This is a genomic window from Pseudomonas sp. GM102, assembly GCF_000282555.1.
In the GTDB taxonomy this organism is placed as follows: Bacteria; Pseudomonadota; Gammaproteobacteria; order Pseudomonadales; family Pseudomonadaceae; genus Aquipseudomonas.
The window spans coordinates 1-57,671 of the sequence record NZ_AKJB01000088.1 but is presented as its reverse complement, the minus strand read 5'-3'; the positions used below and the strand labels follow the sequence as shown (position 1 = coordinate 57,671).

Genomic DNA, 57,671 nt, shown 5'->3' with positions numbered 1-57,671 from the left:
ATCCCGATCGAGACGTAATACATGGCCCAGGCTTGTTCGGGCGTGCAGTGGCCGATCTGCTCCTCAATCTCCTTGTAGGCTTTGTATTCGTCCGACTCCAAGTAGCATTGGCAATCACCTTGGTACATGATTTTTCCCCTTCCCTAGAATTTTTGTGACAACCCCTAAGTAAGTCGGCTGATAAGGGCTGCCCCTGCTCCCTACGTGATTACCAGTGCTCCAAATAAACGCGGACTATTGCAGGAGACGCACCCATTTCGCAATAATTTCGCTTTTAATTTCTCTGTAGCACCCCACAGCACTCTCACATAAAATAAAGATCCTCATAAAACAACAAAGATCACGTACCACTCTTCACTTTGGTCCAAACCCGAGTGCGGATTCGCTCCAATTTCAATGGCAGCGGTTCAAGTGGAACAAGTGCAGCAACGGTCTTTTTGTCTGGATAAATCCAAGTATTGTCGCGCAGCTTCTGCTCAACAAACTCCGCGGCATCTTTATTAGCGTTCGGATACAACGTGTGATTTGAGCTCTTGGCAATAACTTCTGGTCGCAACATATAATTAATAAATGCCATGCCTTCCTTTGGGTGGGGAGCATCTTTTAACAGAACCAGATTTTCTGACCAAACCAGCGCCCCCTCGCGAGGAAGGCTGTATGCAATCTTGCGTCCAGTATTAGCCTTCTCGTTGATGGCCTGCGCAGCAAGGGCACCATTGGCCCATCCTACAACTGCACAAATATTGCCATCAGCCAAGTCAGAGTCGATTCTGGATGAGTCGAAATAGAGGACGTAGGGGCGGATTTTTAACAACAGGGCTTGAGCTTTCTGGTAATCATCGGGGTTCCTACTGTTGCTAGGAAGCCCAAGGTAATGCAAAGCAATTGAAATGATCTCACTTGGAGAGTCGAGCATTGCCACACCGCAAGACTTGAGCTTGCTGATGTTTTCTTCTTTGAAGATCAAGTCCCAGCTATTCACCGGAGCATTATCACCCAATGCCGCTTTGACTTTATCAACGTCATAGCCAATGCCGGTGGTGCCCCATAAATAGGGAACAGCGTAGCGATTACCAGGGTCATTGACCGCAACCTGGGCCAAGATATCAGGATCGATGTGTGACAAATTACTCAGTTGATTACGATCCAACGGCTGAAGTACTCCCGCCTGGATCAGGCTTGGCAACACGTTGGAGGTAGCCACAACCACGTCGTACCCCGTGCGCCCAGCCATCACTTTACTCTGCATGATTTCGGCACTGTCGAACGCATCCATATGGATGCTGGTGCCGGTTTCCTGCTCAAACTCCTTTGGGGTCTCCGGTGCGATAAACCCGAACCAGTTATACAGATACACCCCAGGCTCTACAGCCCCCACTGATGTGCTTATCCCTGCACAGAGAAGCGAGGCTGCAAAAATGGTTCGCAAAGGTGATTTGCTCATACAACTATCCTTGTCAAGACGACATGCCCTCATGGCCATCGTGAATCCTGATCGTGAATATACCCGGCATTGACGAATAGTAAATACCTACGAATACTTAGCTGCGACCTACGAATCCCTAACCCTAAAGGGGTAGAAAATGCCACTCGACCTTCATAGCCTGGCTTGGCACCGATCGATTGGAAAGCTGATCATGCAGTTGAACCGTCCAGAATTCTGGAGCTCACTTATTCGTACGTTAAATGAATATGTGCAAATTGATAACTGGGTCGTATTAATATTTAGCAATCAGCAAGTGAAAGTTGTTAGTCTTCCTGAAGTAGCAGACACAGAAGAGTTAGATGCATTCATTCATCGCTACGTAAAGGGACTTTATATGCTGGATCCATTTTATATAGCTAATCGAGAAAACCCGCAGAGCGGTTTTTTTCATATGCTGGATATTGCACCGGAGCACTTTCTTGAAACCGAGTATTATCATCAATACTTCGCACAGTATATCTCTGTAGATGAAGCGCAGTACAATGTTCAGCTCGATGCCGATAGAACGCTATGCATTTCCTTTGGCAGTAACGTCCGCTTCAACCAAGAGCAAATAACAATACTTGACATTATCAAACCATGGGTAATTGCATTAATGCATCAACGCATGTGTTTTGAAACCGACATAGAAAAAGACCTCCCCGAACCAGCTCTATGGCCAGAAACAATTCTCCAGCTTGGCACACAAATAACAACACGCGAAAAGGACGTCCTCAAGTTATTACTTAGTGGCTTCTCTAACAAAGAGATAGCAGGAAAACTTTCCCTGTCGGCAGAAACGATAAAAGTTCACCGCCGAAATATTTACGCCAAATTAAACATCAAATCACAACCCGAATTGTTTGCTCGATTTTTTATGCCAAAACAGGATATCTGCCCTGTAAATTGAAGTCAGCGCTTGGCACTTTTCAGGCCCAGACACTCAACGACGGAATGGCCTGCACTGGCTGTAACCGTTCAAGCATTTCCCCCGTCAACACGACCTCATAAGTATCCGCCGGCCTCCCCCATTGCTCCACGATGACCATGCCGTCTACCAGCGCCGCGCCCAATCCGATAATCGTATCGGCCAACGCCTCTACGATTTGCTGAGTCCGCAACCACACACGATCAGTAATCTCTTTAAGCTCGGCAGTTATGCGCTCGGACGACGCTGCATCCGTATCGGGGTAGGAGATATTTCGCAGCAAATGCCGTAACTCCCTTACTTTTGCGTAGTCCTGTTCTGCCCCGAGCTCTCCATTCAGGATGGCTGTCGCTTTCAATTTATCGACAAGTTTCCTGGCCGAATGCTTTACAGGTAAGGTTTGACTCATGGCTCCTGCAAAGAGGACGATCAGCCGACTTTCCAAATGTTCCTTCATTTCTTCTATCGAGGAAATTGACCGCGTCAAGATAATGGAAGCCCCGGCCTGATGCCTCAAGTCCATGGTGACTTTCAAGGTCACATCACCCGTTTCAAAGCCCAAAGCTCGGGCAACCACGTAGTGTCCCATTTCGTGATTCGCGATCTGCAGTGCATGTTCCCGTATAACGGGAGGCATTTTCTTGTTCATTCCTATCATCTCCCGTCACAGCTCTCCGTTGCGTATTCGACTATGAGAATAACGGCTCGTGCCTCATCCAAGGCTAGTCCAGACAACCGCCACGAGCACCGTGCAGGATGTGCCTGTAACATGCCTGCCCATTGCTCTGTACCGCTGGAGATGCCCCTTTGCCTGACACTCGCCCGCCCGCTCTCGACGAAATCGACCGCCAATTGATCGCGGCCTTGCAAATCAACGCGCGCGAAAGCGTGGCCATGCTCGCCCGGCAACTGGGTATCGCCCGTACCACGGTGACGTCGCGTCTGGCGCGGCTGGAGAAGGCCAAAGTGATTACCGGTTACGGTGTGCGCCTGGGGCAACGGGTGGTGGATGGCGGATTGCAGGCGTACGTCGGGATTACCGTACAACCGCGGTCCGGCAAGGAAGTGCTGCGTCGCCTGAGCGCCATGGCGCAGGTGCAGCAGTTGTGTGCGGTGAGTGGCGAATTCGATTATGTAGCGTGGTTGCGCACCGACTCGCCGGAACAGCTGGATCAGTTGCTGGATCAGATCGGCAGTGTGGACGGCGTGGAGAAGACGACGACTTCAATCATTTTGAGCAGCAAGATTGATCGGGGGCAGCCGGTTTGAGTTTCTGCCGGTAGGTCTTCGGTGTTTGCTCGGACCTCTTCGCGGGCAAGCCTCGCTCCTACAGCATGTAGTGATACGTCGTCATATTGATCAAGTAATTAGCAAAATGACGACACATTGCGTCTTATTAACGTGTTCTACGCTCTCTAGAATGGCTGCCATCTTTTCCTATACTCAGACGCGCACTCTGCGTCAGGTCGCCAGCAAGGTCAGCCATGAACAAGAACAATCGCCATCCTGCAGACGGTAAAAAACCGGTCACCGTTTTCGGCCCGGACTTTCCTTTCGCTTTCGACGACTGGATCGAACACCCGGCCGGGCTGGGCAGTATTCCGGCGCACAATCACGGTGCTGAAGTGGCGATTGTCGGGGCAGGCATTGCCGGCCTGGTGGCCGCCTACGAATTGATGAAACTGGGCCTCAAACCCGTCGTCTACGAAGCCTCGAAGATGGGCGGCCGTCTGCGCTCCCAGGCCTTCAACGGCGCTGAAGGCATCATCGCCGAACTCGGCGGTATGCGATTCCCAGTGTCGTCCACTGCGTTTTATCACTACGTCGACAAGCTCGGCCTCCAGACCAAGCCCTTCCCGAACCCGCTGACGCCTGCGTCGGGCAGCACGGTAATCGATCTGGAAGGCAAAACTCATTACGCACAGAAACTGGCGGATCTTCCTACGCTGTTCCAGGAAGTCGCGGACGCCTGGGCCGATGCTCTGGAAGCCGGCTCGCAGTTCTCCGATATCCAGCAAGCGATCCGTGACCGCGACGTGCCGCGCCTCAAGGAACTGTGGAACACCTTGGTGCCGCTGTGGGACGACCGCACGTTCTATGATTTCGTCGCCACCTCCGAAGCCTTCGCCAAGCTCTCGTTCCATCACCGCGAAGTGTTCGGCCAGGTCGGTTTCGGTACTGGCGGCTGGGACTCGGACTTCCCCAACTCGATGCTGGAAATCTTCCGCGTGGTGATGACCAACTGCGACGATCACCAGCATCTGGTAGTCGGCGGCGTGGAACAAGTGCCGCTGGGCATCTGGCGCCATGTGCCGGAGCGTTGCGTGCATTGGCCTGAAGGCACCAGTCTCAGTTCGTTGCACAGTGGCGCGCCGCGCTCCGGCGTGAAAAAAATTGCCCATGCACCGAACGGGCGTTTTACCGTCACCGATAACTACGGCGACACACGCGAATACGCGGCAGTACTGACCACCTGCCAGAGCTGGCTGCTGACCACCCAGATCGAATGCGACGAAAGCCTGTTCTCGCAAAAGATGTGGATGGCCCTGGACCGCACCCGCTACATGCAATCGTCGAAAACCTTCGTGATGGTCGATCGCCCATTCTGGAAGGACAAGGACCCGGAAACAGGCCGCGACCTGATGAGCATGACCCTCACTGATCGCCTGACCCGCGGCACGTACCTGTTCGATAATGGCGACGACAAGCCAGGAGTGATTTGCCTGTCGTACTCATGGATGAGCGACGCCCTGAAAATGCTCCCGCACCCGGTGGAGAAACGCGTGAAACTGGCGCTGGACGCATTGAAGAAGATCTACCCGAAAGTCGACATCGCCGCACGGATCATCGGCGATCCGATCACCGTTTCATGGGAAGCCGACCCGCATTTCCTCGGAGCTTTCAAAGGCGCCCTGCCCGGCCACTACCGCTACAATCAGCGCATGTACGCGCACTTCATGCAGGACGACATGCCGGCCGAGCAGCGCGGGATTTTCATCGCTGGTGACGACGTTTCGTGGACGCCGGCCTGGGTCGAAGGCGCGGTGCAGACGTCGCTCAACGCGGTGTGGGGCATCATGAAACACTTCGGCGGTGAAACTCACGCCGAAAACCCGGGTCCAGGAGATGTGTTCAACGAGATCGGTCCGATCGCCCTGCCCGAGTAAGAGGAATCCGAAATGCGCGTAGCCCTTTACCAATGCCCACCGCTGCCCCTGGATGTCGCAGGTAATCTGCAACGTCTGCATCAACTGGCGCTGGAGGCCAAGGGCGCAGACTTGCTGGTGCTGCCGGAGATGTTCCTGACCGGCTACAACATCGGTATCGATGCGGTCAGCGTGCTGGCGGAGGTGCACAACGGTGAATCGGCGCAGCAAATCGCGCGCATTGCCAAAACGACGGGGATCGCCATTTTGTATGGCTACCCGGAGCGTACCGAAGACGGGCAGATCTACAACGCCGTGCAATTGATCGACGCCAATGGCGAGCGGTTGTGCAACTACCGCAAGACTCACTTGTTCGGCGACCTCGATCACTCGATGTTCAGCGCCGGGCCGGATGAGTTTCCGCTGGTTGAACTTAACGGCTGGAAGCTTGGCTTTTTGATCTGCTACGACCTGGAGTTCCCGGAAAACGCCCGGCGCCTGGCATTGGACGGTGCCGAGCTGATCCTGGTACCGACGGCGAACATGACTCCCTACGATTTCATTGCCGACGTCACCGTCCGCGCACGGGCCTTCGAAAACCAGTGTTATGTGGCCTACGCCAACTATTGCGGCCACGAAGGTGAAATCCAGTATTGCGGCCAAAGCAGCATCGCCGCGCCGGATGGCAGCCGTATCGCCCAGGCCGGACTTGATGAAGCGTTAATTGTCGGTGAACTGGATCGTCAGCTGATGATCGATTCCCGCGCCGCCAATCGCTACTTCCTCGATCGCCGTCCCGAGCTATACGGCGAGCTGAACAAGCCCTAATCCGCTAGCATTAGCGCTTCTCTGTTCTGGAAGTGCTCATGCCTGCGCTGAATCACCCTCGCCTCCACACTGAAACCCTCGCCAATGGCCTGCGGGTGACGCTGCGTCATGCTCCCGATTTGAAGCGTTGCGCCGCTGCCTTGCGGGTCGCTGCCGGCAGTCACGACGTGCCACTGGCCTGGCCGGGGCTGGCGCACTTTCTTGAGCATTTGCTGTTCCTGGGTACAGAGCGCTTTCCCGCAGGGCAAGGGCTGATGGCCTACGTGCAAAGTCATGGCGGGCAGGTGAATGCGCGAACCAGCGAACGTACGACGGACTTCTTTTTCGAGCTGCCGCCTCAGGCGTTTAACGGTGGGCTGGAGCGTTTGTCAGACATGCTCGCTCATCCGCGTATGAATCCAGACGATCAGCGGCGAGAACGGGAAGTGCTGCACGCCGAATTTGTCGCTTGGTCGCGGGATGCGGCGGCCCAACAACAGTTCGCGCTGTACGATGGACTCTCGGCGGCTCATCCGTTGCGGGCGTTTCATGCGGGAAACCGTTACAGCCTGCCGGTGCCGCAACCCGAATTCCAGCAAGCGCTGAAGGACTTCTATCAGCGGTTTTACCAGACCGGGCAGATGACGCTGAGTTTGGCCGGGCCACAGAATCTCGATGAATTGAAGCGGATGGCACAGTCGTTTGCCGTCGCTATTCCCTCCGGCGAGAAAGTCCCTCAGACAAAATCCACCCTGTTGATGGATTCTTCAGACAATAGTTATCAACAGGCTGGAGAACGTCGGCTGGATCTGCTGTTCACCTTCGAAGCACTGCCCGACTCATCGCCCGAAGCGCTGGCGTTCCTGTGCCACTGGCTGAACGCCGAAAAAACCGGCGGCCTGTTGGCGCAGCTGCGAGAGCATGGGCTGGTGGACAACCTGAAAGCCACGCCGCTCTATCACTACGCTGGCCAAGCCTTGTTACACATCGAATTCACACGGCCCGCCCACGCTACGCAACCGGACAATGTGATCGGCGAACAGCTTCTGGATTGGCTGGGCTTTTTTGCCTCCCATCAGGATTGGGCCGAATTGCGCGAAGAGTATGCAGCTCTGCTGCAGCGCCAACAGCAAGTCAGTAGCGCCTTGCAACTGGCCCGACGAGACAGCGAACAGCTTGAAGCCGGGTTGTCTGAACAGGGCGTCGTCGCCCTCAAGGCAATCCTCAAACAAATCGGCGCTGTGGATAACTTCACCGGCCAGTGGCAACTGCCGACCCCCAACCCGTTTTTGCGCGCCGAGACGCCAGCCCCGAATGCCGGATTGATTCGCGGCCAGACCAGCGCTCACCGCGGCCTGCGGACGTTTGCCCAGGATCGCTCACGCAGTCGCCGCGAACGATCGCCGATGCAGTTCAGTCAGGCGTTGCCGGATAACACGGATGAAGGTGCGGTTTATCTGCGCTGGCGCCTGGAATCCGCACCTCACAGCCGCCTTCAGTCGAATCTGGAAAACAACCTGCGGTTGCTGCGCGAAGATGCGCGTCAGGCCGGTGTCGACTTTTCCTTCAGTGCTTCGGGCAACGAATGGCTGTTGAAAATGACGGGGCTGCAGGAGCCGATGCCGACAGTCCTCGAACATGCGCTGAAAGAACTGACAAAACCTGATGCCGATTTCTCACAGGAAGCGCCGGCGGCCGTTACATTGATGCCGATTCGACAGCTTCTCAAAGCATTGCCCAATCTATGCCATGAGCACAGCGTAGTCTCGGATGAGCTGCAGCAACTCTGGTCGAGCGCACGCTGGGATGGCTTGACGGCCGGCCTGTCTGCCCAGACACAAGCGGCGATGGGGTTTGCCTTGAGTCGTATTCCCGGCACTGCGGACAGTCAACTGACGCCGCCTCCGTCGATTCGCTCGCAGCATCTCTGGAACTTCGTCGATACCGCCTCCAGCGAACACGCACTGTTGCTCTTTTGTCCGACAGCCACCCATGACATCGCCGATGAAGCCGCCTGGCGTTTGCTCGCGCACGTGTGCCAGACGCCGTTCTACCAGCGCCTGCGGGTGGAGCTGCAACTTGGGTATGCCGTTTTCAGCGGACTACGCCAGTTAAACGGTCAGACCGGGCTGCTGTTTGGCGTGCAATCACCGAGCGTCGCGCCCCTGGATTTACTGGAACACATCGAACAGTTCCTCAGCGAATTGGAAGGGATGATCGAAAGCATCGATGACGCGACCTTCATTGCTCAACGCCAAGCCCTGGCCGATCAATTCGACAACACCGCCCTGCCCAACGCCCAGGCCGCCGAACTGCTCTGGCATGGCAAACTGTCCGGCCACTCGTCGGATTACCTGAAACATCTGCCTCAGGCGATTCTGATGATCGACCGTGCAGCCTTGCTGGCGGCGGCACAACGACTGAACCAGGCCGAAGGTGGCTGGCGCTGTCTGGCCAACGGACCGTGCCCCACTACGCTTTGGCAAGTGGCAAAATGATCATTACCGGTGCTGCAATTAGCTTTCTCAAAGATTCGTGGCCAATCGCTCTGTAATTTTGAGTAACATAGCCACCTAACTATCTGAACATCTCCGGCTGGAGGTGGACTATATGTATAGGTCTCAACTGTCCCATCCACCTGAAGGAGCGCTTCTATGTCCTGGTCCAAACCTGCTTACACCGACCTGCGTATCGGCTTCGAAGTCACCATGTACTTCGCAAGCCGCTAAGCTCTGCCGTCTGGTAGAGAATGCAGTGCTACGCCTCGGCTCGCCGGGGCGTTTTTATTTTCAGCTTTCAATGATGGAGCGGCCATGTTTGTCCAGATTCTAGGTTCCGCCGCCGGCGGCGGTTTCCCTCAGTGGAACTGCAACTGCGTGAACTGCGCAGGTTTTCGCGACGGCAGCCTGCGGGCCGAGGCGCGCACCCAGTCGTCCATCGCGATTTCCGATGACGGCGTGAACTGGGTGCTGTGCAATGCTTCGCCGGACATCCGCGCCCAGCTTCAGAACTTCGCTCCGATGCAGCCAGGTCGCGCGCTGCGTGACACCGGCATCAGCGCAATCATCTTGATGGACAGCCAGATCGACCACACCACCGGCCTGCTCAGCCTGCGCGAAGGTTGCCCGCATCAGGTCTGGTGCACCGACATGGTCCACGAAGATTTGAGCACCGGTTTCCCGTTGTTCACCATGCTGACTCACTGGAATGGCGGGTTGAACTGGAACCGTATCGAACTCGATCAGAGCTTCACCGTCCCGGCCTGCCCGAACCTGCGCTTCACCCCGCTGCCCTTGCGTAGCGCCGCGCCACCGTATTCGCCGCACCGCTTCGACCCGCATCCGGGCGACAACATCGGTCTGATCGTCGAAGACCTGAGCACCGGCGGCAAACTGTTCTATGCACCAGGCCTGGGTAAGGTCGACGCCGCGCTGATGAAGATCATGACCAGCAGCGATTGCCTGTTGGTAGATGGCACGATGTGGGACGACGACGAAATGCAGCGCCGTGGCGTCGGCACGCGCACTGGCCGGGAAATGGGCCACCTGGCGCAGAACGGCCCTGGCGGCATGCTCGAAATGCTGGAACAGTTGCCCAAACAACGCAAAGTGCTTATCCACATCAACAACACCAACCCGATTCTCGATGAGGATTCGCCGGAGCGTGCGGAGCTCGCCCGTCGCGAGGTTGAAGTGGCGTATGACGGCATGAGCATTGTGTTGTAGCGGATGGCCTCTTCGCGGGCAAGCCTCGCCCCTACAGAGCGATAACGCCGACCTGTAGGAGCGAGGCTTGCCCGCGAAGGCGTCCCACCAGATACACCAGAATCCACCGGTTGTACCCGGAGAACCGAAATGACTGACACCGCAATGTCCCCCGCCGAATTCGAAGCGGCCCTGCGCGCCAAGGGCGCCTACTACCATATCTATCACCCGTATCACGTGGCGATGTATGAAGGCCGGGCGACCCGCGAACAGATCCAGGGTTGGGTCGCTAACCGTTTTTATTATCAGGTGAACATCCCGCTCAAGGATGCCGCGATTCTGGCCAACTGCCCGGACCGCGAGATTCGTCGCGAGTGGATTCAGCGCCTGCTGGACCACGACGGAGCCCCCGGCGAAGAAGGTGGTATCGAAGCCTGGCTGCGCCTTGGGCAAGCGGTCGGCCTCGATCCGGATCAACTGCGCTCTCAGGAACTGGTGCTGCCTGGCGTGCGTTTCGCCGTCGACGCCTACGTCAACTTCGCCCGCCGGGCCCGTTGGCAAGAAGCCGCCAGCAGTTCGCTGACCGAGCTGTTCGCGCCGCAGATCCACCAATCGCGCCTCGACAGCTGGCCGCAACATTACCCGTGGATCGACCCAGACGGTTACGAATATTTCCGCACGCGTCTGGGCCAGGCTCGCCGGGATGTGGAGCATGGTCTGGCGATCACTTTGCAGCACTACACTACGCGGGAAGGCCAGGAGCGCATGCTGGAAATTCTCCAGTTCAAACTGGACATCCTTTGGAGCATGCTCGATGCCATGAGCATGGCTTACGAACTGAACCGCCCGCCGTACCACAGCGTGACCGAACAGCGGGTCTGGCATAAAGGAATCACCTTATGAGTTTCGATCGCAGCAAAACTCCGACATGGCGTCCCGGCTACCGTTTCCAGTACGAACCGGCGCAAAAAGGCCATGTGTTGCTCTACCCGGAAGGCATGATCAAACTGAATGACAGCGCCGCGCTGATTGGCGGCTTGATTGATGGCGAGCGGGACGTCGCGGCGATCATCGCCGAACTGGGCGCGCGGTTCCCCGACGTGCCTGAGCTCGGTGACGACATCGAGCAATTCATGGAGGTTGCCCGTGCTCAGCACTGGATCGAACTTGCCTGATTCCGTGTCAGACAAGTTACCGCCCAAGCCGGAAATCGGCCTGCCACTGTGGTTGCTGGCCGAGCTGACCTATCGCTGCCCGCTGCAGTGTCCGTACTGTTCCAATCCGCTGGACTTCGCTGAACAAGGCAAAGAATTGACCACCGAGCAGTGGATCAAAGTCTTTCGAGAAGCGCGAGAAATGGGCGCGGCGCAGTTGGGGTTTTCCGGCGGTGAGCCGCTGGTGCGCCAAGACCTCGCCGAGCTGATCTTTGAAGCGCGCAAGCTGGGCTTCTACACCAACCTGATCACCTCCGGCATCGGCCTCACCGAACAGAAAATCAGCGACTTCAAGAAGGCCGGTCTGGACCACATCCAGATCAGTTTCCAGGCCAGCGACGAGCAAGTGAATAACCTGCTGGCCGGCTCAAAAAAGGCCTTCGCGCAAAAGCTCGAAATGGCTCGCGCAGTGAAGGCTCACGGCTACCCGATGGTGCTGAACTTCGTCACCCATCGGCACAACATCGACAAGATCGACCGGATCATCGAGCTGTGCATTGCCCTTGAAGCGGATTTCGTCGAACTCGCGACGTGCCAGTTCTACGGCTGGGCCCAGCTCAATCGGGTTGGCCTGTTGCCGACCAAAGAACAATTGGTTCGCGCCGAACGCATCACCAATGAATACCGCGCCAAATTGGAAGCCGAAGGGCATCCGTGCAAGCTGATTTTCGTGACGCCGGACTATTACGAAGAACGTCCGAAAGCCTGCATGAACGGCTGGGGCAGTATTTTTCTGACGGTCACGCCGGACGGAACCGCGCTGCCTTGCCATGGTGCCCGACAGATGCCGGTGCAGTTTCCCAACGTGCGCGACCACAGCATGCAGCACATCTGGTACGACTCGTTCGGTTTCAACCGCTTTCGCGGTTACGACTGGATGCCCGAGCCGTGCCGTTCCTGCGACGAGAAAGAAAAGGATTTCGGCGGCTGCCGCTGTCAGGCATACATGCTCACGGGTGACGCGAGTAACGCCGACCCGGTGTGCAGCAAGTCGGAACATCACGGCGTGATTCTCAAGGCCCGCGAAGAAGCCGAACACGCGACCCAGACCATTGAACAACTGGCCTTTCGCAATGAACGAAACTCACGCCTCATCGCCAAAAGCTGAACCCTTGAGCGCCGCCAAGGCTGTCGCGGCGGGCATCGACTTCGCCGAGTTGCAAGTCGGCAAGCATGGATTGTTCTGGAACGAATACCGGCCTGAGGATGCCGCCTGCCGGATCTGGCAGTGGCGCGACGGCCAGGCTCGTTGCCTGACGCCGCCCACCTTCAGTGTGCGCAGCCGGGTGTACGAATATGGCGGCGGCGCGTTTTGTCTGACCGATGACGGGCTGGTTTTCGTCAACGAGGCCGATCAGCAGCTGTATCGGCAATCGCTGACCGGTGAGGCGCCTGAGGTGCTGACTTCAAGTGAATGCCGTTACGGCGATCTGCAATTCGCCGACGGGCAGGTGCTGGCGGTGGAAGAGAACCGCGATCAACATCGCCTGGTGGCGATCGATCTGGTTGACGGCCAGCCTCATCTGCTGGCCGAAGGTGCCGATTTCTACTCGGCACCGACCTTGAGCCCTGACGGTCAACGTCTGGCCTGGATCGAGTGGAATCGCCCGGATCAACCGTGGACCGCTACCCGCCTGATGGTTGCCGAACGCCAGAGCGATCGCAGTTTTGCGCAACCTCGATGTGTGGCCGGCGATAGTGCCCAGGAGTCACTGCAACAACCTCGATTCGATGACAGCAGCCGTCTGTATTGTCTGACGGATCGCGGTGGTTTCTGGCAGCCGTGGGTGGAGTCGAGCAACGGTCTGAGTCCACTTCCAAGCGCTGCCGCCGACCATGGACCCGCGCCTTGGCAACTGCGTGGTTGCACCTGGTTACCGTTGGGCGAAGACACTTATCTGGCGAGTTGGACCGAAGGTGGTTTTGGTCGACTGGAGCTTTGTCATGGCGATGGTTCCCGTGACGATTTCACTGGCGACTACAGCCGCTTCCGCCATCTCGCACAGAATGAGCAGTTCATCTACTGCATCGCCGCTTCGCCGGTCAGTTCGTCGGCGGTGATCGCCATTGACCGCCAGAACCGGCAGGTGAAGACACTCGCCGGCGGTGTTGCACCGCTGCCCGCCGAACAGATCAGCCGCCCGCAAACCCTGCGCTATCCGAGCGGCTCGGGCGAGGCCCACGGTTTCTTCTACCCGGCAATGACCAACGACACGAAACCGCCGTTGGTGGTGTTCATTCACGGCGGCCCGACTTCAGCCTGCTACCCGATGTTCGACCCGCGAATCCAGTATTGGGCGCAACGCGGCTTCGCCGTGGCCGACCTCAATTACCGAGGCAGCAGCGGCTATGGCCGCGCTTATCGCCAGGCGCTGCATTTGAGCTGGGGCGAGGTGGATGTGGAAGATGCCTGTGCGGTGGTGGCCTACCTCGCCGAACGTGGACTGATCGACGGCAACAAAGCGTTTATCCGTGGAGGCAGCGCCGGTGGCTACACCACGTTGTGCGCACTGGCCTTTCACAAGGTCTTTCGTGCGGGCGCCAGTCTGTATGGCGTCAGCGATCCCGTTGCGCTAGGCCGCGCCACCCACAAGTTCGAAGGCGACTATCTGGATTGGTTGATCGGCGACCCGGTGCAGGACGCCGAGCGCTACGCCGCGCGCACGCCATTGCTGCACGCGAACAACATCAGCGTTCCGGTGATTTTCTTTCAGGGTGAACTGGACGCCGTGGTGGTGCCCCAACAGACCCGCGACATGGTCAATGCGCTACAGGACAACGGCATTCTGGTCGAAGCGCATTACTACGCCGACGAGCGCCATGGCTTTCGCAAGGCCGGCAATCAGGCCCATGCGCTGGAGCAGGAGTGGTTGTTTTATCGACGGGTGATGGCGCTAGCGGGCTGAAACCGTGTCGCGCCGTTCGCGGGCAAGCCTCGCTCCTACAGAACATAGAGGCTTGCCCGCGAATGCTATTTACCTGACGCCGTGAATGTCAGCGCTTGGCGATGATATACACCGCATGCACGATCCCCGGAATGTAACCGCACAACGTCAGCAGAATGTTCAGCCAGAAGGCTCCAGCGAAACCGACTTGCAGAAACACACCCAGTGGCGGCAACAGAATGGCGATGATGATGCGAATAAAATCCATGGGGTAGCTCCTGATTGATGTTGGCTCTTGTGAAACGATACAGCTAATCGACCTGCGGCGATCTTCAGGGTTCATTGCGGCTCTTCAAGCCAGTATCTCCAGACCGTACTTCTGAACGATGCTCAGCAACTTCAACGCCATGCCACTGGGGTGTTTGTCTCCCGCCTCCCATTGCTTAACCGTCGAGGCGCTGGTGTTCAGATAACGCGCGAACACCGGCTGACTGACGTTGTTGCGTTCGCGCAACGCTTTGATCTGCTCTGCCGGGATCGCGTCCGGCACCCTTGCAAGGCATGACTCATCGAATTCGCGCATGGTCGCCTTGCTGATTGCACCGACGGTAAACAAGGCACTGGCCGATTCGTGTATCGATTCAAATACTTCGCTTTTGAATTTTTTACTCATGAGGTATCTCCAAAAACTCCTTAATGTCCAGCAAGCGCCGGACTTGCACATCTGTCAGTCCCGCGTAGGACTTAGCCAGCTTGCGTAAATCACTCAGCTCCGTCGGACTGATATTGCTCCGATCCTGCTTGGCAAACAGCATCTGATAAATCCAGTAACGCCCACCCTTGGCCAGAACAATCGACCGATGGCGATTGGCATTCAAACGTTTCTTCCAGATTCCGCCGCCGAGATTATCCGCTTGGCCATTGAGCATCTCGGCGAACGCCTCCCGAAGTTCCTCATCACTGATCCACGCCTTACCGGCTTGTATCGCAAAACTTTTTGTCTTGAATAGCCTTGGCGACATCGGCATCCCTTACCAAAACATACCACTCAGTGGTATAGATTTCAAAATCAGCTCTTCAACAAGGTTGTTCCGCTGGAACCGGCACTCCCTGCCGGTTCCCACTAAAAAGCCATTGATCCAGCAATCACTCAAGCGCCGAGATACGTTTGGCAAAACGTAGCCACAAAAAAACGCCCCACGCCAAAAGAATCAGGCGTGGGGCGATGCGTTATACCGCGAGACGGTTCGAGAATTCGTGTAGGACGGGTCTGATCAGACCGCAATACCTTTGCGGCACTGCAGTTGCGCGGTGCGTACGCGGGAAAAGGCGCGAGCCAGGCGCAGGAGCATTTCGTCGATATTGGCCTTGCTTACGGTGAGGGCTGGGGTAAAGCGCAAGCAATCGGGTTGCGGGGCGTTGAGCAGCAATCCTTCGTACAACGCAGCCTTGACTACGGCCTCAGCCGAATCGTCGGACAAATCAAGACCCCAGAGCAGTCCTTGCCCGCGTAACTCACCGTGACCGTAGCGATGAGCCAGACGACTCAAGCCTTCACGCAGATGCTGACCAAGCTCCCGCACATGATCGAGATGGCCCTTGTCCTGCACGTTGTCGAGGACGACAAGACCGGCAGCACTCATCAGCGCATTACCGTGATGCGTGCCGGTCAGTTCGCCGACTTCGAAACAGCAGGCTTGGCCTCGCGCCAGCAATGCCGCCAATGGCACGCCACCGCCGAGTCCTTTGCCGAGCACGACGATATCTGCCCGCACGCCGTAGGACTGTTCGGCGAGCAAGCTGCCGCAGCGACCGATGCCGGTTTGCACTTCGTCGAGTATCAACAAGATGCCAAGCTCACGACACAGGCGCTCGACACCTTTGAGGTAGTGTTCGGTGGCGGGAATCACTCCGGCCTCGCTCTGGATCGGCTCGAGCATGATTGCGACAGTCTGGGCGTCCACGGCCGCATGCAGTGCTGGCAGGTCATTGAATGGAACATGACTGAAGCCCGGCAGTTGTGGCTCGAATCTGTTGGTCAGATTCGAACTGTCCGACGCTGAAATCGTCCTGAGACTACGGCCATGACAACCTTTACTGGCAACAATGATCCGCGAAGCACCGCTGCGATGTCGCTGACCCCATTTACGCGCCAACTTGATCGCTGCTTCACAGGCTTCGCTGCCACTGTTGAGCAGGTACGCCTGGTCACTGCCGGTGCTGGTACAGAGCCGTTCCGTGAGGTTGAGCATGCCACGGTTGTGCAAACTGAAACCTGGGTTGATCAACGACTGAGCCTGTTCCGAAATGGCTTTGACCAGTGCCCAAGGGCTATGTCCAAGGCTATTGGCGCCGCCACCCTGTGAGAAATCAAGATAAGCGCGGTCATCGCTGTCCCACAGCCATGAGCCTTGGCCCCGCACGAAAATCTGTTTCGGCCGTTCGACACTGGGCATCAGGCACTCGCTGGATAAGTTTTCGCTTCTGGACGACAGGGGGGTGTCCATCGCCAGGTCATCAAGGCTCGGTGGTTTGCGTCGCAGGTTGAACAGATTCATTGGATAAAACCTCGTTTGAGGTTTTCTGTCTTGCCTATGTAAACACCATTGTCGTAAACGGTATTCATCGTGCGCTATGGCCCTGTAAGCCCTGTGGATGCGGTTAGACTAGGCTTAGGCAAGGCACTGAGCCATTTCGATTTCCCAGCATTTTCGATAAGTATTACTTATGGATTTCAAGCAATTGCGTTATTTCGTCGCGGTCTATGAAGAAGGCCACGTCGGCCGGGCCGCCGAGCGACTTTCAATCTCCCAGCCAGCGTTGTCCCAGCAGATTCGCCAACTCGAAAAAAACCTCGATGTGAGCCTGTTCGAGCGCAGCAGCAAACGTCTGCTGCCCACTCTGGCTGCCCACACGTTGTACAACCATGCTCTGCCCTTGCTCGATGGCCTGCAGCGCGCACGCGAAGCCTTGGGCAACTTCAAGGGAAAGGCGCTACGAACCTTGGCCATCGGCGTACTGCAGACCGTCCACTCCAGCCTCGTGCCGCAAATGCTCGAACGCGTGCGCAAGGCACAGCCACATTTGGTGGTGCAGATCTATGAACTGACCGGCCTGGAAATCGAGCGGCGGCTACTCAACGGTTCACTGGACATCGGCATCAGTTACCTGCCGCCCCGTCAGCCGGGTTTGCACGGCGTGCAGTTGTACGAAGATGAACTGACCCTTGTCATCCCGGCGGACCACCCATTGCGCGAATTCAAGAAAGTCTCCATGAGCCAGGCCGCCGAGTTACCGATGTTGCTACTGGGTGAAGAGTTCCAAGTGAGGCAGATCTGGCAGGCACAATTGGCCAATCTGGGACGTCGCCCCCAAGTGCAGGCTGAGCTGAACAACATGGCGGGGATTCTCGACAGCCTGCCGCACACGCGACTGGCGACGGTTCTGCCTGGGCGCTCGCAAAAGACCCATGGCGATCAGGCCTTGCTGTGGAAGCCATTGAGCGAACCGCGAGTGCCGCTGAAAGTCGGGTTGGTGTGTCGGGATGTGCAGCGGCAACAGGCTTCGCTGACGTTGTTGCGGACATTGCTGGAAGAAGTGATGAATGGGCCGGATGACCACTTGAATGGTCCGGCGACACTGGACGGAGTGAGCTGAGCACTTTTTTCCAGGCAAAAGAAAACCCCGCCGAAGCGGGGCTTTGCAGACTGTTTCCCTGACATCCATTTCACTCCGCCGTCCTGGCAGAATCCTACGTGTCCGTGTTGTTGCTTTGCGCTTCCTGCGCGACGTCCATGTGAAGTAGATTAGCTCTGGATCCAATCTTCGCCTATGGGAAAACAGCAGCACGTTATGTAAGAGAATGCTTACATAACGTTAACGGGTCAGAATTGTCCTGCGTCCAGCAGGAACAGTGATTCGCTGCCCGCCTTTACCGACGCGCTCAACGAGTGAATACGCGGCAGCAGACGTGCGAAATAGAACCGCGCCGTACCGAGTTTGCTCGCGTAGAAATCGTCCTGCGCTTCCTTACCGAAAGCTGCCTTGGCCATCAGTGCCCACATGTAGGCGTAGGCCATGTAGCCGAATGCCTGCAGATACTCGACGGACGCCGCGCCGATCTCGTTCGGGTTGTTTTTCGCCCGGTCCAGCAACCACGCGGTCAGTTCGTCGAGGGTGTCCACTGCATCATTCAACGGCTGGGTGAACTCCGCCAGGTCAGCATTGGCTGTCGCGGTGAAATGACGAATCTCGTCGGCGAACAGTGTGTAGAACGCCCCGCCGCTGCCGACGATCTTGCGTCCTACAAGGTCCAGCGCCTGAATACCGTTGGTGCCTTCGTAGATCTGAGTAATCCGTACATCACGAACCAGTTGCTCCTGGCCCCACTCACGAATGTAGCCGTGACCGCCAAACACCTGCTGGCCGTGAACCGTGGTTTCCAGACCCAGATCGGTCAGGAATGCCTTGGCCACCGGGGTCAGCAATGCAACCAGGTCTTCTGCGCGCTTGCGGGTGATGGCGTCTTCGCTGAACTTGGCGGTGTCCAGCTGCATCGCCACGTAAGTGGAGAAGGCACGACTACCTTCGTTCGAGGCTTTCATGGTCAGCAGCATGCGACGCACGTCCGGGTGGACGATGATCGGGTCAGCGACCTTGTCTTTGTTTTGCGCGCCGGTCGGCGAGCGGCTTTGCAGACGGTCGCGAGCATACTCGATAGCGTTCTGGTACGAACGCTCGCCAGTGGCCAGGCCCTGGATGCCGACGCCCAGACGCTCGTAGTTCATCATGGTGAACATCGCCGCCAGGCCTTTGTTCGGCTCGCCGACCAGGTAACCCACGGCTTCGTCGAAGTTCATCACGCAGGTCGCGGACGCCTGGATGCCCATCTTGTGTTCGATCGAACCGCAGTTTGCCGGGTTGCGCGCGCCCAGGCTGCCATCGGCATTGACCATGAACTTCGGCACCAGGAACAGCGAAATGCCTTTCGGCCCCGCCGGTGCGTCCGGCAGTTTGGCCAGTACCAGGTGAATGATGTTTTCGGTCAGGTCGTGTTCACCGCCGGTGATGAAGATTTTGGTGCCGCTGACTTTGTAGGAACCGTCGGCCTGAGGCTCGGCCTTGGTACGGATAATCCCCAGGTCAGTACCGGCGTGCGGCTCGGTCAGGCACATGGAACCGGCCCATACACCGGCGTACATGTTCGGCAGGTACGCCGCTTTCAGCTCTTCGCTGGCGTGGGCGTTGATCGACAGACAGGCGCCGGCGGTCAGCATCGGGTATAGACCGAACGACAGGCTCGCAGAGTTGACCATTTCTTCAACCTGCGCCGAAACCGCCTTGGGCATGCCCATGCCGCCGTAGGTCGGATCACCACCGACACCAACCCAACCGCCTTCAGCGTAAGTCTGATAAGCCTGTGGGAAACCGGCCGGGGTGGTGACGGCACCGTCCGCCCAATGGCAACCTTCTTCGTCAGCCGCACGGCTCAGGGGCGCGATGCTTTTGCTGGTGACCTTGCCGGCTTCTTCGAGAATGGCTTCGACCGTTTCAGCATCGACAGTCTCGGCCAGCGCAGGCAGTTCGGCCCAGAGTTTGGCGACCTCGAAAACTTCATTGAGGACGAAGCGCATATCGCGCAGGGGCGCTTTGTAGTCAGCCATGGCAAACCTCGCAAGATCTAAACAGGTGGTTCGTAGAATAGTGATTTCGTTGTGTCCGAGTGTACCTCAACAACTTTTACGACACATAGGGTCTACTAGTGACTGTTTTGTTATTTTTAGTCACCAGTATTTCAGCTGAGATCGTTCTCGCCTGTCAGAACGCATTCGCGGGCAAGCCTCGCTCCTACAGGTCGTGTCGCACGCATTTCACATGGACGACATAAAACCGTAGGAGCGGGGCTTGCCCGCGAAGCTTTTCAAGCCTGATCGTCAGAGCGCAAACAACTCCGCCGGCAGCTTCATCAGGCAATCGCTGCCCGCCTCGATGGCCGCCCGATGAGCAGCCGTACGTGGCAGCAAACGCTTGAAGTAAAACTCGCTGGTCGCCAGTTTGCCTTTGCAGTAATCGGCATCGCCGCCGCTCGCATCCAACTGCGCCTGAGCCACCAACGCCATGCGTAGCCACAGGTAGCCGAGGATGATGTAGCCGCTGTACATCAGGTAATCCACCGAGGCAGCGCCGACTTCATCCGGATTTTTCATCGCCGCCATGCCGACCTTGGTGGTCAACTCGCCCCACTGCTGATTCAGACCATTGAGCTGCGCCACATAGCTGCCGAGTTGCGGATGCTCAGCGTTTGCCGCGCAGAATTTGTGGACGATTTTAGTGAAGCCACGCAGCAGTTTTCCCTGACTGCCAAGGACTTTTCGCCCAAGCAAGTCCAGCGCCTGAATGCCATTGGTGCCTTCGTAGATCGGCGCGATCCGGCAGTCGCGAACCAGCTGCTCCATGCCCCACTCACGAATGAAACCGTGGCCGCCAAACACCTGCATGCCGAGGTTGGTCACCTCCAGCCCGGTGTCGGTCATGAAGGCTTTGCAGATCGGCGTCAGGAATGCCAACAGGTCTTCGGCGTCCTGACGCGCCGTTTCATCCGGGCTCAGATGTGCAGCATCCAGCAACTGTGCGGTGAAATAAGTCAGCGCCCGGTTGCCTTCGTTGAAGGCCTTCATGGTCAGCAACATCCTGCGCACATCGGGATGAACGATGATCGGGTCGGCGACTTTTTCCGGTGCTTTCGGACCGGTCAGCGAGCGCATTTGCAGGCGGTCGTTGGCGTATTTGATCGCGCCCTGGAAGCTCGCCTCACCCAGACACAGACCTTGCATGCCGGTACCGAGCCGCGCGTGGTTCATCATGGTAAACATGCAGTTCAGGCCCTTGTTCGGCTCACCGATCAAGAAACCCTTGGCGTCATCGAAATTCAGCACACAGGTGGCCGAGGCCTTGATGCCCATTTTGTGTTCGATCGAACCGCAGGAAACGCCATTGCGCTCGCCCGCCTCGCCCTCGGCATTGGGTAGGAATTTAGGAACGATAAACAGCGAAATGCCCTTGGTACCGGCAGGAGCGTCCGGCAGTTTGGCCAGCACCAGATGAATGATGTTGTCACTCATGTCGTGTTCGCCGGCGGAAATGAAAATCTTGCTGCCGGAGATCGCGTAACTGACGTCAGCCTGAGGCACAGCGCGGGTCTTGATGATGCCCAGATCGGTGCCGCAATGGGCTTCGGTCAGGCACATGGTGCCGGTCCATTGGCCAGCGGTGAGCTTGCTCAGATAGGTTTGTTTCTGTTCTTCGGTGCCATGAGCGTGAATCGCCGACATCGCACCGTGAGTCAGGCCGGGGTACATGCCCCAGGAGGTGTTGCTGGAACCGACCATTTCACTGATGACCAAACCCAAAGAACTTGGCAAACCCTGGCCGCCGTATACCGGATCCGCCGCCAGACCATGCCAGCCGCCTTCCACGTACTGTGCGAACGCCTGCTTGAAACCTGTAGGCGTTGTGACCACGCCGTTATCGAAATGGCAGCCTTCCTCGTCGCCACTTCGGTTCAGCGGTGCGAGAACGTTCTCACAGAATTTCGCGCCCTCTTCAAGGATCGCATTGATCATGTCCGGGCTGGCATCGGTGGCGCCCAGCGCGGCGTAGTTGCTGTGAAAATCGAAGACGTGGTCGATCAGAAAGCGCATATCGCGCAGGGGAGCTTTGTACTCGGGCATGGTCATTTCTCCGGCAGCAGATTGCTCAAACCTACTGCCGCGCACCACGCCTCACAATTACAGTCCAGACGCTGAATGCGCCATCATCACTCAACCCGCAGCGGCGTCCATGCGCACCGCACCACGGCGGTTCTGACCGAAAGCCATCACACAGTTTCGCCCCGCGCCTTTGGCGCTGTAGAGCGCCTGGTCAGCGGATTTGAGCACTTCTTCCGGCGTGCGCTGCTCCAACCGCTCGGCGACACCGATGCTGACGGTGACCGATACACTCGAGGCGCCTGAACCGGCGCGGCGCTGGCGGCCCTGCTGGTCATCCTGGGGACGGTTGTCCTGATTGCGCAGCTGGATGTTGTAGGTGGCGATGGATTCGCGGATGACTTCCAGATGCGGCATACACTCTTCGAGGGTTTTGCCTGCGAACACCAGAGCAAATTCTTCACCGCCGTAGCGATATGCCCTACCGCCCCCGCTGATTTTCGACAGCTTGCTGGCGACCAGGCGCAGCACTTGGTCGCCGACATCGTGACCGTGGGTGTCGTTGAATTTCTTGAAGTGATCGACGTCGCCCATGGCCAGCACGTAATTGCGCCCCAGCCGTTGCATGCGTTCGTTCAGGGCGCGGCGACCCGGCAGGCCGGTGAGCTCATCGCGGAACGCCATCTGATAGGCCTCATGGGCAACAGCCGCGGCAATCATCAACATCACCTGGCTGCACATGATGTTCAGGGTGAATGGCAGGATGAAGGTTTTCGGCAACATCCAGAACAATCCCAACAGCCCCACCAATTGCGCAGCATGCAAGGGCCTCGGGTTGCGCCAGTATTGCCAGGCCAGTAACAGGAATGAGGCGATGAAAACCGGGTAGGACAACTGGATCAGGCTCATCCAGGCGCCATGCAGGGCTGGCCAGCGGATCTCCGACAGCCACATCAACAGCGCGTGTGGGTAACTTTGTTCCAGCCCAAGCGCCACGCTGCCGAACGCCAGCAACACAGCAAAGCGCGCCACCATGTCCTGGAACAGGTGAGTGCGCTCTTGCCAGGCGGCGAACAAGCCAAACAGCAACGGAAGCAGCAAACAGCACAGGTGGAAAACCACGGCGGCGTCTTCACGAACTTTGCCGTTGTCGCGGTAGTAGTCGGTCTGGGTGTCGAGCAGGAAGTAGGCGATGTACACCGTGACCATCAGAAACAGTTCACGCTGACGTCGGTAAACCGCGCAATACGCCCCGCCGAGCAACAGCACCAACGTAGGCAGCACGTTAAACAGCGAAGTGAAAAAGACGTTGAGATCCTTGACGTAGGCAGCCGCAAGCCCCGCCAGCAACAACAGCAGTGATGGCAAAAAATGGCTGAAACGTACTGCGGAAGAACGCGGCAAGGGTAAAGCTCCGACCCGGCAAACAAAGATGGCATTGTGCCTGCATTTAGGACAGCTAAGCACGTGCAATGTGACGTGTGTCACATCGCCATCCTCTTTAACGGCAGCAATGGCGTTCTTCTTAGCGTTTTAGTCAGGAATATTTACAGGCAACGCGGTTTTCATCAGGCACAAAAAAGCCGCTGCTCCCGAGGAAGCAGCGGCTTTATGAAGGACTGCGTAGGGCTTAGTAACCCAGTGCGAAGTCTTCTTCTTTCATGTCCATCAGGTTGTTGGCACCCGACAGCATGGTTACAACGTGAGTGCGGGTACGCGGCAGGATACGCTGGAAGTAGAAGCGCGCAGTTTGCAGCTTGGCGGTGTAGAACGCCTCTTCGGTGGTGCCGGCAGCCAGTTTCTCGGCAGCCAGACGCGCCATGTCAGCCCAGAAGTAGGCAAGGCAGGCGTAACCGGAGTACATCAGGTAGTCCACCGACGCGGCGCCAACTTCTTCGCGGTCTTTCATGGCAGCCATACCAACCTTCATGGTCAGCTCGCCCCACTCTTTGTTCAGCGCAGCCAATGGCTCGACGAACTCTTTGACCGCGTCGTTGCCTTCGTTGGTCTGGCAGAACTTGTGAACGATCTTGGTGAAGCCTTTGAGCGCTTCGCCTTGAGTCATCAGCACTTTACGGCCCAGCAGATCGAGTGCCTGGATACCGGTGGTGCCTTCGTACAGCATCGAAATGCGGCTGTCGCGAACGTTCTGCTCCATGCCCCACTCGGCGATGAAGCCGTGGCCGCCGTAGATTTGTACGCCGTGGTTAGCGGATTCGAAACCGACTTCAGTCATGAAGGCTTTGGCGATCGGAGTCATGAAGGCCAGCAGTGCGTCGGCTTTCTTCTTCTCTTCTTCATCGACGCCGTACTTGACGATATCGACTTGCTTGGCGGTGAAGTAAACCATCGCACGGTTGCCTTCGGCGAACGCCTTCATGGTCAACAGCATGCGACGTACGTCAGGGTGAACGATGATCGGGTCAGCGGCTTTGTCCGGCGCTTTCGGGCCAGTCAGGGAACGCATTTGCAGACGATCGCGAGCGTATTTCAGGCCGCCCTGGAAACCGATTTCGGCGTGAGCCAGACCTTGCAGCGCGGTACCCAGACGTGCGGTGTTCATGAAGGTGAACATGCAGTTCAGGCCTTTGTTCGCCGGGCCGATCAGGTAACCGGTGGCCGCGTCGAAGTTCATCACGCAAGTGGCGTTACCGTGGATGCCCATCTTGTGTTCCAGGGAACCGCAGGTCACCGCGTTGCGTGCGCCAATCGAGCCGTCTGCGTTCGGCAGGAACTTCGGAACGATGAACAGGGAAATGCCTTTGGTGCCGGCCGGTGCATCCGGCAGACGTGCCAGAACGATGTGGACGATGTTGTCGGCCATGTCGTGTTCACCGGCCGAGATGAAGATCTTGGTGCCGGACACTTTGTAGGAACCGTCGGCCTGAGGCTCGGCCTTGGTGCGCAGCATGCCCAGGTCAGTGCCGCAGTGCGGTTCGGTCAGGCACATGGTGCCGGTCCATTCGCCGGAAACCAGCTTGGTCAGGTAAGCCTCTTGCTGCTCAGGCGTACCGTGTTCGGAAATGGTGTTCATCGCGCCATGGGACAGGCCTGGGTACATGCCCCACGACCAGTTGGCTTCGCCAACCATTTCGCTGACGGCCAGACCCAGAGACTCTGGCAGGCCTTGGCCGCCGTGCTCTACGTCGTGAGCCAGGCTTGGCCAGCCACCTTCGACGAATTGCTTGTAGGCTTCTTTGAAACCGGTCGGGGTTTTAACGCCGGACTCGCTCCAGGTGCAGCCTTCGGTGTCACCCACGCGGTTCAGCGGAGCCAGCACCTGCTCACAAAACTTGGCGCCTTCTTCGAGAATGGCGTCAACCATGTCCGGAGTTGCGTCTGCACAAGCCGGAAGGCTCTGATAGTGCGCTTCGTAGCCGAGCAGTTCGTCACGAACGAAGCGAATATCACGCAAGGGGGCCTTGTAGTCAGGCATAGCGATAAACCTCTGCTGATGTAACCGGGAATGAACGACCGCGTTGATTTGTTGTGGCGGTCAAACAGTTGTTTGAAACATACGTTTACGCCCAATTCTTGTCAAGCGCCGATCTTTTGCCGTTCGTCATCGCACCATGAAAACCTCGGCCACGCAGTCGCGCGCCGCCGTTGACTGAGCAACACGTCATGTAGGAGAGATTAGTTGAGGAAGAAGGACTTACGCAGAAAAACGCCGCGAACAGGCGCGGCGTTGGAGTAGCGGATTCAGCGAGGGATCAGGCGTAGGTATCGATCAGCGTACCAAGCATTTCATCGGATGCCTTGGCGACTTTGACGCCCAGTTCCACCTGGAACTTGCCCTGGGACATCTCGACCATATTGCTGGCCAAGTCCGATTGCTGGCTGCGGTCTACCGAACGCAGACGATCGACCTGAATCTCGGAGGACTGGCTGGTGACAGAGCGCTCGATAGTGTTGTTGGCGATCTGACCCGAAGCCTGATCGACACGGTTCTGCCCTGTCTGAATAGTGCTCAGACCGGCATAAAAAGCGGTGTTTCCTGAGATTTCCATGGGGGAACTCGTCCGACAAAGGATCAACAGCGGCCATTGAACCAGACACGCCGACAAAAGGCCCGACAAAAACACTAATGGCACAGTGCCTTGTCATAGGTAAAACCCACGTTAACACTTCAGTCCAGCAGATCCAGTTGTAGATACTCGGCCACCGCTTCGGCTGTTACCGACTTGAGTTTCGGCACCCGCCCCAGACACGGTGCGGGAATGCGCTCGGCCAACGTCGCGAGGTTCTCTTCCAGCCGCGAGGTCTTCGGATCAATGATATTGGCCACCCACCCTGCCAACTGCAAACCATCCCGTGCAATCGCCTCGGCTGTCAGCAGTGCATGATTGATACAACCCAGCCGTACGCCGACCACCAGGATCACCGGCAGACCCAGCGCCATTGCCAGGTCCGACAGATTGTCCTGATCCGCCAACGGCACTCGCCAGCCGCCAGCGCCTTCGATCAAGGTGAAGTCCGCCTGCATATCGAGAATCTGCCGCATCGGTGTCAATAGCGATTGCACGGTCAACGCCACGCCAGCTTCCCGCGCTGCCAGATGCGGTGCAATCGCCGGTTCGAACGCGACCGGATTGACCTGATCGTAGGTCAACGGTATCGAGCACTCGGCAAACAGTGCCAGCGCATCGGCGTTGCGCAACCCCTTGGGCGTCAGCTCGCAACCGGAGGCCACCGGTTTGCCCGCTGCCGTGCTCAAACCCGCCAATCGCGCGGCATGCAGCAATCCTGCGGCGACGGTGGTCTTGCCGACATCGGTGTCAGTACCGGTGATGAAATAGGCTGCACTCATAAGGGTTTCTCCAACACGGCGTAAACCACTTGATAAGTCGCCGGCAGTCCCTGTGCCTGACGATACTGCTCGTAAGCCTCGATCAGGCCGAGGATCCGCGCCCTGCCGGTCAAACCGCCTGGCCGACCGGGGTTCAGGTTATGCGCCCCAAGTGCCTTGAGCTCATGGGTCAGGCTGCGGACATCGGGGTAATGCAGCACATGCGGACGCGTTTCGAGGCTGACGACCTTCAAGCCGCTGCCCGCGCAAAGCTGTTGGTAAGCACCGAACTCGCGGAAGCGGTTGACGTGCACCATGCCATCCACCTGACGCCAGCTGTCGCGCAATTCGTACAGAGTGCCTACACACAGACTAGCAAACGCGAATATCCCGCCCGGTTTCAGTACCCGATACGCTTCATTGAGCACCGAGGCGAAATCCGCGCACCATTGCACCGCCAGGCTGGAGAAGACCAGGTCGCAGGTCGAATCCTGCAACGGCAAGCGCTCGGCATCGCCCGCGATGAAATGGGTCGCGCCGCCCAAGGGCCGGGCGTGATTGAGCATGCCTTCTGCAATGTCCAGCGCCACGCCGGCGCTCGCAGGAAACTCCTGCGCCAAGGCTCGGCTGAAATACCCTGTGCCGCAGCCCATATCCAGCCAACGAGCCGGGACAAAATCTTCCGGTAACCGACGTAACAACTCGCTGCCCACGTCGCGCTGCAATTCGGCCACGCTGTCGTAGCTCGCCGCCGCGCGGGAAAAGGACGCCGCCACCTGGCGTTTGTCGGGCAGGCCGCCGGGCAGGTTGGGAAGGGATAAATCAGTCATCACCGAACTCATGCAAAAAGGCCTGAATCGCCCCCGCCACACCGTGAGGGTCTTCCAGAAGAAACGCGTGGCTGGCCTGTTCAATCAGGCCGATTTCGACATCCGGCAGCAGCGCCAGCAAATCCCCCGCCGCTTCGGCCGGGACCAGTCCGTCGAGGCCGGCGAACAAGTGCAGTTGCGGGCCGCGAAACGCTTGCAACGCTTGCCGGGTATCCAATTGTGCGAGCAACTCCAGGCCGCTCATCAGCACCGGCGAAGACGTATGCGGTGCGCCAGCGAGCAACAGTCGCGACATCCCGCGCGGGTCTTCGGCACCTTGGGCGCACAGCAGCGAAAAACGTTTCAACGTCATGCGCGAGTCAGCCTTGCAGCCGGCCAGAAACGCATCGAAGGTTTCGCCGGGCATCGCGCTCGACCATCGTTCATGGGCGACAAAAGAAGGGTTGCTCGCCAGGGTCACCAAGCCGCAGCAGCGGTCACCGCGTCGCGCCGCCAACTCGGACGCCAGCATGCCACCCAATGACCAGCCACCGAGCCAGGCATCCTGCGGCAGCGTCGAGTCCAACTCATCGAGCCATTCTTCGAGGTCGCTCGATTCCAGTTCCGGCAATGGCTCGATCTCGACACGCAGGTGCTCATCCAAACCCTGCAAGGCCGCCGCCAAGGGTTCCAGCGGCGAAATCCCGAGACCCCAGCCCGGCAGCAGAATCAGACGATCACGCATGGCTTGGCTCCGGTCCCAGTTGTTGAAAACAATCGGCCAGTCCATTTAACAATAGCTGTACCTGCGCCTCGCTGTGGGCGGCGGTCAGGGTCACCCGCAAGCGTGCGCTGCCCGCGGGCACGGTCGGGGGACGAATCGCAGTCACCATCAGCCCGCGTTCGCGCAGCATCTGCGACAGTCGAACTGCGCGCCCGGCATCGCCAATCATGATCGGCTGGATCGGCGTGAAGCTGTCCATCAACTCCAGGCCAATCTGTTCGGCGCCTTGGCGGAACTGACGAATCAGCGTCTGCAGATGCTCACGTCGCCAGTGTTCGCTGCGCAACAGCTCCAGGCTTTTCAGCGTCGCGCAGGCCAGCGCCGGCGGTTGGCTGGTGGTGTAGATGTAAGGGCGAGCGAACTGGATCAGGCTTTCGATCAGCTCTTCACTGCCAGCCACAAAAGCACCGGCCGTACCGAAAGCCTTGCCGAGGGTGCCGACCAATACCGGCACGTCTTCCTGACTCAGACCGAAATGCTCGACGATCCCGCCGCCATTGGCGCCCAGCGGACCAAAACCGTGCGCGTCATCGACCATCAGCCAAGCGCCTTTGGCCTTGGCTTCCTGCGCCAGCGCCGGCAGGTCGGCGACGTCACCGTCCATGCTGAACACGCCATCGGTGACCACCAGCGTATTGCCGGAGGCCTTCTCAAGGCGCTTGGCCAGACTGGCCGCGTCGTTATGCAGATAGCGATTGAAACGCGCACCGGACAGCAGACCGGCATCCAGCAACGATGCGTGATTGAGACGGTCTTCCAGCACCGTATCGCCCTGCCCGACTAATGCTGTGACCGCGCCGAGGTTGGCCATGTAACCGGTGGTGAACAGCAATGCTCGCGGGCGGCCGGTGAACTCGGCGAGGGCTTCTTCCAGTGCATGATGTGGGCCGCTGTGGCCGATCACCAGATGCGAAGCGCCACCGCCCACGCCCCAACGCGACGCGCCGGCGCACCAGGCTTCGATCACTTGCGGGTGATTGGCCAGACCCAGGTAATCGTTGTTACAGAACGCCAGCAACGGCTGACCATCGACCACCACTTCCGGGCCTTGCGGGCTTTCGAGCAATGGGCGCTGGCGATAAAGGTTTTCGGCACGACGGGCAGCAAGGCGTGCGGCGAGATCGAAAGACATGCAGGCCTCACGGGTCAGGAAAACAAACAACTCCTGTAGGAGCGAGGCTTGCCCGCGAAGGGATCACCACGGTCAGTCAGATAGACCAAAGTGCCTCATTCGCGGGCAAGCCTCGCTCCTACAGGGCGGGGTGAAGTCAGACAGCCGCGTTATAGAACATCTCGCTGCTCTTCTGCTCCACCAGCGCTTGTTCGATGGCGGCCTGATGCACTTCGTCTGCGTGCTCTTCGCGGGCTTCCGGCAGGATCCCCAGACGCGAGAACAGTTGCATGTCCTTGTCCGCCTGCGGGTTGGCGGTGGTCAGCAGTTTTTCGCCGTAGAAAATCGAGTTGGCGCCAGCGAAGAACGCCAGGGCCTGCATCTGCTCATTCATCGCTTCGCGGCCAGCGGACAGGCGCACGTGGGATTTGGGCATCAGGATGCGAGCAACAGCGAGCATGCGGATGAAGTCGAACGGGTCGACGTCGTCAGCATTTTCCAGCGGCGTACCGGCAACTTTCACCAACATGTTGATCGGCACCGACTCTGGATGCTCAGGCAGGTTGGCCAGCTGAATCAGCAGGTTGGCGCGGTCATCGAGGGACTCGCCCATGCCGAGAATGCCGCCGGAGCAGATCTTCATCCCCGAATCACGCACGTAGGCCAGGGTTTGCAGGCGCTCGCTGTACGTACGGGTGGTGATGATGCTGCCGTAGAACTCCGGCGAGGTGTCGAGGTTGTGGTTGTAGTAATCCAGGCCGGCTTCGGCCAAGGCTACGGTCTGGTCCTGATCGAGACGACCCAGGGTCATGCAGGTTTCCAGGCCCATGGCTTTCACGCCTTTGACCATCTCCAGCACGTAAGGCATGTCTTTGGCCGACGGGTGCTTCCACGCCGCGCCCATGCAGAAACGGGTCGAACCGATGGCCTTGGCGCGCGCGGCCTCTTCGAGGACCTTCTGCACTTCCATCAGTTTTTCTTTTTCCAGGCCAGTGTTGTAGTGGCCGGACTGCGGACAATATTTGCAATCTTCCGGGCACGCACCGGTCTTGATCGACAGCAGCGTCGAGACCTGGACGCGGTTGGCGTCAAAATGCGCGCGGTGCACCGTCTGGGCCTGGAACAACAGGTCGTTGAATGGCTGAACGAAGAGTGCTTTGACTTCGGCCAAAGACCAGTCATGACGCAGGGTTGCAGTGGTGCTGGCGCTCATGGGCGTTTCCTTGTTTTATGCATGGCTTGCGACTGGGGAATGGAATACCCACAGACGCGACACGGATGTTCGGCATATTTAAGGAAGAGCGATGCGCTGTCAACCACGATACGAAGGACCGGTTTACATCTGGTTAAAAAACAAACAAACCTGTTTACTCTGCGCAGAAGCCGCGGACGACATCACCCCAATCTGCATGGCCTGCGAAACCGAGTTGCCCTGGCTCGGCGAGCACTGCCAAACCTGCGCCCTGCCCCTGCCTGCCACGGGCCTGACCTGCGGCCAATGCCTGAAACAACCGCCCGCCTTCGAGAGAGTCGCCGCGCCCTGGACTTACAGCTTTCCGGTCGATAGTTTGATCACCCGCTTCAAGCACAGCGCGAAGTGGCCATTTGGCCGCCTGCTCGCCGAACTTCTCGCTCAGTTCCTGCAACATCGCTTCGATGAAGACCTGGAGCGGCCCGATGCGCTGATACCCGTACCGCTGGCCTCCAAACGTCTGCGTCAGCGGGGTTTCAACCAGGCGGCGATGCTCGCCCGCTGGCTCAGCGTCAGCCTCGACATTCCTTGCGATGAAACGCTGTTGCTGAGGATTCAAGACACCAGCGCGCAACAAGAGCTGAATGCCGACGCCCGTAAAAAGAACCTGCGGAACGCCTTTGCCCTGGCGCCCGCAGCCTCGATCAAGGGGCGCCACTTCGCATTGGTCGACGATGTGCTGACTACCGGCGCCACCGCCCAGGCCCTGGCTCGCTTGTTGATGGATGCCGGCGCCACGCGAGTCGACGTCTACTGCCTGGCCCGTACCCCAAAACCTGGTGACGTGACCTGACTTGACTCTCGTGCGCCAAGCCGCCAACGTCCTCCCCATCGCCACAGCCCAAAGCGTCTCGCCATGTCCTTGCCTACGTTGTTGTCCCAGCACATTGTCCGTCGCCCGCAACGCATCGCGTTGCTGCAACACATCGCCGAACAAGGCTCAATCACCCGCGCCGCGAAAAGCGCGGGTTTGAGTTACAAGGCGGCGTGGGACGCCATCGACGAGCTGAACAACCTCGCGCAGAAACCGCTGGTGGAGCGTAGCGTCGGTGGCAAGGGCGGTGGCGGCGCCAAACTGTCCAGCGAAGGCGAACGCGTGTTGCGCCTGTATCAAAAGCTGCAAGCCTTACAGGCTCAGGTGCTGGAAGCCGCCGAGGATGCCAGCGACCTGGACCTGCTCGGTCGACTGATGCTCAGAACCAGTGCGCGCAATCAACTGCACGGCAAGGTCGTGGCGATCGATGCGCAAGGACGCAACGACCGTATCCGTCTTGAACTGGCCGAAGGCTTGCGTATCGATGCGCAGATCACTCACGACAGCACTCTGCGCCTGGAACTGCAAACCGGCACCGAAGTGATGGCACTGATCAAGGCCGGTTGGCTGGAACTGCTGGGCATCGATCAAGCAGCGACGCCCGGCAACAATGGCCTGAAGGGTATGATCGAAGAAATTCTCGACGCCGACGACGGTCCCAGCGAAGTGCGTATCGGCCTGCCCAATGGCCAGACACTCTGCGCCCTGGCCGAGCCGCTGCATCTGAAAAGCCTCGAACTTAGCGCTGGCAAACCCGTTCTTGTGCAATTCGCACCGTCTAACATCCTGCTGGGCACACCACTCTAGATCAGACACCACACAACCCTGTAGCAGCTGCCGAAGGCTGCTGCTACAAAAAATCAATGCAGCGGCTGCAACATAACGTTCATCGACCACCATTAAGGTGACTGCAAAAACCCGCAGGGAGCCTGATGTGAGCTTATTAAAAGACAACCAACCCACCGACCTCGAAAAAATGGTCGGCCTCAGCCGTCGTGGCTTCATCAGCGCGGGCGCCCTCTGCGGTGCGGCGATGTTTCTCGGTGGCAACTTGCTGAGTCGCAGCGTGCTGGCCGCCAGCGTCAGCGCCGGTTCCAGCAAACTGTTGGGTTTCGACAGCATCGCCGCCGCCACGACCGATACCATCACCCTGCCGCCGGGTTACAAATCTTCGGTGTTGATCAGCTGGGGCCAGCCACTGCAAAAAAATGGCCCGGCGTTCGACCCCAGCGGCAACGGCACGGCCCAGGCGCAGGAAGTCCAGTTCGGCGACAACAACGACGGCATGAGCCTGTTCGAATTCCCCGGTGACAAAGACCGGGCGCTGATGGCGATCAACAACGAATACACCAACTACCGCTACCTCTACCCCCACGGCGGTATGCCGCAATCGGCGGAAGATGTGCGCAAGGCCCTGGCCTGCGAAGGTGTGTCGGTGATCGAAGTGCAGCGCAAGAACGGCCAGTGGCAGTTCGTCCAGGGCTCGCGCTACAACCGCCGCATTCACGGCAACTCACCGTTGCGCCTGAGCGGTCCGGCGGCTGGTCATGAGCTGATGAAAACCAGCGCCGACAAACACGGCAAGAAAGTCCTCGGCACCTTCCAGAACTGCGCCAACGGCAAGACGCCGTGGGGCACTTATCTGACCTGCGAAGAGAACTTCACCGACTGCTTCGGCAGCAGCAATGCCGAGCAGAAGTTCGACGCCGCGCAGAAACGCTACGGTGCGGTGGTGGCCAGTAAAGACATCAACTGGCATCCACACGATCCGCGCTTCGATCTGGCGAAAAACCCCAACGAGCTCAATCGTCATGGCTGGGTGGTGGAAATCGACCCGTTCGATCCGCAGTCGACACCGGTCAAACGCACCGCGCTGGGCCGCTTCAAACATGAAAACGCCGCCCTGGCCGAAACCAATGACGGTCGCGCCGTGGTGTACATGGGCGACGACGAACGTGGCGAATTCATCTATAAATTCGTCAGCCGCGACAAGATCAACCACAGAAATCCCAAGGCCAACCGCGACCTGCTGGACCACGGCACCTTGTACGTGGCGCGTTTCGACGCGGGCGACGGCAACGCCGATCACCCGAAAGGCCAAGGCCAGTGGATCGAATTGACCCACGGCAAGAACGGCATCGACGCCAGCAGCGGTTTTGCCGATCAGGCCGAAGTGCTGATTCATGCACGTCTCGCAGCCAGCGTTGTGAGCGCCACGCGCATGGACCGCCCGGAATGGATCGTCGTCAGCCCCAAGGATGGCCAGGTTTATTGCACCTTGACCAACAACGCCAAGCGTGGCGAAGAAGGCCAACCGGTGGGCGGGCCGAACCCGCGCGAGAAGAACGTCTACGGGCAGATCCTGCGCTGGCGCACCGACCGCGACGATCACGGCTCGAAAAGCTTTGCCTGGGATCTGTTTGTGGTCGCCGGCAACCCGGGCGTCCACGCCGGCACGCCGAAGGGCGGTTCGTCGAATATCACTCCGCAGAACATGTTCAACAGCCCGGACGGCCTGGGATTCGACAAGGCCGGGCGCTTGTGGATTCTTACGGATGGCGATTCGAGCAATGCCGGTGATTTCGCGGGCATGGGTAACAATCAGATGCTCTGCGCTGATCCGGTCACCGGGGAGATCCGCCGTTTCATGGTCGGGCCAGTGGGCTGCGAGGTGACGGGGATCAGCTTCTCGCCGGATCAGAAGACCTTGTTTGTCGGGATTCAGCATCCGGGGGAAAACGGCGGATCGACGTTCCCTGAGCATCTGCCCAACGGCAAGCCGCGGTCTTCGGTGATGGCGATTTCACGGGAAGATGGCGGGATCGTCGGCGCCTGATAAACGCCCCCCTCATGATCGTTCCCACGCTCTGCGTGGGAATGCAGCAAGGGACGCTCTGCGTCCCAAAATCGGACGCGGAGCGTCCGGCGAGGCGTTCCCACGCAGAGCGTGGGAACGATCCCATAGGAACGATCCCCCTAAAGAAGCCCCGTCTGCGCTACCATGCTTGGCCGGACGCGGCAGCCTGCTGCGCGCAGGAGTCAGCATGGCCCACCCGTTTGCAACGCTCACCCCAGACCTCGTGCTAAATGCCGTCGAAAGCATCGGCTTTCTCAGCGACGCACGCATTCTGGCGCTCAATAGCTACGAGAACCGTGTCTATCAGGTCGGCATCGAAGACTCCGAGCCGCTGATCGCCAAGTTCTACCGCCCGCAGCGCTGGACCAACGAAGCGATTCTCGAAGAGCACCAATTCACCTTCGAACTCGCCGAGTGCGACGTACCGGTGGTCGCGCCGATGATCCACAACGGTGCCAGCCTGCACGAACACAACGGTTTCCGTTTCACCCTGTTCCCCCGTCGTGGCGGCCGTGCGCCGGAGCCGGGCAATCTCGATCAGCTATATCGCTTGGGCCAATTGCTCGGTCGGTTGCACGCGGTCGGCGCGACAAAGCCCTTCGATCACCGCGAAGCACTGGGCGTGAAGAATTTCGGTCAGGACTCGCTGACGACCCTGCTCGAAGGCAATTTCGTACCCAAAAGTTTGCTGCCGGCCTACGAGTCCGTTGCCCGAGACCTGCTCAAGCGCGTCGAAGAGGTCTACAAGGCCACGCCACACCAGAACATCCGTATGCATGGCGATTGCCACCCCGGCAACATGATGTGCCGCGACGAGATGTTCCACATCGTCGACCTCGACGACTGCCGCATGGGCCCGGCGGTGCAGGATATCTGGATGATGTTGGCGGGTGATCGTCAGGAATGTCTCGGTCAGTTGTCAGAATTGATGGACGGCTACAACGAATTCCACGACTTCGACCCGCGGGAGCTGGCGCTGATCGAACCGCTGCGCGCCTTGCGCCTGATGCACTACAGCGCCTGGCTCGCCCGTCGCTGGGACGACCCGGCCTTCCCTCGCAGCTTTCCGTGGTTCGGCACCGAGCGCTATTGGGGCGATCAAGTGCTGGCATTGCGTGAACAATTGGCTGCGCTCAATGAAGAGCCACTGAAACTCTTCTAAACCCCACAACCCCTGTAGGAGCGAGGCTTGCCCGCGAACAACGATAACGCGGTACGTCAGACAGACCGCGTTATCGTTGTTCGCGGGCAAGCCTCGCTCCTACAAAAAATCAAACACATCTATACAATCCCCTCTTTGTTAGCTGCCTAAGCAAGGATTCTCATGCAAGCCGCCAACCCGCGTCGCGGGTACATCCTGGGCCTGAGTGCCTACATCATTTGGGGCCTGTTCCCGCTCTACTTCAAAGCCATCGCCAACGTGCCCGCCGTGGAAATCATCATCCATCGAGTGCTTTGGTCCGCGCTGTTTGGTGCTCTGCTACTGCTCGTCTGGAAACATCCCGGCTGGTGGCGCGAGCTGCGGGAGAACCCGCGACGGCTGGCAATCCTGGCCCTGAGCGGCACGTTGATCGCCGCCAACTGGCTGACCTACGTCTGGTCGGTGAATAACGGGCGCATGCTCGAAGCCAGCCTCGGTTACTACATCAACCCGCTGGTCAACGTGTTGTTGGGAATGCTGATTCTTGGCGAACGACTGCGACGCATGCAATGGCTGGCGGTTGGCCTGGCGGCGATCGGTGTTGCGCAGCAAGTGTGGCAAGTCGGCAGTCTGCCGTGGGTGTCGCTGGTGCTGGCGTTGACCTTCGGTTTCTACGGACTGATCCGCAAGCAGGCCCCGGTCAAGGCGCTGCCGGGGCTGGTGGTGGAAACCTGGATGCTGGTGCCAATTGCCGTCGCCTGGCTACTGTTCAATCCGACGGCGACCAGCGCACAAGCCGAATTCTGGACCACCTCTGAAGCCTGGTGGTTGGTGGCAGCAGGTCCAGTGACGCTGGTGCCGCTGGTATGTTTCAACGCCGCCGCCCGGCACTTGCCCTACACCACCCTCGGATTTCTCCAGTACCTGGCGCCGACGCTGGTGTTGTTGCAAGCCGTTCTGCTGTTTGGCGAGCAGTTGTCGTCCAGCACGCTGGTGGCGTTCATCTTTATCTGGGCCGGTCTGGCGGTTTACAGCGTCGATGCGTGGATAAGTCTGCGCCGCCGCAGCTGATCAGAAAACGTACAAACCTCTACAGGCCACGTCTCCCGTGGCCTGCATCCATCCTTCCCAAGGTTATCCACAGTGTGATCCCCGGCGTTTGTGCGCAAATCACTGAAACTGCTGGTTTTTTGATCAAATCCTGAAGAGTCCCGGCTGACGTGGCCTGGCGAGGTGTCTCTACAGGTTATCCACAGGCAGGTGCACGTATAACTTGGATAACCTTTTCAAGATTCGCTGCGCAGCACCAATTCGACCATCAGATCGTCCGCCAGGGTTTCCAGGCGTGATTGCAGCACCTCCAGCGACAAGGTCAGCGGCACCGCGAGAATCGCCTCGGCATGGAACAGCGGCTCGCTGCTCATCGGCGCCGGGCGTACTTCGGTCACCAGACTTTCCAGGTTCACGCCCTGTTCGCTCAGCAAACGCGTAATGTCCCGCACAATGCCCGGCCGATCATTGCCCACCAGTTCCATGGCAATCGGCTTCCAAGTGCAGGATTGTTCAATGCTGCTTTCGGCAATCAGTACGCGAATCCCCTGGGTCGACAATCCTTGTAGGGCGTCTACCAGTTCGTCGTAGGCCTCGGCCGGCACACCCACCCGAAGAATCCCCGCGAACTGTCCGGCCATGCGCGACATGCGACTCTCCAGCCAGTTACCGCCGTGCTCGGCAATGCACTGAGCAATGCGCTCGACCTGCCCGGGCTTGTCTGGAGCAATTACAGTGAGTACGAGATGGTCCATGGCGCAGCCCTCTGGTCATGACTTTTGTTATAGAAAAACAAGTATAGGCAAGGGTTGATGGGGGCCTGGAGTAGATTCGATTGTGTGTTGAATCGACCGGCCCTTTCGCGGGCAAGCCTCGCTCCTACAGGTCCACGTCGTTCCCATCATCGTGATTACCCCAACCCTGTAGGAGCGAGGCTTGCCCGCGAATGGGGCACCACCGACAATCCTGCCGAACCATAAATCGTGTACAAGTTTTTATATTTAACTGGAACAATCCAATAGTTTTTTGAGAACATCCCGTTCCTCGCCATGACCGCAATGCGTCATGGGGTCGCAGAACGACGTATTTAGTCTAATTTTCACAACCGCAATTCATCATGTAGTATGCCGCAGCGCGCACTACATAACGCTGGATCGATGTCTGCCGCAGGTGCCGTCGCAACCCCTGAAAGCCCTGTCAGCAAGGCCGCAAAGCCGTTGATCGGATCGAACCCAGCCGCCAGCAATGGCATGTACTGGTAGATGGGTTTGTGGTTTAAATGGCCAGAGGCTTCATTGTTAAATTGAAGAGCTGAAAAGCGAAATAGCTGAGCAGAGTGAGGCAAGCAATGACTGAACACGTTCAAGTCGGTGGCCTGCAGGTCGCCAAAGTCCTGTTCGACTTCGTGAACAACGAAGCCATTCCCGGTACCGGCCTCACCGCCGACACGTTCTGGGCCGGTGCTGACAAGGTCATCCATGACCTGGCGCCGAAGAACAAAGCCCTACTCGCCAAACGCGATGATTTCCAGGCACGTATCGATGCCTGGCACCAGGCTCGTGCAGGTGTTGCGCACGATGCGGTGGCCTACAAAGCCTTCCTGCAAGACATCGGTTATCTGCTGCCAGAAGCGGCTGATTTCCAGGCAACGACACAAAACGTCGATGACGAAATCGCCCGCATGGCCGGTCCACAGCTGGTGGTGCCGGTGATGAACGCGCGCTTCGCGCTCAACGCCTCGAACGCCCGCTGGGGTTCGCTGTATGACGCGCTCTATGGCACCGACGCCATCAGCGAAGCGGACGGCGCGGAAAAAGGCAAAGGCTACAACAAGGTTCGCGGCGACAAGGTCATCGCCTTCGCCCGCGCCTTCCTAGACGAAGCGGCGCCATTGGCTGCCGGCACTCACGTCGATTCCACCGGCTACAAGATCGTTGACGGCAAACTGGTCGTCGCCCTTAAAGGCGGCAGCAACACCGGCCTGCGCGATGATGCGCAACTGATCGGTTTCCACGGCGATGCCGCCGCACCGACCGCGATCCTGCTGAAAAACAACGGCCTGCACTTCGAAATCCAGATCGACGCCAGCACCCCCGTCGGCCAGACCGACGCGGCCGGCGTCAAAGACATCCTGATGGAAGCCGCGCTGACCACCATCATGGACTGCGAAGACTCGGTTGCCGCGGTCGATGCCGATGACAAAGTGGTGATCTACCGCAACTGGCTCGGCTTGATGAAGGGCGATCTGTCGGAAGAAGTCTCCAAGGGCGGTCAGACCTTTACCCGCACCATGAACGCCGACCGCACCTATACCGCCCTCGATGGCAGCGAACTGAGCCTGCACGGTCGCTCCCTGCTGTTCGTACGCAACGTCGGTCACCTGATGACCATCGACGCGATCCTCGATAAAGACGGCAACGAAGTACCGGAAGGTATTCTCGACGGTCTGGTGACTTGCCTCGCGGCGATTCATAGCCTCAACGGCAACAGCTCGCGCAAGAACAGCCGTACCGGTTCGGTTTATATCGTGAAGCCGAAGATGCACGGCCCGGAAGAAGCGGCGTTCACCAACGAGCTGTTCGGTCGCATCGAAGACGTGCTGGGCTTGCCACGCAATACCCTCAAAGTCGGGATCATGGACGAGGAACGTCGTACCACGGTCAACCTCAAGGCCTGCATCAAGGCTGCCGCCGAGCGCGTGGTGTTCATCAACACTGGCTTCCTCGACCGCACGGGCGATGAAATCCATACCTCCATGGAAGCCGGCCCGATGGTGCGCAAGGCCGACATGAAGGCCGAGAAGTGGATCAGCGCCTACGAGAACTGGAACGTCGACATCGGCCTGAGCACCGGCCTGCAAGGTCGCGCCCAGATCGGTAAAGGCATGTGGGCCATGCCGGACCTGATGGCAGCGATGCTCGAACAGAAAATCGCTCACCCGATGGCGGGTGCCAATACCGCCTGGGTTCCATCGCCGACCGCCGCCGCGTTGCACGCGCTGCATTACCACAAGGTCGACGTGTTCGCCCGTCAGGCCGAACTGGCCAAACGCGCACGCGCTTCGGTGGACGACATCCTGACCATCCCGCTGGCCGTCAACCCAGACTGGACCGCGGAGCAGATCAAGAACGAACTGGACAACAACGCCCAGGGCATTCTTGGTTACGTGGTGCGCTGGATCGACCAGGGCGTGGGCTGCTCGAAAGTGCCGGATATCAATGACGTCGGCTTGATGGAAGACCGTGCGACGCTGCGTATTTCCAGCCAGCACATCGCCAACTGGCTGCGTCACGGCATTGTCACTGAAGATCAAGTGATGGAAAGCCTCAAGCGCATGGCGCCGGTGGTTGACCGTCAGAATGCCAACGACCCGCTGTACCGTCCGTTGGCACCGAATTTCGACAGCAACATCGCCTTCCAGGCGGCGGTCGAACTGGTGGTCGAAGGCACCAAACAGCCGAACGGCTACACCGAGCCGGTTCTGCACCGTCGTCGTCGCGAATTCAAGGCTGCCAATGGCCTTTGAGTAAACGCTGACGCCGGACGTGAAAAAGCCCTGATCGAAAGATCAGGGCTTTTTTTACGCCGCGGTCCCCTGTGGCGAGGGAGCTTGCTCCCGCTCGACTGTGCAGCAGTCGTAAATCCTGTGTATGCGGAGTACCAGGTACATTGGGATTGCTTGTTTTGGGGCTGCTTCGCAACCCAGCGGGAGCAAGCTCCCTAGCCACAGGCAAGCCCCCTCGCCCCCAAAAAAAAGCCGCTACACATCCATCCCCAGCTCATGCTTGACCAGTTCAAGCAGTTTGCCGCTGTCGATGGGCTTGAGCAGAAAGTCCACTACGTGCAAGTGCATGGCTTCGATCGCATCCTTCACGTCGGCGTCGCCGGAGACGATGATGATCGGCAATGCTGCACGAGCCGACTCCCGCACTTGACGGATCAGTTCCAGACCATCGACGTGCCCCATCCGCAGGTCGGTAATCACCAGCCCGATTGATGACTTCGTCTCCAGCAATTTGAGCGCCGTTTCGCCACTGGCCGCCATCATGCAGTGAATGCCGTCCAGCCCCAGAATTTCCGACAGCAATTCCCTGGAGTCCTTATCGTCATCGACGATCAGCACCCGCTGCGGCGGCAAGTCTGGTTCCAACATAACGGCACTGAGCGCTTCGCGCTCGGCATCACTCAAAATATCGTGGTCGGACATGGCTTTCTCAACGTTTTCGATTCGATCCCTGACACAGTGGTCAGACATCGCTCAGCAGACTTCAATGTGCACTTCGTCGGAAACTTTTCCAATAGACAATGTAGGAGGTTTTTCCCTCAGTTGTGTCAGACATTTCCCATATTCCGACGGTGGCACTGCCTACCTAGACTTACGTCCAATGGGCACCCTGCTCTCAGGGGCCGACCATGGTTGGAACGATCCGACACAACAATCAGAAAAAGACTGCGGTAATGGTTATGAGTAAAGCGGACGCCTTCACCCAGGCAGGGAAAACCGCGGTGTTGCAGAACATCCAGGGCACTTTGCAATTCCTACAGCGCTTCCCGCCGTTCAATCAGATGGAAAACGCCCACTTGGCCTATCTGGTCGAGCAATGTCAGCTACGTTTCTATGCCCCCGGCGAAAGCATCATCAAACCTGCCGATGGCCCGGTTGAGCATTTCTACATCGTCAAACAGGGCCGGGTCGTGGGCGAACGTCCGCACACGGCCAAGGGCGGGACCGAAACCACCTTCGAAATCACCACCGGCGAATGTTTCCCTCTCGCCGCGTTACTGGGAGAGCGGGCGACTCGCACCGAACACCTGGCGGCCGAAGATACCTTCTGCCTACAGCTGAATAAGCTGGCGTTCATCAAACTGTTCGCACTTTCCAGCCCGTTTCGCGACTTTGCCCTACGCGGGGTCAGCAGTTTGCTGGATCAGGTCAATCAACAAGTTCAGCAAAAAGCCGTGGAAACCCTCGGCACCCAGTACTCGCTCAATACCCGGCTGGGCGAACTGGCCATGCGTCACCCGGTGACCTGCAGCCCGATCACCCCCCTGCGTGAAGCCGTGACGCTGATGCACGATCAGCAAGTCGGCAGCATCGTGGTGGTCGATGAGCAAAAGGCGCCGCTGGGCATTTTCACCCTGCGCGACTTGCGACATGTGGTGGCCAACGGCACCAGCGACTTCAATGAAGCCATCGAAGGGCATATGACCCCGGCGCCGTTTTACCTGACGCCGGACCACAGCGCCTTCGATGCCGCGATTGCCATGACCGAACGGCACATCGCCCACGTCTGCCTGGTCAAGGATCAGCGCCTGTGCGGCGTGGTCTCGGAACGCGACTTGTTTTCCCTGCAACGGGTCGATCTGGTGCATCTGGCGCGGACTATTCGCAGCGCCCATAAGCTGGAAAACCTGGTAGCGATGCGCGGCGAAATCGGCCAATTGGTGGAGCGGATGCTCGCCCATGGCGCCTCCTCGACCCAGATCACCCACATCATTACCCTGCTCAACGACCATACCGTGTGCCGGGTAATCGAACTGGTACTCGCCGAGAAAGGCGACCCCGGCGTGCCGTTCAGTTGGCTGTGCTTCGGCAGCGAAGGCCGCCGCGAGCAGACGCTGCACACCGATCAGGACAACGGCATTCTGTTCGAAGCCCGCGACGCGGCCCATGCCGCCGAGATTCGCGGCAAGTTGCTGCCCCTCGCCCAGCAGATCAATCAGAACCTGGCGCTGTGCGGCTTCACCCTGTGCAAAGGCAACATCATGGCCGGCAACCCCGAGCTGTGTTTGTCCCGGGCCGAATGGGCGCGACGTTTTGCGGCGTTTATCCGCGAGGCGACTCCGGAAAATCTGCTGGGGTCGAGCATCTATTTCGACCTGCGCGTGGTCTGGGGCGACGAGCGAGGCTGCGAGCAACTGCGCCAAGGCATTCTCGATCAGGTCGGCGACAACCGCTTGTTCCAACGCATGATGGCCGAAAACGCCCTGCGTAACCGTCCACCCGTAGGCCGTTTCCGCGAATTCGTGCTGGCGCGCAAGAATGGCGAGAAAGCCACCCTCGACCTGAAATTCCAGGGCTTGACCCCGTTCGTCGATGGCGCTCGAGTGCTGGCCCTGGCCCACGGCATCGACGCCAACAATACTCTGGAGCGCTTTCGCCAATTGGTGGAAAAAGAGGTCATCGAGAAGTTGGATGGTGCTGCCTATGAAGAGGCCTATCACTTCATCCAGCAAACCCGTATGCAGCAACATCAGCTACAGACCCGAGAGAATTTGCCTTACTCAAACCGCGTAGACCCTGACAGCCTTAATCATCTGGACCGCCGCATCCTGCGTGAATCCCTGCGCCAGGCCCAACGCCTGCAAAGCAGCCTGACCCTGCGGTATCAGTTATGAGCCTGTTTTCATGGCTGCGCCCGGTAAGCCCCATTTTGCCCGGCGAACTGCAACAACGTCTGGAGCACTTGCCGGCCATGGCCGAGCTGCGCGATTGCAGCCTGCGCGAACAACGCTGGGTAGTACTCGACCTGGAAACCACCGGGCTGAACCTGAATAAGGATCGGCTGTTGTCCATCGGCGCGGTGGTGATCGAGGACGGGGCGATCGATTTCAGCCAGCAATTTGAACGCACGCTGCAATGCACCGAACTCAAACTCGGCCCCAGCGTGTTGATTCACGGTCTGGGCCCGAGCGCCATTGCCGCCGGCAGCGACCCCGCGCAAGCCTTGCTCGAATTCATGGAGTTCGTCGGCGACAGTCCGGTGTTGGCGTTTCATGCGCCGTTCGACCAGCACATGCTGGGGCGGGCGCTGAAAGAACATCTGGGCTACAAGTTGCAGCATCCGTTTCTGGACGTGGCCGACATCGCGCCGCTGCTTTGTCCACAGGCCCACATTCGCGAGGCCGGTCTGGACGAGTGGATCGACTGGTTCAAGCTGGAGGTTTTCGAGCGGCATAACGCCAGTGCCGATGCGTTGGCGACGGCGGAGTTGGTGCTGATTTTGTTCAGCCAGGCGCGACAGCAGCAGATTCATAGCCCGTTGAATTTGCAGCAGCGGCTGAGTCAGTGGAAGCGGCGGCGACAGGCTCCGTCTTTTTAATTTTTATGGCGCCTGTTCTGGCGCCTTCGCGGGCAAGCCTCGCTCCTACGGGTTTTGTGTCGTTCACCCATTTCATGAACGACACAAAACCCGTAGGAGCGAGGCTTGCCCGCGAAGAACGATGACGCGGTCAAACTGAGTACCCCCCGCCAAAACCACCCGACCAGCGCTAATTGCTTACCTCCCCCGCCTCTGCCACAATCGCGAACAATTCTCGTTACTTAACACTTCCCATTCGGTGATGTTGCGTGTCGTCAGTCCAAAGCCCCCAGAGTGAGCTCGTTGGTGCGTTGTATCGCGACCATCGCGGTTGGCTATTGGCTTGGCTGCGACGCAACGTAGCCTGCCCGCAACGGGCCGAAGACCTGAGCCAGGATACTTTCGTACGCTTGCTAGGCCGTGATGAACTGAAGGCGCCTCGCGAACCCCGGGCGTTTCTGGTGGCGATCGCCAAGGGCCTGCTGTTCGACTATTTCCGCCGTGCCGCACTGGAACAGGCCTACCTCACCGAATTGATGCTGGTTCCCGAAGGCGAACAACCCTCGGTGGAAGAACAGCAACTGATCCTCGAAGACCTCAAAGCCATCGATCGCCTGCTGGGCAAGCTCTCGAGCAAGGCCCGGGCAGCGTTTCTCTATAACCGTCTCGATGGCCTCGGCCACGCCGAAATCGCCGAGCGTCTGGGGGTGTCGGTGCCGCGGGTTCGTCAGTACCTCGCCCAAGGCATTCGCCAGTGCTACATCGCGTTGTATGGTGAGCCGGTATGAGCCCGGTCAATTCCAAGCCCGTGTCGGCTCAGGTGCTGGATGCCGCGATTGCCTGGCAACTGTCGCTGGATTCCGGCAACGCAGTCGAGCGCGAAGAGTTTGCCAAATGGCACGCCGCCCACGAAGAACATGCTCGGGCGTGGCGTCAGTTAGGCATGCTGGACCAGCGTTTCAGCGTCGCCAGCGGCCCGGCCCGCACTGCCCTGCTGCAATCGCGCGAAAGCATCCGGCGCCGGGTGCGCAAGCTCGGCAGTGGTCTGGCCAGCGTCGTCGCGGTGATCGGCCTGGCGCTGTTCGCCGGTGATCGTTATCTGCCCATCGACTATTGGCTGGCCGACCAGCGCACCGCCACCGGCGAGCAGCGCACCCTGCGCCTGACCGACGGTACGCAGATCAACCTCAACACCCACAGCGCAGTGGATGTGCGTTTCGATGAGAAGCAGCGGCTGATCGTCCTTCAGGAAGGGGAAATCCTCGTCGAAACCGGCCATGGCGATGCCCGGCCGTTTATCGTCGAAACTCGCGAAGGCAGCATGCGAGCGCTGGGGACACGGTTCCTGGTCAAGCGTGAAGAAGAAGGCACGCGCCTGAGCGTATTGAAATCAGCGGTCGCCGCCCATCCCGAATCGAGCGCCGAGGAACAGATCCTGCGCGAAGGCCAGCAAGTGCTGATGCGCAGCAATGGCCTGGACCCGATCATCGCCCTCAACCTCGGCGCCGATGCCTGGACCCGCGGCATGCTGGTGGTGGACAACGCGCGGCTAGAGGATCTGGTCCAGGAACTCGCTCGCTATCGTCGCGGGCATCTTGGCGTCACGCCAGAGGTCGCCGACCTGCGCATCACTGGCAGCTTCCCCTTGAACGATATCGACAAGGCGCTGAGTGCACTTTTACCGACCCTGCCGGTGCAGATCGAACAGCACACGCCATGGTGGGTGACGGTCGCGGCGAAGACTGAGGCCAAGCCCTAAAAAGCATTGCGCCTGATCCGCCGCCTTCGCGGGCAAGCCCGCTCCCACAGGTTTTGTGTCGTTCACAGAATTCCCGCTCGACATAAAACCTGTGGGAGCGTGGCTTGCCCGCGAAGAGGCCGTCAGCGTCACCGCAATTGATGAATAGAAATTATTTTCATCCACCCCTATCACTTTTGAATTCTCGTCCGGCACCTAGGCAATTGAGAAATATTTCCATTCAGGAGCCGCTGTATGTCCCGTTCGCTAGACACCGTGTTGCGCCCCCATTTGCTGGCGGTCGCCATTGCCCTTTGCGCCCCTTTGGCCAGCGGTCCACTGATTGCCGCCGAACAGGCGTCCAGCGTTCGCGCCTACAACCTGCCGGCTGCGCCATTGGCCAGCACCCTGAATCAGATTGCCAGCCAGGCCGGCCTGGCGCTGTCGTTGAATCCATCGCTGGCGGCGGGCAAGACTTCGGCGCCGGTGAAGGGCCAGTTCGACGCCACCGGCGCCCTGCGGGAAGCCTTGCGCGGCACCGGCCTGCAACTGGAACAGAGCAGCGCCGGCACCTACAGCCTGGTAGCCGTGCCCGAGGGCGTAATGGCCTTGCCGGAAACCGCCGTCATTGGCCTGGAAAATGCGGAAACTGCCTGGAGCCCGGTCGAAGGTTACGTTGCCACGCGCACCGCTGCAGGCACCAAGACCGACACCGCACTGGTCGAAGCGCCGCGTTCGATTTCCGTCGCCACCCGCCAGCAAATGGAAGATCGCGGTGTGCAAAACATCGATGACGCCGTGCGCTACATGCCCGGCATCGTCGCCAGCAGCTATGGCAGCGACACCCGCGCCGACTGGTTGCTTGTGCGCGGTTTCGAACCGACGCAATTCCTCGATGGCCTGCCACTGCCAAAAGGCGTCTACGCCAACCCAAAACAGGAAACCTGGAACCTTGATCGCCTCGCCCTGTTGCGCGGCCCGGCCTCTTCGGTTTACGGCCAGACCCCGCCGGGCGGCCTGCTGGACATGGTCAGCCGCCGTCCCAGCGCCGAGTCGAGCCATGAAATCCAGCTGCAATACGGCAGCGACAACCATCGTCAAATCAACTTCGCCAGCACCGGCAAGATCGATGACGAAGGCCGGTTTACCTATGGTCTGAGCGGTGTATTGCGCGACAGCGGCACACAGGTCGATCACATCGACAACAAACGCTACAACATCGCGCCGAGCCTGACCTGGAACATCGACCCTGACACCAAGCTCACGCTGCTGACGCAATTTACCCGCGACGACACAGGCATCACCAGCCAGTTCCTGCCAGTGCAAGGCACCAAGATCCATTCGCCGCTCGGCGATATCTCCCATCACAAAAATCTCGGTGACCCGGACTGGGAATACTACGACCGCACCTATTACGCGCTGGGCTACGCCTTCGAACATCGTTTGAATGATGTCTGGCAGTTCAAGCAGAACCTGCGGTACACCAAGTCGGACCTGTCCTTCCAGGCCCTCACTCCCGGCGCCTACCCTTTCACCCAAGTGGATGCCGAGGGCAATGTTGGTCGTTCGAGCACCAGTGTCGACGAGGACATCAGCCAGTTCGCCGTGGACAACAACTTCCAGGGCGACTTCGCGACCGGCAACATCCGTCACACCCTGTTGATCGGCCTCGATCACCAGCGCACCAATACCAACTACACCTCGATCTTCGGTGACGGTCTGACCACCAACGTCAACAACCCGATCTATGGCCAGCCAATCGTTCGCCCGGCGCGCTCGACGGCGTTCTATGACTATGACCAGAAGACCTACCAGACCGGTTTGTACGTCCAGGACCAAATGGCCCTCGATCAATGGCGTCTGACCCTCGGTGGTCGTGAGGACTGGATCCACACGGGCACCAAATTCTTCAACAAGGGTGATGCCACCAACACCGAACGGGACAAGAAATTCAGCGGCAATGCTGCGATCAGCTATGTATTCGACTCAGGCTTCGTGCCCTACCTGTCCTACGCCGAGTCGTTCCAGCCGACCAGCAAAGCCACGGCATCGCCGACCGAATCGTTCAAGCCGACTGAAGGCAAGCAGTGGGAACTGGGCATCAAGTACCAACCGCCGGGCAGCAACACCCTGCTGACGGCTGCGGTCTATGACCTGACCCAAAAAAACGTCTCCGTCACCACGACCAACTCGGACAACGTCTCGATTACCAGCCAGACCGGCGAAGTGAAGGTCAAAGGCCTGGAGCTGGAAGCCGTTTCCGACGTCACCGACAACCTGAAAGTCATCGCCGCCTACACCCTGGCCAAGTCCGAAGTACAAAAGGGTGACTTCAAGGGCAATCGCCTGCAACTGATGCCTAACCAGCAAGCCTCACTGTGGGCCGATTACACCTGGCACAACGGTGTGCTGGATGGTTTCGGCATCGGTGCCGGCGCACGCTACACCGGCAATACTTATGGCGACCAGGGCAACACCTGGCTGGGCAAGGCTGATGCCTACACGGTATTCGACGCAGCGGTCCATTACGACTTGGGCCGTCTGGATAACAGCCTGAAAGGGGCATCACTGGCACTCAATGCCACCAACCTGTTCGACAAGGACTACATCTCCACTTGCGACAGCTTCTACTGCTACTACGGCGACCAACGCAGCGTCGTCGCCAGTGCGACGTACAAGTGGTAATCGCCTGAACTGACACGCGCCACGACCAGGCCGTCCTTCGAGGACGGCTTTGGTCTTTCTGAAGGCCATGAAATGAAAAGCAAAACCATCCGCCGCTGGTCCTGCATTCACACCTGGACCAGCCTGATCTGCACGGTATTCCTGTTGATGTTGGCCCTCACCGGCCTGCCGTTGATCTTCCACCACGAGATCGACCATCTGCTGGGCGATGCCGCCGAGTTGAAATCGATGCCGGCCGATACCCCGCAGCTGGATTTGCAGCAGTTGGTACAAGCGGCTGAAAAGCATCGTCCCGGCGAGGTCATGCAGTATTTCGGCTACGACGACGAAGACCCCAACGGCGTCATCGCCATCATGGCGCCCACCGCCGGCACCGAGCCGAACTCGTCCCATACCTTCATGCTCGACGCTCGCACCGGCGAAGCATTGGAAATGCCATCGGCCAATGGCGGGTTGATGATGGTCATATTGCGTTTGCACGTAGACATGTTCGCTGGGCTGCCGGGCAAGTTGCTGCTGGCGTTCATGGGGATTCTGTTTGTGCTGGCGATCGTCTCCGGAACGGTGCTGTACCTGCCGTTCATGCGGCGCTTGAAGTTCGCCACCGTGCGCCACGACAAATCCACCCGCCTGCGTTGGCTCGACCTGCATAACCTGATCGGCGTGGTGACGCTGACTTGGGCCTTGGTGGTCGGCGTGACCGGCGTGATCAGTGCCTGTGCCGACTTACTGATCGCCGCGTGGCGCAACGACAGCCTGAGCGCGATGATCGCGCCTTACCGCGATGCGCCGCCGCTGACTCAATTGGCGCCTGCGACTCGCTTACTCGACATCGCCAAAGACGTCGCGCCGGGCATGCAGCCCGATTTCATCGCCTTCCCCGGCACGCGGTTTTCCAGCGAACACCATTACGCCGTGTTCATGAAAGGCAGCACCCAACTGACTTCGCACCTGCTGACGCCGGTGTTGATCGACGCCAGCACCCTGCAAGTCACGGCGGTGGCCGAACGGCCGTGGTACATGGACGCCATGGGCATGTCGCAGCCGCTGCACTTCGGTGATTACGGTGGCATGCCGATGAAAATCCTCTGGGCGACCCTCGATGTGCTGACCATCATTGTGCTCGGCAGTGGGGTTTATTTGTGGGTGGTGCGGCGCAAGGTCGCGAAACCGGTACTCGAAAACGCGGAGCACCCGACATGAGACCGAGACAGTCGAATTTCTGGAAGGTCTTCGCCACGCCAACCGTCATTGCCCTGCTCAGCGCCGCCGGGCTGTTTGCCGCGTTGCTGGGCGATGGCGTGTGGGACGCATTGAGTTGGCTCGGCCTGGGGATTCCTGCCGCCCTCGCCTTGCGCGGGCTGCAACGCCATTGAACAGCACAAAACCTGTGGGAGCGGGCTTGTGTGGCAAGAGGGGCTTGTGTGGCGAGGGGGCTTGCCCCCGTTGGGGTGCGAAGCGCCCCTGAAACCAGTCGCCACGATCTTGAATCAGAAAGTGGTGACCGGTTTACGATTGCTTCGCAACCGAACGGGGGCAAGCCCCCTCGCCACACAAGCCTGCTCCCACATTTCGTTCCGTGCTCAGCCGTGAGCTCGTGCTTGAGCTCAAGCATTAAAGCGCTATGCTGCCGACACTGCCCATGATCGAGATCGTTGCCATGTCCGCTCCCAGCATGACCTTATTCCACAACCCCGCCTCGCCCTTCGTTCGCAAAGTCATGGTGCTGCTGCACGAAACCGGTCAAACGAACCGCGTGGCGCTGCAAGCCAGCCAGCTCACGCCGGTCAGCCCGGATCTGGCTCTCAACGAAGACAACCCGTTGGGCAAGATTCCGGCGCTGCGTCTGGCCGACGGTAATGTGTTGTACGACAGCCGGGTGATTCTCGATTACCTCGACTATCAGCACGTCGGCAATCCGCTGATTCCTCGCGATGGCTCGGCGCGCTGGCGGCGCATGACCCTGGCTTCTCTGGCAGACGGGATCATGGATGCCGCGGTGATGATTCGCTATGAAGTAGCCCTGCGCGTCCCGGAAAAGCATTGGGACGAATGGCTCGACGGTCAGCGCGACAAGATTCGTCGTGCCCTGGCCCTGCTGGAAGCCGACGCGATTGCCGAGCTGACCAGCCATTTCGATGTGGCGGCGATCAGTGTTGCCTGTGCCTTGGGTTATCTGGATCTGCGCCATCCGGATCTGGAGTGGCGCAAAGAGAATCCTAAGCTGGCAGAGTGGTATTTTGAGGTGAGTCAGCGGCCTTCGATGATTGCGACGATGCCCAAGGTATGAGTGCAGTATTACTTCATTCCAAAAACCGGAATGCTCAGTAATCAGGTTTTGGCTCGGGTGGTGGGGCACTGTAGCGTTCTCTACGCGATCCTAAACGCTTGTCCAAAACGGGTAGACCAAGCAACACCGATGCTTGAGAGTAGGAGTCTGCGTTGTGGTAAAGCGAAGCCGCTCGAAATCCGTGGAACCCCGCTTTAATTCGTTCCAGACTTTTCTCACCAAACATTGCCTGCAAACTGCTACTGCCAAGCTTGCTCTCCTCAATATTTTTTATTATTTTTGTGTCATAGCGACCACTTGAAACCATTTCCGCCTCGTTAATAGCATTCTCCCAATAACTTTCGCCCACCCTTGATCCCGCTCCTGGTGAACCGTAGTAATAGTTATCTTTAGTTTGGAGGTCCAAATGGCTGATTTCGTGAATAAGAGTTATCGCCAGTAACACTGCCCCCCGTCGGGACGTGTCCTTCCAGGATCGAGAGCGGATAAATATTCGTTTTAGGGGATCCTTCCCTACAACAGACGCCAATGTTGAATCGCTCGATTCTTTCGATTTAACGAAGGCCAGCTCATCGTGCCTCACACCAGTTCTATAAAGTTGAATCGCTGTCTTGAGTACCTGAAAACGAGACTCCAATTCAGACCTACGATGCAAATTCGAGAACACTAGTTTCAGGGTTTTATCGATTGGGTGACGTGCCCGTCCCGTCTCTTGCATTGCCACGACAGCTTCGCTTACCAAGATATCGGCAATTTCGAAAGCGTGGTCTACAAGCTCGATTACTGCTGTCGGCATTCTTGCGCGCCCACGCCCAACTATCACCGAATCCTGCTCTACAATTCTTTCCTGATGATCTCCTGGTATCCCGCTGTACAGCCCCATCACATCTTGATGGGTCACCGGATTATTACCGGTCATATAAAACATATTCAAGCCATCAAGAATCCCCCCAGGATCCGGACTAATCCACCGTTGCAGCCACGGTGCGTAATACCGAAACCCGTAATAGTACAACCCTGTTGCATCCCGCTCTTTTCCAGAGTAACGAATGCACTTGTAATCCGCTTCAACCTGCGAACGCCCCATCCACCAGGCCGTACCGCCATATGGGTAATAACCTTCGTAACTGATCAGGTTTCCGCGGTGATCAAGCTCCAGCGTACTGCTGCCCAAATGATCATCTTGGCTGTAGCGCACTTGATCTTCATCGATGCCACCCGGCTGCCCCTGCTCCCAATGCAATAACCGGACACTACTGCGTCCCGCCTGAATATTAATAACGTGCAGGACTTCATCAGGACTGTCCGTACCCTCGGTGCGGATTTCCAGCCCCGGCAGGTAACGAGCTTCCGTTATTCGGGTCACGCTCGCCGCCAGCGCATGACGGACTTTACGTACCCGCATACCGGCACTGTCGTAGACATAACACTCACTGTCGTCCAGACCATCTTCACGGCTCACCAGTTGAACTTCACTGAGTTGGTTGCGCGCCGTCCAGCGCATCGGTTGCCCCGGCGCCAACAACTTGAGATTACCGTTGCCGTCAAAACTCGCGTCGAAGTCCGGTGTTTGCCCCTTCACCCGAGTCAGTCCGCGATTGCTGTCCGGAGCAATGTCCATTAAATGCGTTGGTTTATTGCTGTGATGCTGTTCGAGCAGATTGCCGCTCGCGTCATAACTCCAGCTCTGGCTGTAGGGCTGCAATCGGCTCGGATCCAGGGGCGAGATCAGCGCCGGTAGCGCCGGGCCATTGACCGCTGAAGCCACTTCACGCCCAGTCGCGCTGACCAATTGATAGAGCGAGTCGTACCGATAGCGACTAATCGGTTCGATACGTTGGTTGGCGAACCAACTGACGGGCTGGGACTTATCGGTCAGGCAGAGGATGTTACCCACAGGGTCATAGTCGTAATGCAGCTCTTGCAGGTTCCACGCGCCTTTGCACGCAAGCAGGAGCTGCAATCGACCGTCGGCGGGATCGAAGACACTGGAGCTGATGACGCCATTGCCTGCCCTCTCGTACTCAACCTGACCGAAAGCGTTATAAGCGATATCACTGACTAACAAGTGCTCCCGCTTGCCGGCCACCTTCAGCCAGGCGCTCTGTAATTGCCCTTGAACGCTGTAGGCATAACGCCGGGTATGCGCCGCTGCATCCATCTGGTCAAGCACGCCACCCAATGCGTCGTATTGCCAACGGGTGATGTAGGTTTTGTCCGCCCCCTGTTCCAGTAAGGCATCTTGTTGATTCTCAGCCCAAGGCCATCCCGGATGATCCCGCTCTACTAGAAAACGCCGCGATTGCGCGATCGGCTTGCCTTGCAGGCTGTAGTCGGTCATTTGGTGCGCACCGGCGGTATCCATATGACGAATCAACCGACCGCATTGATTCCGAGCGCTGGTCTCTACTCCCGGAGCGCCGTAATACAAACGCTCCACACACTTCGTGCCTTCTTCGACATTCAGCGGCCTGCCCATCGAGTCATATTCAAAGCGCGCTGTATTACCCGCCTCGTCCCAGCTCTGTCGAACCTGAGTCGCCTCATCCGGTAACATCAGCCGCCAGCCAGCATCCACGCTGACGGTCAACAGGGATGCCCCCGTCAGGCCGCGAATTCGAATCATCGAGGCAACCGGCGCAGGACCTGCCCCCAAGCGAGCATCCCAATTTGCCACTGATCGCCCCGCCACATCGAAAGTCTCGCGTGCCACACGTGTCTCGGGCGGTGCATCACTGTTGTTCTTGCGGTAATAGGCAACGCAAGCAACGGCCAATCCACGACTGTCGACCACAGCGATTGTCGGGGTGTTGCGGTGCAAGGCGTATGCAGATTCCATGTGCGGGGCACTCGATGCGCGATTACCTGAGCTTAGACGACAATGCTGCGGATCTCCGGAGGCGGATCGCGGCAACCTGATCTTCAATACCAGCTTGCCTTCGATCAACCGGAAACAACCCCGCAATCCGCGCCGCCAGCACCTCTCCCACCCGCTGATCTTCGCGCAACCCCAACGACCGGCTCATTCCACGGCTCCAATATCAAAATCCAGAGGCTTCGCGGTTTTCTGCCCGATGCCATACCAGTCCAGCTTGCGGGTCAGCACCATGAACACGCCCAGCAGCCCGAACAACAGCAGCGAGCCCATCAACAACGCGTAATCCTCGGCACTCAGCAAGCCATAGAGCAAGCCATACAATGCCGCCAACCCCGCCGAAAAACTCAAGCCGTGACGCACGCTGCGCAGCACATGGCAGACATAGAAACCGATCAACGCCACACAGCCACTCGCCGACAGCAGATACGCCAAGGCAAAGCCGATATGTTCGGACAGCGACAGCAGCAACAGGTAGAAGAACGCCAGCGCCACGCCCACCAGCGCGTATTGCACCGGGTGTACCGCCAGGCTTTTCAACACTTCGAAGAGGAAGAAACCGGCGAAGGTCAGGACGATAAACAGCAACGCATATTTGATTGCCCGGTCGCTTTTCAAGTACTGGTCCACCGGGTCGATGAAACTCACGCCGAAGCTGCGACCGCTGAACGCCTCGCACTGGCCGCCAGACACACAACTGTTCAACGCCTCTTGCAGGTTGGTGGAGAAAAACGAGGTTTGCCAATTGGCAGTGAAACCCTGATCGGTGATTTCACGCTGGGCCGGCAGGTAGTTGCCAATGAAGCTGGGATGAGGCCAGTTGGCGGCCAGTGAAACCTTGCTGGTCTTGCCCACCGGGAGAATCTGCAACTGGCCGGTGCCTTGCAGGCGCAAGTCGAAACCGAAGGCCAGTTCCGTGGCCTGCCTGGTATCCAGCGCTGGCAGTGTCACGTGCACACCCTCGCCCAACCAGCGCACTTGGCTACCCGGTACAAAGTCCAGGCTCTGGCCATTGAGTTCGAGTTTCAATGCATTCTCGATGCCGCGAATGTCGCTGATGCCGACGGCCAGGAACGGTTGGTCGAACCGGTAGTCGGCGAAGTCCTCCTTGATGCCCAGTTGCGCCGGGACCGAGAAATGCCCGCTGATGCGGTTGTCGGCATGAAATAGTCGTGCCTCGTAGATACCCCGGGCGCGCAGTTCGGTCTGGACCTGTCCGTCCAGTTCGAAGCGCTCCGGCAGGAAGTACAATCGGCCGCGCTCCTCGCCGACGTCCTGGTAACGCTGGTTGGTTTTTTCGTTGGTTTTCCAGGTACGTACCGTTTTGCGATAGGGCACCACCATCAGCGGGCCGCTCAGTTGCTGGCTGTAACTGGAACTGCGGGCGATGTCCTCGAGCACACCGTCGCGCAGTTGTTGCCGCTCCTGGATCACGCCGTTGATCATCAGTAGCGGGATCAGCAGCAACAGAATCAAAAGGGCAATCGCCCCCAGTTTTAGGGTCAGGCTACGGTTCATGGGACTCTCCCTGTTTGGATGGGGAAAGTCTGGCGTTGGTGTGTGGGTGATTTATGGGGGGAATGTGGAGACTTTGTGGAGACTGGGCCGGCCCCATCGCGAGCAGGCTCGCTCCCACATTTGATCTTCGGTTCGCATATATTTTGTGTTCGCTGGAGATCCCTTGTGGGAGCGAGCCTGCTCGCGATGGCCGCGACTCGGTCCTAAGGCAGGCGCAACGTGACCTCTACACCGCCATCGACATTACCGACACTCATCGCCCCACCATGCAACTTGACCACCTCTTCAACGAAGTTAAGCCCCAACCCTGTGCTTTTGCGCCCACTGTCCGGACGCGGCAGTGAGTAGAAGCGCTCGCTCAAGCGCGGCAATGCATAGTCAGGAATCGCCTCGGCCTGGTTAAAAAGCTTGAATTCGATTTGCTCACCGATCTTTGCGGCACTGAATCGCAGCAAGCCACGAGCCGGGGTGAAATCCAGAGCGTTCTCCAGCAGATTTCCCAGCGCCTGACGCAACAGGAATGGCTCACCGGTCACGGTCAGATCCGCTGCAATGGTTTGCTCCACACGCAACTGCTTGCATTCGATTCGCGCAGCCTGCGCGCTCAACAGCTCATCCACCAAGTCCGCCAACGGCACCGCCACCCGCTCTTCCAGCCCTTGGCGCTGTTCCACCTGCGCCAGGTTCAACAGTCGTTCGATCAACTGCTGCATGCGCGCACTTTCGCTGTCGATGTTGCTGACGAAACGCTGCTGCTGAGCCAGCGGCATCTCACCTTGCAGCAACTCCGCCGCACCACGAATCGCCGCCAGCGGGCTTTTCAATTCATGGGTCAGGGTGTGCACATAACGCTCGACGTAGGCTTTGCCTTCGAGCTGCGTGCGCATCTGCTCCAGCGCCGTGGCCAGTTGTTCCAGCTCGCCGCCACGATAATGTGGCACCTCGACACGCCGGCCTTCGCTGACGGCCTGGGCATACGCCGTCAACTGCCGTAGCGCCGCGCTCAGCCACCACGACAACAGCGCACCGAACAGCAAACCGAGGCCAATCAGCGCGGCGCCATAAATCAGCAATCGCCGCTCGGTGCGATCAACGTAAGGCTGCAGCGAGCTGTTGGGTTTGGCCACCGTCACCACGCCGATGATCTGGCCGTTGTCGCGAATCGGTGCCCCGACATGCATCACCGACGAATTCGAATCATCCGGGTTGCTGCGCGTCGAACGCGCGCCGTAGTCCCCGCGCAGGGTCAGGTAGACGTCGTTCCAGCGCGAGTAGTCCTGGCCTACCGCGATGCCGCTGGAATCCAGCACCACGATGCCTTTGGCATCGGTCACGTAAATACGGTGGTTGACCTGATTCTTCGGCATGCCCCAGATTTTCGCCTTCGGTTGCCGTTCACCGTAAGCCTTGAGCAACTCGGGCCAGCGATTCTGGCTGAGGGTGCCGGCCTTGAAGTCGTCCCGCAGGATCTCGGCCATCAGGTTGGCGGTGTCGACCAGGGTTTCTTCGGTGGACTGACGCACGCCGGGACGGATTTCTTCCATCACGGTGTTGAGCACGAAGTAGCCGGTCAGGCCGATGAACAGCACGTAGACCAGAAAAATCCGGATCCCCAGTGGCATCAGCTGTGCCCCGGGCTGTAGCTGTAACCGAGGCCGCGATGAGTCTGGATCGGCTCGGCGTCGGCCTTCACCTGGCGCAATTTGGCGCGCACGCTCTTGATGTGGCTGTCGATGCTGCGCTCATAGCCGGCGTCGGCGGCCACGCCCAACGCATCGAGCAATTGCTCGCGGCTGAAGACTCGCTCAGGTTGTTCCAGCAGGCATTGCAGCAAACGAAACTCATGGCGAGTCAGGCTCAGGGGCTGACTGCGATAGCTGATCTGCACTCGTTCGCTGTCGATGCGAAACAGCGCTGAAGCCACCTCCGCCACCGGTCGTGGCGCCATGCGCTTGAGAATCGCCCGGACCCGCGCCGCCACTTCCCGGGGGCTGAACGGTTTGACCACGTAGTCGTCGGCACCGATCTCCAGGCCTACGACGCGGTCGATCTCTGCATCACGGGCGCTGAGGAACATCACCGGCACTTCGCTGAAACGCCGCAATTGCTTGCAGGTCTCAAAGCCGCTGATATCAGGCAGGCCGATGTCGAGAATGATCAGGTCGGCCGGTGTGGCGCGCTGATGCTCGAGCGCCGCTGCGCCAAGGCTCAGCCACGTAGTGGTAAAGCCCTCGCCCTGCAAGGCGAAAATCAGGGTGTCGGCAATCGCCGCTTCGTCTTCGACAATCAGGATATGAGGCATGGCGTCCGAGCCCGCTAGTTAAGTGGGCGAACGGTGCCCCAAGGCTGATTCGCCGTCAATCAGCAGTCGGGTTTGTCTGCCGTGAAACGCCGTGCCGGGTTCACCGCCGCACCGAATTCACGCAGTGCTTTGGCGCCGATCAACAGCGGGTAATTGAAGCTACTGCGGTCGGTGAGGTTAACCTCGACAGTACGCTTGACGTTGCCCAGGCACAGTTCCAGATCAACCACTGGACGCTTGGTGGGCTCGATCGCTTCTTTGTCATCGTCGTCTTCTTCGGAGCGAGTCTTGATCTTGCTGATCCGCGCGACCTTGTGTTCGTAGACCTTGTTGCTCGCGCCTTTGGTGGCGAGGCGGAAACGCACCCACTCGTCGCCGTCACGGGTGAAGGTTTCAATGTCTTTGGCCGACAGGGACGCGGTCAGGGCGCCAGTGTCCATTTTGGCCTTGAGGACTTCGCCGCCGATTTCCGGCAGCGCGATGTATTCGTAACGCCCGTATAGGGTCGGCTCAGCGGCCAGGACCGGCAGGGCTACGAGGGAAAGCAGTGCAAGGAGAGATTTCACGTAATGGGCTTCCTTGGAAAGTGGGCAGCGGGATTTTAGACCGCTGTGTGGATGATCGTTCCCATGCTCCGCGTGGGAATGCCTCATGTGACGCTCTGCGTCACGCTTTGGGGACGCGGAGCGTCCCGGGCTGCATTCCCACGCGGAGCGTGG

Annotated in this window: 51 protein-coding genes (1 of these 51 running past the window's edge); 26 read left to right on the top strand and 25 right to left on the bottom strand. The window is 58.6% G+C overall.

Features of this window, described 5'->3' with window-relative positions; genetic code table 11:
* On the bottom strand, positions 1 to 128 hold the 5' portion of the coding sequence (locus tag PMI18_RS07860; RefSeq protein WP_007904228.1) for a hypothetical protein. 118 nt of this gene lie to the left of the window's left edge; the window shows 128 of its 246 coding nt (coding positions 1–128); the start codon lies at positions 126 to 128; the stop codon falls past the left edge of the window.
* Positions 129 to 340: 212 nt separating this feature from the next.
* Positions 341 to 1,444 (bottom strand): polyamine ABC transporter substrate-binding protein, encoded by a 1,104-nt coding sequence (locus PMI18_RS07865; RefSeq protein WP_033036750.1) that lies wholly within the window; start codon positions 1,442 to 1,444, stop codon positions 341 to 343.
* Between the two features lie 139 nt (positions 1,445 to 1,583).
* Here PMI18_RS07865 and PMI18_RS07870 point away from each other — a divergent pair, with 139 nt between their 5' ends.
* Complete coding sequence (locus PMI18_RS07870; RefSeq protein ID WP_007904221.1) at positions 1,584 to 2,375, top strand: helix-turn-helix domain-containing protein; 792 nt, start codon at positions 1,584 to 1,586, stop codon at positions 2,373 to 2,375.
* A gap of 19 nt (positions 2,376 to 2,394) precedes the next feature.
* Here PMI18_RS07870 and PMI18_RS07875 read toward each other — a convergent pair whose 3' ends face one another.
* Positions 2,395 to 3,042 (bottom strand): hypothetical protein, encoded by a 648-nt coding sequence (locus tag PMI18_RS07875; RefSeq protein ID WP_007904220.1) that lies wholly within the window; start codon positions 3,040 to 3,042, stop codon positions 2,395 to 2,397.
* 158 nt (positions 3,043 to 3,200) lie between these two features.
* Between PMI18_RS07875 and PMI18_RS07880 the strand changes: the two genes are divergently transcribed.
* The 10 genes from PMI18_RS07880 to PMI18_RS07920 all read left to right on the top strand — a co-directional run bounded on the left by PMI18_RS07880 (position 3,201) and on the right by PMI18_RS07920 (position 14,170).
* Complete coding sequence (locus PMI18_RS07880; RefSeq protein ID WP_007904219.1) at positions 3,201 to 3,662, top strand: Lrp/AsnC family transcriptional regulator; 462 nt, start codon at positions 3,201 to 3,203, stop codon at positions 3,660 to 3,662.
* Between the two features lie 215 nt (positions 3,663 to 3,877).
* Positions 3,878 to 5,560 (top strand): flavin monoamine oxidase family protein, encoded by a 1,683-nt coding sequence (locus tag PMI18_RS07885; protein ID WP_007904218.1) that lies wholly within the window; start codon positions 3,878 to 3,880, stop codon positions 5,558 to 5,560.
* 12 nt (positions 5,561 to 5,572) lie between these two features.
* Positions 5,573 to 6,367 carry a carbon-nitrogen hydrolase family protein gene (locus PMI18_RS07890; RefSeq protein ID WP_007904216.1) on the top strand — a complete coding sequence of 265 codons (795 nt, stop codon included), beginning with the start codon at positions 5,573 to 5,575 and terminating at the stop codon, positions 6,365 to 6,367.
* A gap of 38 nt (positions 6,368 to 6,405) precedes the next feature.
* Complete coding sequence (gene pqqF, locus PMI18_RS07895; protein ID WP_007904215.1) at positions 6,406 to 8,844, top strand: pyrroloquinoline quinone biosynthesis protein PqqF; 2,439 nt, start codon at positions 6,406 to 6,408, stop codon at positions 8,842 to 8,844.
* 156 nt (positions 8,845 to 9,000) lie between these two features.
* Positions 9,001 to 9,075: a pyrroloquinoline quinone precursor peptide PqqA gene (gene pqqA / locus PMI18_RS30610; RefSeq protein WP_009045898.1), complete on the top strand. Its 75-nt coding sequence runs from the start codon at positions 9,001 to 9,003 to the stop codon at positions 9,073 to 9,075.
* Positions 9,076 to 9,159: 84 nt separating this feature from the next.
* A complete protein-coding gene (pqqB, locus tag PMI18_RS07900) occupies positions 9,160 to 10,071 on the top strand; it encodes a pyrroloquinoline quinone biosynthesis protein PqqB (protein WP_007904214.1) in 912 nt (303 codons plus the stop codon).
* 129 nt (positions 10,072 to 10,200) lie between these two features.
* Positions 10,201 to 10,953 carry a pyrroloquinoline-quinone synthase PqqC gene (pqqC, locus tag PMI18_RS07905; RefSeq protein WP_007904213.1) on the top strand — a complete coding sequence of 251 codons (753 nt, stop codon included), beginning with the start codon at positions 10,201 to 10,203 and terminating at the stop codon, positions 10,951 to 10,953.
* Positions 10,950 to 11,225 carry a pyrroloquinoline quinone biosynthesis peptide chaperone PqqD gene (pqqD, locus tag PMI18_RS07910; protein WP_007904212.1) on the top strand — a complete coding sequence of 92 codons (276 nt, stop codon included), beginning with the start codon at positions 10,950 to 10,952 and terminating at the stop codon, positions 11,223 to 11,225. Before pqqC ends, pqqD begins: the two co-directional genes overlap by 4 nt.
* Positions 11,226 to 11,229: 4 nt before the next feature.
* On the top strand, positions 11,230 to 12,372 hold the full coding sequence (gene pqqE, locus PMI18_RS07915; RefSeq protein ID WP_162131376.1) for a pyrroloquinoline quinone biosynthesis protein PqqE: 1,143 nt from the start codon (positions 11,230 to 11,232) through the stop codon (positions 12,370 to 12,372).
* Positions 12,338 to 14,170 (top strand): S9 family peptidase, encoded by a 1,833-nt coding sequence (locus PMI18_RS07920; protein WP_007904207.1) that lies wholly within the window; start codon positions 12,338 to 12,340, stop codon positions 14,168 to 14,170. Before pqqE ends, PMI18_RS07920 begins: the two co-directional genes overlap by 35 nt.
* 88 nt (positions 14,171 to 14,258) lie before the next feature.
* On the opposite strand, the gene PMI18_RS30605 is transcribed toward PMI18_RS07920, so the two are convergent.
* From PMI18_RS30605 to PMI18_RS07940, 4 genes are all read right to left on the bottom strand, one after another.
* A complete protein-coding gene (locus PMI18_RS30605; RefSeq protein WP_007904205.1) occupies positions 14,259 to 14,417 on the bottom strand; it encodes a YqaE/Pmp3 family membrane protein in 159 nt (52 codons plus the stop codon).
* 84 nt (positions 14,418 to 14,501) lie between these two features.
* Positions 14,502 to 14,822: a helix-turn-helix domain-containing protein gene (locus tag PMI18_RS07930; RefSeq protein ID WP_007904202.1), complete on the bottom strand. Its 321-nt coding sequence runs from the start codon at positions 14,820 to 14,822 to the stop codon at positions 14,502 to 14,504.
* Complete coding sequence (locus PMI18_RS07935) at positions 14,815 to 15,171, bottom strand: type II toxin-antitoxin system RelE/ParE family toxin (protein WP_007904200.1); 357 nt, start codon at positions 15,169 to 15,171, stop codon at positions 14,815 to 14,817. Before PMI18_RS07935 ends, PMI18_RS07930 begins: the two co-directional genes overlap by 8 nt.
* Positions 15,172 to 15,423: 252 nt before the next feature.
* Complete coding sequence (locus PMI18_RS07940) at positions 15,424 to 16,707, bottom strand: aspartate aminotransferase family protein (protein ID WP_007904198.1); 1,284 nt, start codon at positions 16,705 to 16,707, stop codon at positions 15,424 to 15,426.
* 169 nt (positions 16,708 to 16,876) lie between these two features.
* Between PMI18_RS07940 and PMI18_RS07945 the strand changes: the two genes are divergently transcribed.
* Entirely contained in the window at positions 16,877 to 17,806 is a 930-nt protein-coding gene (locus tag PMI18_RS07945; RefSeq protein WP_007904196.1) for a LysR family transcriptional regulator, read from the top strand.
* Positions 17,807 to 18,033: 227 nt separating this feature from the next.
* Here the strand turns inward: PMI18_RS07945 and PMI18_RS07950 are convergent, their stop codons facing one another.
* From PMI18_RS07950 to bioB, 10 genes are all read right to left on the bottom strand, one after another.
* Positions 18,034 to 19,812: an acyl-CoA dehydrogenase C-terminal domain-containing protein gene (locus tag PMI18_RS07950; protein WP_007904194.1), complete on the bottom strand. Its 1,779-nt coding sequence runs from the start codon at positions 19,810 to 19,812 to the stop codon at positions 18,034 to 18,036.
* A gap of 270 nt (positions 19,813 to 20,082) precedes the next feature.
* The gene (locus tag PMI18_RS07955; RefSeq protein WP_007904192.1) at positions 20,083 to 21,879 is read right to left on the bottom strand and encodes an acyl-CoA dehydrogenase C-terminal domain-containing protein; all 1,797 of its coding nucleotides are present in this window, start codon (positions 21,877 to 21,879) and stop codon (positions 20,083 to 20,085) included.
* Between the two features lie 90 nt (positions 21,880 to 21,969).
* Entirely contained in the window at positions 21,970 to 23,259 is a 1,290-nt protein-coding gene (locus tag PMI18_RS07960; protein ID WP_007904190.1) for a GGDEF domain-containing protein, read from the bottom strand.
* Positions 23,260 to 23,485: 226 nt separating this feature from the next.
* Positions 23,486 to 25,291 (bottom strand): phenylacyl-CoA dehydrogenase, encoded by a 1,806-nt coding sequence (locus PMI18_RS07965; protein WP_007904189.1) that lies wholly within the window; start codon positions 25,289 to 25,291, stop codon positions 23,486 to 23,488.
* A 277-nt stretch (positions 25,292 to 25,568) separates the two neighbouring features.
* Positions 25,569 to 25,865: a hypothetical protein gene (locus PMI18_RS07970; protein ID WP_007904188.1), complete on the bottom strand. Its 297-nt coding sequence runs from the start codon at positions 25,863 to 25,865 to the stop codon at positions 25,569 to 25,571.
* Between the two features lie 119 nt (positions 25,866 to 25,984).
* A complete protein-coding gene (gene bioD / locus PMI18_RS07975) occupies positions 25,985 to 26,665 on the bottom strand; it encodes a dethiobiotin synthase (protein WP_007904187.1) in 681 nt (226 codons plus the stop codon).
* On the bottom strand, positions 26,662 to 27,474 hold the full coding sequence (bioC, locus tag PMI18_RS07980) for a malonyl-ACP O-methyltransferase BioC (RefSeq protein WP_007904186.1): 813 nt from the start codon (positions 27,472 to 27,474) through the stop codon (positions 26,662 to 26,664). Before bioC ends, bioD begins: the two co-directional genes overlap by 4 nt.
* The gene (locus PMI18_RS07985) at positions 27,467 to 28,198 is read right to left on the bottom strand and encodes an alpha/beta fold hydrolase (RefSeq protein ID WP_007904185.1); all 732 of its coding nucleotides are present in this window, start codon (positions 28,196 to 28,198) and stop codon (positions 27,467 to 27,469) included. The genes bioC and PMI18_RS07985 overlap by 8 nt, the downstream gene beginning before the upstream one ends.
* Entirely contained in the window at positions 28,191 to 29,369 is a 1,179-nt protein-coding gene (bioF, locus tag PMI18_RS07990) for an 8-amino-7-oxononanoate synthase (protein WP_007904184.1), read from the bottom strand. Before bioF ends, PMI18_RS07985 begins: the two co-directional genes overlap by 8 nt.
* Positions 29,370 to 29,505: 136 nt before the next feature.
* Positions 29,506 to 30,561, bottom strand: a complete 1,056-nt coding sequence (gene bioB / locus PMI18_RS07995) for a biotin synthase BioB (protein ID WP_007904183.1) — start codon at positions 30,559 to 30,561, stop codon at positions 29,506 to 29,508.
* 91 nt (positions 30,562 to 30,652) lie between these two features.
* On the opposite strand from bioB, the gene PMI18_RS08000 reads away from it, so the two are divergent.
* The 5 genes from PMI18_RS08000 to rarD all read left to right on the top strand — a co-directional run bounded on the left by PMI18_RS08000 (position 30,653) and on the right by rarD (position 36,483).
* Entirely contained in the window at positions 30,653 to 31,393 is a 741-nt protein-coding gene (locus PMI18_RS08000; RefSeq protein ID WP_007904177.1) for a ComF family protein, read from the top strand.
* A 63-nt stretch (positions 31,394 to 31,456) separates the two neighbouring features.
* A complete protein-coding gene (locus tag PMI18_RS08005; RefSeq protein ID WP_007904175.1) occupies positions 31,457 to 32,221 on the top strand; it encodes a TOBE domain-containing protein in 765 nt (254 codons plus the stop codon).
* Between the two features lie 127 nt (positions 32,222 to 32,348).
* Positions 32,349 to 34,250: a PhoX family protein gene (locus tag PMI18_RS08010; protein ID WP_007904174.1), complete on the top strand. Its 1,902-nt coding sequence runs from the start codon at positions 32,349 to 32,351 to the stop codon at positions 34,248 to 34,250.
* A 208-nt stretch (positions 34,251 to 34,458) separates the two neighbouring features.
* Complete coding sequence (locus PMI18_RS08015) at positions 34,459 to 35,433, top strand: serine/threonine protein kinase (protein ID WP_007904173.1); 975 nt, start codon at positions 34,459 to 34,461, stop codon at positions 35,431 to 35,433.
* A 162-nt stretch (positions 35,434 to 35,595) separates the two neighbouring features.
* Positions 35,596 to 36,483 (top strand): EamA family transporter RarD, encoded by an 888-nt coding sequence (gene rarD, locus PMI18_RS08020; protein WP_007904171.1) that lies wholly within the window; start codon positions 35,596 to 35,598, stop codon positions 36,481 to 36,483.
* 215 nt (positions 36,484 to 36,698) lie between these two features.
* On the opposite strand, the gene PMI18_RS08025 is transcribed toward rarD, so the two are convergent.
* Entirely contained in the window at positions 36,699 to 37,217 is a 519-nt protein-coding gene (locus PMI18_RS08025) for a glycine cleavage system protein R (RefSeq protein WP_007904170.1), read from the bottom strand.
* Between the two features lie 344 nt (positions 37,218 to 37,561).
* The gene (locus PMI18_RS31115) at positions 37,562 to 37,828 is read right to left on the bottom strand and encodes a hypothetical protein (RefSeq protein ID WP_131816009.1); all 267 of its coding nucleotides are present in this window, start codon (positions 37,826 to 37,828) and stop codon (positions 37,562 to 37,564) included.
* On the opposite strand from PMI18_RS31115, the gene PMI18_RS08030 reads away from it, so the two are divergent.
* On the top strand, positions 37,811 to 39,988 hold the full coding sequence (locus PMI18_RS08030) for a malate synthase G (RefSeq protein ID WP_007904168.1): 2,178 nt from the start codon (positions 37,811 to 37,813) through the stop codon (positions 39,986 to 39,988). The two genes, PMI18_RS31115 and PMI18_RS08030, sit on opposite strands and share 18 nt — an antisense overlap.
* A gap of 234 nt (positions 39,989 to 40,222) precedes the next feature.
* Here the strand turns inward: PMI18_RS08030 and PMI18_RS08035 are convergent, their stop codons facing one another.
* Positions 40,223 to 40,669: a response regulator gene (locus PMI18_RS08035; RefSeq protein ID WP_007904163.1), complete on the bottom strand. Its 447-nt coding sequence runs from the start codon at positions 40,667 to 40,669 to the stop codon at positions 40,223 to 40,225.
* Between the two features lie 251 nt (positions 40,670 to 40,920).
* Here PMI18_RS08035 and PMI18_RS08040 point away from each other — a divergent pair, with 251 nt between their 5' ends.
* The 8 genes from PMI18_RS08040 to PMI18_RS08070 all read left to right on the top strand — a co-directional run bounded on the left by PMI18_RS08040 (position 40,921) and on the right by PMI18_RS08070 (position 50,257).
* Positions 40,921 to 42,861, top strand: coding sequence for a putative nucleotidyltransferase substrate binding domain-containing protein (locus tag PMI18_RS08040; protein WP_033036748.1), 1,941 nt, complete (start codon positions 40,921 to 40,923; stop codon positions 42,859 to 42,861).
* Complete coding sequence (locus tag PMI18_RS08045) at positions 42,858 to 43,565, top strand: 3'-5' exonuclease (protein WP_007904151.1); 708 nt, start codon at positions 42,858 to 42,860, stop codon at positions 43,563 to 43,565. The genes PMI18_RS08040 and PMI18_RS08045 overlap by 4 nt, the downstream gene beginning before the upstream one ends.
* A 248-nt stretch (positions 43,566 to 43,813) precedes the next feature.
* On the top strand, positions 43,814 to 44,332 hold the full coding sequence (locus tag PMI18_RS08050) for an RNA polymerase sigma factor (protein WP_007904149.1): 519 nt from the start codon (positions 43,814 to 43,816) through the stop codon (positions 44,330 to 44,332).
* Positions 44,329 to 45,303: a FecR family protein gene (locus tag PMI18_RS08055; protein ID WP_007904147.1), complete on the top strand. Its 975-nt coding sequence runs from the start codon at positions 44,329 to 44,331 to the stop codon at positions 45,301 to 45,303. Before PMI18_RS08050 ends, PMI18_RS08055 begins: the two co-directional genes overlap by 4 nt.
* Positions 45,304 to 45,537: 234 nt before the next feature.
* Positions 45,538 to 47,967: a TonB-dependent siderophore receptor gene (locus tag PMI18_RS08060; protein ID WP_007904142.1), complete on the top strand. Its 2,430-nt coding sequence runs from the start codon at positions 45,538 to 45,540 to the stop codon at positions 47,965 to 47,967.
* Between the two features lie 72 nt (positions 47,968 to 48,039).
* On the top strand, positions 48,040 to 49,170 hold the full coding sequence (locus PMI18_RS08065) for a PepSY-associated TM helix domain-containing protein (protein ID WP_007904140.1): 1,131 nt from the start codon (positions 48,040 to 48,042) through the stop codon (positions 49,168 to 49,170).
* A complete protein-coding gene (locus PMI18_RS31280) occupies positions 49,167 to 49,343 on the top strand; it encodes a hypothetical protein (protein WP_007904139.1) in 177 nt (58 codons plus the stop codon). The genes PMI18_RS08065 and PMI18_RS31280 overlap by 4 nt, the downstream gene beginning before the upstream one ends.
* 284 nt (positions 49,344 to 49,627) lie before the next feature.
* On the top strand, positions 49,628 to 50,257 hold the full coding sequence (locus tag PMI18_RS08070) for a glutathione S-transferase (RefSeq protein ID WP_033036755.1): 630 nt from the start codon (positions 49,628 to 49,630) through the stop codon (positions 50,255 to 50,257).
* A 34-nt stretch (positions 50,258 to 50,291) separates the two neighbouring features.
* On the opposite strand, the gene PMI18_RS08075 is transcribed toward PMI18_RS08070, so the two are convergent.
* The 5 genes from PMI18_RS08075 to rloA2 form a co-directional block, all read right to left on the bottom strand.
* Positions 50,292 to 53,096, bottom strand: a complete 2,805-nt coding sequence (locus PMI18_RS08075) for an RHS repeat-associated core domain-containing protein (protein ID WP_007904133.1) — start codon at positions 53,094 to 53,096, stop codon at positions 50,292 to 50,294.
* 183 nt (positions 53,097 to 53,279) lie between these two features.
* A complete protein-coding gene (gene creD, locus PMI18_RS08080) occupies positions 53,280 to 54,650 on the bottom strand; it encodes a cell envelope integrity protein CreD (RefSeq protein ID WP_007904122.1) in 1,371 nt (456 codons plus the stop codon).
* Between the two features lie 203 nt (positions 54,651 to 54,853).
* The gene (gene creC / locus PMI18_RS08085; protein WP_007904120.1) at positions 54,854 to 56,272 is read right to left on the bottom strand and encodes a two-component system sensor histidine kinase CreC; all 1,419 of its coding nucleotides are present in this window, start codon (positions 56,270 to 56,272) and stop codon (positions 54,854 to 54,856) included.
* Positions 56,272 to 56,952: a two-component system response regulator CreB gene (gene creB, locus PMI18_RS08090; RefSeq protein ID WP_007904117.1), complete on the bottom strand. Its 681-nt coding sequence runs from the start codon at positions 56,950 to 56,952 to the stop codon at positions 56,272 to 56,274. Before creB ends, creC begins: the two co-directional genes overlap by 1 nt.
* Positions 56,953 to 57,011: 59 nt before the next feature.
* Positions 57,012 to 57,518: a retropepsin-like aspartic peptidase RloA2 gene (rloA2, locus tag PMI18_RS08095; protein ID WP_007904116.1), complete on the bottom strand. Its 507-nt coding sequence runs from the start codon at positions 57,516 to 57,518 to the stop codon at positions 57,012 to 57,014.
* Between the last annotated feature and the right edge of the window lie 153 nt (positions 57,519 to 57,671).

What these genes read in the sequence shown, in the direction of transcription:
- PMI18_RS07865 (WP_033036750.1), bottom strand. Translation starts at nt 1,444, where the DNA reads ATGAGCAAATCACCTTTGCGAACCATTTTTGCAGCCTCGCTTCTCTGT.
- PMI18_RS07870 (WP_007904221.1), top strand. Translation starts at nt 1,584, where the DNA reads ATGCCACTCGACCTTCATAGCCTGGCTTGGCACCGATCGATTGGAAAG.
- PMI18_RS07875 (WP_007904220.1), bottom strand. Translation starts at nt 3,042, where the DNA reads ATGAACAAGAAAATGCCTCCCGTTATACGGGAACATGCACTGCAGATC.
- PMI18_RS07885 (WP_007904218.1), top strand. Translation starts at nt 3,878, where the DNA reads ATGAACAAGAACAATCGCCATCCTGCAGACGGTAAAAAACCGGTCACC.
- PMI18_RS07890 (WP_007904216.1), top strand. Translation starts at nt 5,573, where the DNA reads ATGCGCGTAGCCCTTTACCAATGCCCACCGCTGCCCCTGGATGTCGCA.
- pqqF (WP_007904215.1), top strand. Translation starts at nt 6,406, where the DNA reads ATGCCTGCGCTGAATCACCCTCGCCTCCACACTGAAACCCTCGCCAAT.
- pqqB (WP_007904214.1), top strand. Translation starts at nt 9,160, where the DNA reads ATGTTTGTCCAGATTCTAGGTTCCGCCGCCGGCGGCGGTTTCCCTCAG.
- pqqC (WP_007904213.1), top strand. Translation starts at nt 10,201, where the DNA reads ATGACTGACACCGCAATGTCCCCCGCCGAATTCGAAGCGGCCCTGCGC.
- pqqD (WP_007904212.1), top strand. Translation starts at nt 10,950, where the DNA reads ATGAGTTTCGATCGCAGCAAAACTCCGACATGGCGTCCCGGCTACCGT.
- PMI18_RS07920 (WP_007904207.1), top strand. Translation starts at nt 12,338, where the DNA reads ATGAACGAAACTCACGCCTCATCGCCAAAAGCTGAACCCTTGAGCGCC.
- PMI18_RS30605 (WP_007904205.1), bottom strand. Translation starts at nt 14,417, where the DNA reads ATGGATTTTATTCGCATCATCATCGCCATTCTGTTGCCGCCACTGGGT.
- PMI18_RS07930 (WP_007904202.1), bottom strand. Translation starts at nt 14,822, where the DNA reads ATGAGTAAAAAATTCAAAAGCGAAGTATTTGAATCGATACACGAATCG.
- PMI18_RS07935 (WP_007904200.1), bottom strand. Translation starts at nt 15,171, where the DNA reads ATGTCGCCAAGGCTATTCAAGACAAAAAGTTTTGCGATACAAGCCGGT.
- PMI18_RS07940 (WP_007904198.1), bottom strand. Translation starts at nt 16,707, where the DNA reads ATGAATCTGTTCAACCTGCGACGCAAACCACCGAGCCTTGATGACCTG.
- PMI18_RS07945 (WP_007904196.1), top strand. Translation starts at nt 16,877, where the DNA reads ATGGATTTCAAGCAATTGCGTTATTTCGTCGCGGTCTATGAAGAAGGC.
- PMI18_RS07950 (WP_007904194.1), bottom strand. Translation starts at nt 19,812, where the DNA reads ATGGCTGACTACAAAGCGCCCCTGCGCGATATGCGCTTCGTCCTCAAT.
- PMI18_RS07955 (WP_007904192.1), bottom strand. Translation starts at nt 21,879, where the DNA reads ATGCCCGAGTACAAAGCTCCCCTGCGCGATATGCGCTTTCTGATCGAC.
- PMI18_RS07965 (WP_007904189.1), bottom strand. Translation starts at nt 25,291, where the DNA reads ATGCCTGACTACAAGGCCCCCTTGCGTGATATTCGCTTCGTTCGTGAC.
- PMI18_RS07970 (WP_007904188.1), bottom strand. Translation starts at nt 25,865, where the DNA reads ATGGAAATCTCAGGAAACACCGCTTTTTATGCCGGTCTGAGCACTATT.
- bioD (WP_007904187.1), bottom strand. Translation starts at nt 26,665, where the DNA reads ATGAGTGCAGCCTATTTCATCACCGGTACTGACACCGATGTCGGCAAG.
- bioC (WP_007904186.1), bottom strand. Translation starts at nt 27,474, where the DNA reads ATGACTGATTTATCCCTTCCCAACCTGCCCGGCGGCCTGCCCGACAAA.
- PMI18_RS07985 (WP_007904185.1), bottom strand. Translation starts at nt 28,198, where the DNA reads ATGCGTGATCGTCTGATTCTGCTGCCGGGCTGGGGTCTCGGGATTTCG.
- bioF (WP_007904184.1), bottom strand. Translation starts at nt 29,369, where the DNA reads ATGTCTTTCGATCTCGCCGCACGCCTTGCTGCCCGTCGTGCCGAAAAC.
- bioB (WP_007904183.1), bottom strand. Translation starts at nt 30,561, where the DNA reads ATGAGCGCCAGCACCACTGCAACCCTGCGTCATGACTGGTCTTTGGCC.
- PMI18_RS08000 (WP_007904177.1), top strand. Translation starts at nt 30,653, where the DNA reads ATGCGCTGTCAACCACGATACGAAGGACCGGTTTACATCTGGTTAAAA.
- PMI18_RS08005 (WP_007904175.1), top strand. Translation starts at nt 31,457, where the DNA reads ATGTCCTTGCCTACGTTGTTGTCCCAGCACATTGTCCGTCGCCCGCAA.
- PMI18_RS08015 (WP_007904173.1), top strand. Translation starts at nt 34,459, where the DNA reads ATGGCCCACCCGTTTGCAACGCTCACCCCAGACCTCGTGCTAAATGCC.
- rarD (WP_007904171.1), top strand. Translation starts at nt 35,596, where the DNA reads ATGCAAGCCGCCAACCCGCGTCGCGGGTACATCCTGGGCCTGAGTGCC.
- PMI18_RS08025 (WP_007904170.1), bottom strand. Translation starts at nt 37,217, where the DNA reads ATGGACCATCTCGTACTCACTGTAATTGCTCCAGACAAGCCCGGGCAG.
- PMI18_RS08030 (WP_007904168.1), top strand. Translation starts at nt 37,811, where the DNA reads ATGACTGAACACGTTCAAGTCGGTGGCCTGCAGGTCGCCAAAGTCCTG.
- PMI18_RS08035 (WP_007904163.1), bottom strand. Translation starts at nt 40,669, where the DNA reads ATGTCCGACCACGATATTTTGAGTGATGCCGAGCGCGAAGCGCTCAGT.
- PMI18_RS08040 (WP_033036748.1), top strand. Translation starts at nt 40,921, where the DNA reads ATGGTTATGAGTAAAGCGGACGCCTTCACCCAGGCAGGGAAAACCGCG.
- PMI18_RS08045 (WP_007904151.1), top strand. Translation starts at nt 42,858, where the DNA reads ATGAGCCTGTTTTCATGGCTGCGCCCGGTAAGCCCCATTTTGCCCGGC.
- PMI18_RS08055 (WP_007904147.1), top strand. Translation starts at nt 44,329, where the DNA reads ATGAGCCCGGTCAATTCCAAGCCCGTGTCGGCTCAGGTGCTGGATGCC.
- PMI18_RS08060 (WP_007904142.1), top strand. Translation starts at nt 45,538, where the DNA reads ATGTCCCGTTCGCTAGACACCGTGTTGCGCCCCCATTTGCTGGCGGTC.
- PMI18_RS08065 (WP_007904140.1), top strand. Translation starts at nt 48,040, where the DNA reads ATGAAAAGCAAAACCATCCGCCGCTGGTCCTGCATTCACACCTGGACC.
- PMI18_RS31280 (WP_007904139.1), top strand. Translation starts at nt 49,167, where the DNA reads ATGAGACCGAGACAGTCGAATTTCTGGAAGGTCTTCGCCACGCCAACC.
- PMI18_RS08070 (WP_033036755.1), top strand. Translation starts at nt 49,628, where the DNA reads ATGTCCGCTCCCAGCATGACCTTATTCCACAACCCCGCCTCGCCCTTC.
- PMI18_RS08075 (WP_007904133.1), bottom strand. Translation starts at nt 53,096, where the DNA reads ATGGAATCTGCATACGCCTTGCACCGCAACACCCCGACAATCGCTGTG.
- creD (WP_007904122.1), bottom strand. Translation starts at nt 54,650, where the DNA reads ATGAACCGTAGCCTGACCCTAAAACTGGGGGCGATTGCCCTTTTGATT.
- creC (WP_007904120.1), bottom strand. Translation starts at nt 56,272, where the DNA reads ATGCCACTGGGGATCCGGATTTTTCTGGTCTACGTGCTGTTCATCGGC.
- creB (WP_007904117.1), bottom strand. Translation starts at nt 56,952, where the DNA reads ATGCCTCATATCCTGATTGTCGAAGACGAAGCGGCGATTGCCGACACC.